Annotated in this window: 42 protein-coding genes (2 of these 42 cut by a window edge); 19 read left to right on the top strand and 23 right to left on the bottom strand. The window is 35.5% G+C overall.

Annotated elements, in window-relative coordinates; all coding sequences use genetic code 11:
• The 9 genes from OZP12_RS17700 to OZP12_RS17660 all read right to left on the bottom strand — a co-directional run.
• Nucleotides 1–1,832, bottom strand: the 5' portion of a protein-coding gene (locus tag OZP12_RS17700) for a PepSY domain-containing protein (protein ID WP_281226411.1). It extends 358 nt beyond the left edge of the window; the window shows 1,832 of its 2,190 coding nt (coding positions 1–1,832); the start codon lies at nt 1,830–1,832; its stop codon lies beyond the left edge, outside the window.
• 103 nt (nt 1,833–1,935) lie between these two features.
• A complete protein-coding gene (locus OZP12_RS17695; protein WP_281226410.1) occupies nt 1,936–2,418 on the bottom strand; it encodes a DUF2271 domain-containing protein in 483 nt (160 codons plus the stop codon).
• Between the two features lie 119 nt (nt 2,419–2,537).
• The gene (locus tag OZP12_RS17690; RefSeq protein ID WP_281226409.1) at nt 2,538–4,067 is read right to left on the bottom strand and encodes an ankyrin repeat domain-containing protein; all 1,530 of its coding nucleotides are present in this window, start codon (nt 4,065–4,067) and stop codon (nt 2,538–2,540) included.
• A 227-nt stretch (nt 4,068–4,294) separates the two neighbouring features.
• On the bottom strand, nt 4,295–5,443 hold the full coding sequence (locus OZP12_RS17685) for a PepSY-associated TM helix domain-containing protein (RefSeq protein WP_281226408.1): 1,149 nt from the start codon (nt 5,441–5,443) through the stop codon (nt 4,295–4,297).
• Between the two features lie 106 nt (nt 5,444–5,549).
• Nucleotides 5,550–7,958: a TonB-dependent receptor gene (locus OZP12_RS17680; RefSeq protein ID WP_281226407.1), complete on the bottom strand. Its 2,409-nt coding sequence runs from the start codon at nt 7,956–7,958 to the stop codon at nt 5,550–5,552.
• A 204-nt stretch (nt 7,959–8,162) separates the two neighbouring features.
• Nucleotides 8,163–8,654: a DUF6265 family protein gene (locus tag OZP12_RS17675; RefSeq protein ID WP_281226406.1), complete on the bottom strand. Its 492-nt coding sequence runs from the start codon at nt 8,652–8,654 to the stop codon at nt 8,163–8,165.
• Between the two features lie 413 nt (nt 8,655–9,067).
• Nucleotides 9,068–11,371: a type IA DNA topoisomerase gene (locus OZP12_RS17670; RefSeq protein ID WP_281226405.1), complete on the bottom strand. Its 2,304-nt coding sequence runs from the start codon at nt 11,369–11,371 to the stop codon at nt 9,068–9,070.
• Between the two features lie 617 nt (nt 11,372–11,988).
• The gene (locus tag OZP12_RS17665) at nt 11,989–12,873 is read right to left on the bottom strand and encodes a hypothetical protein (protein ID WP_281226404.1); all 885 of its coding nucleotides are present in this window, start codon (nt 12,871–12,873) and stop codon (nt 11,989–11,991) included.
• Nucleotides 12,870–13,757 carry an SIMPL domain-containing protein gene (locus tag OZP12_RS17660; protein WP_281226403.1) on the bottom strand — a complete coding sequence of 296 codons (888 nt, stop codon included), beginning with the start codon at nt 13,755–13,757 and terminating at the stop codon, nt 12,870–12,872. Before OZP12_RS17660 ends, OZP12_RS17665 begins: the two co-directional genes overlap by 4 nt.
• Before the next feature lie 249 nt (nt 13,758–14,006).
• Between OZP12_RS17660 and OZP12_RS17655 the strand changes: the two genes are divergently transcribed.
• The 6 genes from OZP12_RS17655 to OZP12_RS17630 all read left to right on the top strand — a co-directional run bounded on the left by OZP12_RS17655 (nt 14,007) and on the right by OZP12_RS17630 (nt 20,379).
• Complete coding sequence (locus tag OZP12_RS17655) at nt 14,007–14,156, top strand: hypothetical protein (RefSeq protein ID WP_281226402.1); 150 nt, start codon at nt 14,007–14,009, stop codon at nt 14,154–14,156.
• 65 nt (nt 14,157–14,221) lie between these two features.
• Nucleotides 14,222–15,298 carry a peptide chain release factor 1 gene (prfA, locus tag OZP12_RS17650; protein ID WP_281226401.1) on the top strand — a complete coding sequence of 359 codons (1,077 nt, stop codon included), beginning with the start codon at nt 14,222–14,224 and terminating at the stop codon, nt 15,296–15,298.
• Between the two features lie 141 nt (nt 15,299–15,439).
• Nucleotides 15,440–17,641 (top strand): DUF5723 family protein, encoded by a 2,202-nt coding sequence (locus OZP12_RS17645; protein WP_281226400.1) that lies wholly within the window; start codon nt 15,440–15,442, stop codon nt 17,639–17,641.
• A gap of 136 nt (nt 17,642–17,777) precedes the next feature.
• Nucleotides 17,778–18,593 (top strand): orotidine-5'-phosphate decarboxylase, encoded by an 816-nt coding sequence (gene pyrF / locus OZP12_RS17640; protein ID WP_281226399.1) that lies wholly within the window; start codon nt 17,778–17,780, stop codon nt 18,591–18,593.
• Between the two features lie 92 nt (nt 18,594–18,685).
• A complete protein-coding gene (locus OZP12_RS17635; RefSeq protein WP_281226398.1) occupies nt 18,686–19,480 on the top strand; it encodes an ABC transporter substrate-binding protein in 795 nt (264 codons plus the stop codon).
• Nucleotides 19,481–19,593: 113 nt separating this feature from the next.
• Nucleotides 19,594–20,379, top strand: coding sequence for an alpha/beta fold hydrolase (locus tag OZP12_RS17630; protein ID WP_281226397.1), 786 nt, complete (start codon nt 19,594–19,596; stop codon nt 20,377–20,379).
• A 538-nt stretch (nt 20,380–20,917) separates the two neighbouring features.
• Here the strand turns inward: OZP12_RS17630 and OZP12_RS17625 are convergent.
• On the bottom strand, nt 20,918–21,640 hold the full coding sequence (locus tag OZP12_RS17625; protein WP_281226396.1) for a DUF4197 domain-containing protein: 723 nt from the start codon (nt 21,638–21,640) through the stop codon (nt 20,918–20,920).
• 186 nt (nt 21,641–21,826) lie between these two features.
• On the opposite strand from OZP12_RS17625, the gene OZP12_RS17620 reads away from it, so the two are divergent.
• Nucleotides 21,827–22,501 (top strand): VOC family protein, encoded by a 675-nt coding sequence (locus OZP12_RS17620; protein ID WP_281226395.1) that lies wholly within the window; start codon nt 21,827–21,829, stop codon nt 22,499–22,501.
• 25 nt (nt 22,502–22,526) lie between these two features.
• Complete coding sequence (locus OZP12_RS17615) at nt 22,527–23,570, top strand: methyltransferase (RefSeq protein WP_281226394.1); 1,044 nt, start codon at nt 22,527–22,529, stop codon at nt 23,568–23,570.
• A 54-nt stretch (nt 23,571–23,624) separates the two neighbouring features.
• Here the strand turns inward: OZP12_RS17615 and purU are convergent, their stop codons facing one another.
• On the bottom strand, nt 23,625–24,479 hold the full coding sequence (gene purU / locus OZP12_RS17610; RefSeq protein ID WP_281226393.1) for a formyltetrahydrofolate deformylase: 855 nt from the start codon (nt 24,477–24,479) through the stop codon (nt 23,625–23,627).
• 319 nt (nt 24,480–24,798) lie between these two features.
• Between purU and OZP12_RS17605 the strand changes: the two genes are divergently transcribed.
• Together OZP12_RS17605 and OZP12_RS17600 are read left to right on the top strand one after the other, a co-directional pair.
• A complete protein-coding gene (locus OZP12_RS17605) occupies nt 24,799–28,251 on the top strand; it encodes a methylmalonyl-CoA mutase family protein (RefSeq protein ID WP_281226392.1) in 3,453 nt (1,150 codons plus the stop codon).
• Nucleotides 28,252–28,422: 171 nt separating this feature from the next.
• Nucleotides 28,423–29,424 carry a virulence RhuM family protein/type II toxin-antitoxin system death-on-curing family toxin gene (locus tag OZP12_RS17600; protein WP_281226391.1) on the top strand — a complete coding sequence of 334 codons (1,002 nt, stop codon included), beginning with the start codon at nt 28,423–28,425 and terminating at the stop codon, nt 29,422–29,424.
• 80 nt (nt 29,425–29,504) lie between these two features.
• Here OZP12_RS17600 and OZP12_RS17595 read toward each other — a convergent pair whose 3' ends face one another.
• The gene (locus tag OZP12_RS17595; protein WP_281226390.1) at nt 29,505–29,909 is read right to left on the bottom strand and encodes a T9SS type A sorting domain-containing protein; all 405 of its coding nucleotides are present in this window, start codon (nt 29,907–29,909) and stop codon (nt 29,505–29,507) included.
• Nucleotides 29,910–30,093: 184 nt separating this feature from the next.
• Between OZP12_RS17595 and OZP12_RS17590 the strand changes: the two genes are divergently transcribed.
• Nucleotides 30,094–30,966: an AraC family transcriptional regulator gene (locus OZP12_RS17590; RefSeq protein WP_281226389.1), complete on the top strand. Its 873-nt coding sequence runs from the start codon at nt 30,094–30,096 to the stop codon at nt 30,964–30,966.
• 203 nt (nt 30,967–31,169) lie between these two features.
• A complete protein-coding gene (locus tag OZP12_RS17585; protein ID WP_281226388.1) occupies nt 31,170–31,700 on the top strand; it encodes a hypothetical protein in 531 nt (176 codons plus the stop codon).
• A gap of 77 nt (nt 31,701–31,777) precedes the next feature.
• On the opposite strand, the gene OZP12_RS17580 is transcribed toward OZP12_RS17585, so the two are convergent.
• On the bottom strand, nt 31,778–32,749 hold the full coding sequence (locus OZP12_RS17580; RefSeq protein WP_281226387.1) for a TerC family protein: 972 nt from the start codon (nt 32,747–32,749) through the stop codon (nt 31,778–31,780).
• Nucleotides 32,750–32,897: 148 nt separating this feature from the next.
• The gene (locus tag OZP12_RS17575) at nt 32,898–33,914 is read right to left on the bottom strand and encodes a glutamine synthetase beta-grasp domain-containing protein (RefSeq protein ID WP_281226386.1); all 1,017 of its coding nucleotides are present in this window, start codon (nt 33,912–33,914) and stop codon (nt 32,898–32,900) included.
• Between the two features lie 382 nt (nt 33,915–34,296).
• Here OZP12_RS17575 and OZP12_RS17570 point away from each other — a divergent pair, with 382 nt between their 5' ends.
• Nucleotides 34,297–36,486 (top strand): glutamine synthetase III family protein, encoded by a 2,190-nt coding sequence (locus tag OZP12_RS17570; protein WP_281226385.1) that lies wholly within the window; start codon nt 34,297–34,299, stop codon nt 36,484–36,486.
• A 173-nt stretch (nt 36,487–36,659) separates the two neighbouring features.
• Here the strand turns inward: OZP12_RS17570 and OZP12_RS17565 are convergent, their stop codons facing one another.
• Both OZP12_RS17565 and OZP12_RS17560 read right to left on the bottom strand, forming a co-directional pair.
• The gene (locus tag OZP12_RS17565) at nt 36,660–42,182 is read right to left on the bottom strand and encodes a DUF8696 domain-containing protein (protein ID WP_281226384.1); all 5,523 of its coding nucleotides are present in this window, start codon (nt 42,180–42,182) and stop codon (nt 36,660–36,662) included.
• Nucleotides 42,183–43,118: 936 nt separating this feature from the next.
• The gene (locus OZP12_RS17560; RefSeq protein ID WP_281226383.1) at nt 43,119–44,339 is read right to left on the bottom strand and encodes a 3-oxoacyl-[acyl-carrier-protein] synthase III C-terminal domain-containing protein; all 1,221 of its coding nucleotides are present in this window, start codon (nt 44,337–44,339) and stop codon (nt 43,119–43,121) included.
• Nucleotides 44,340–44,717: 378 nt separating this feature from the next.
• Between OZP12_RS17560 and OZP12_RS17555 the strand changes: the two genes are divergently transcribed.
• From OZP12_RS17555 to OZP12_RS17540, 4 genes are all read left to right on the top strand, one after another.
• Entirely contained in the window at nt 44,718–45,602 is an 885-nt protein-coding gene (locus tag OZP12_RS17555) for an OmpA family protein (RefSeq protein WP_281226382.1), read from the top strand.
• 133 nt (nt 45,603–45,735) lie between these two features.
• Complete coding sequence (locus OZP12_RS17550) at nt 45,736–46,914, top strand: AIR synthase related protein (RefSeq protein ID WP_281226381.1); 1,179 nt, start codon at nt 45,736–45,738, stop codon at nt 46,912–46,914.
• Nucleotides 46,915–47,004: 90 nt separating this feature from the next.
• Nucleotides 47,005–47,361 (top strand): hypothetical protein, encoded by a 357-nt coding sequence (locus tag OZP12_RS17545; RefSeq protein ID WP_281226380.1) that lies wholly within the window; start codon nt 47,005–47,007, stop codon nt 47,359–47,361.
• A gap of 81 nt (nt 47,362–47,442) precedes the next feature.
• Nucleotides 47,443–48,063, top strand: a complete 621-nt coding sequence (locus tag OZP12_RS17540) for a GNAT family N-acetyltransferase (RefSeq protein ID WP_281226379.1) — start codon at nt 47,443–47,445, stop codon at nt 48,061–48,063.
• Nucleotides 48,064–48,081: 18 nt separating this feature from the next.
• On the opposite strand, the gene OZP12_RS17535 is transcribed toward OZP12_RS17540, so the two are convergent.
• Entirely contained in the window at nt 48,082–50,778 is a 2,697-nt protein-coding gene (locus OZP12_RS17535; RefSeq protein WP_281226378.1) for a tetratricopeptide repeat-containing sensor histidine kinase, read from the bottom strand.
• Between the two features lie 236 nt (nt 50,779–51,014).
• On the opposite strand from OZP12_RS17535, the gene OZP12_RS17530 reads away from it, so the two are divergent.
• The gene (locus OZP12_RS17530; RefSeq protein WP_281226377.1) at nt 51,015–51,452 is read left to right on the top strand and encodes a hypothetical protein; all 438 of its coding nucleotides are present in this window, start codon (nt 51,015–51,017) and stop codon (nt 51,450–51,452) included.
• 89 nt (nt 51,453–51,541) lie between these two features.
• Here OZP12_RS17530 and OZP12_RS17525 read toward each other — a convergent pair whose 3' ends face one another.
• The 6 genes from OZP12_RS17525 to OZP12_RS17500 form a co-directional block, all read right to left on the bottom strand.
• Nucleotides 51,542–52,633, bottom strand: a complete 1,092-nt coding sequence (locus tag OZP12_RS17525) for a peptidylprolyl isomerase (protein ID WP_281226376.1) — start codon at nt 52,631–52,633, stop codon at nt 51,542–51,544.
• Between the two features lie 87 nt (nt 52,634–52,720).
• Entirely contained in the window at nt 52,721–53,845 is a 1,125-nt protein-coding gene (locus tag OZP12_RS17520; protein ID WP_281226375.1) for a peptidylprolyl isomerase, read from the bottom strand.
• Between the two features lie 6 nt (nt 53,846–53,851).
• Nucleotides 53,852–54,475: a gliding motility-associated peptidyl-prolyl isomerase GldI gene (gene gldI, locus OZP12_RS17515; protein WP_281226374.1), complete on the bottom strand. Its 624-nt coding sequence runs from the start codon at nt 54,473–54,475 to the stop codon at nt 53,852–53,854.
• 71 nt (nt 54,476–54,546) lie between these two features.
• Nucleotides 54,547–55,551, bottom strand: a complete 1,005-nt coding sequence (locus OZP12_RS17510; protein WP_281226373.1) for a DHH family phosphoesterase — start codon at nt 55,549–55,551, stop codon at nt 54,547–54,549.
• A 68-nt stretch (nt 55,552–55,619) separates the two neighbouring features.
• Nucleotides 55,620–56,876, bottom strand: coding sequence for a voltage-gated chloride channel family protein (locus OZP12_RS17505; protein WP_281226372.1), 1,257 nt, complete (start codon nt 56,874–56,876; stop codon nt 55,620–55,622).
• A 61-nt stretch (nt 56,877–56,937) separates the two neighbouring features.
• Nucleotides 56,938–57,324: a RidA family protein gene (locus OZP12_RS17500; RefSeq protein WP_281226371.1), complete on the bottom strand. Its 387-nt coding sequence runs from the start codon at nt 57,322–57,324 to the stop codon at nt 56,938–56,940.
• Nucleotides 57,325–57,650: 326 nt separating this feature from the next.
• Between OZP12_RS17500 and OZP12_RS17495 the strand changes: the two genes are divergently transcribed.
• Nucleotides 57,651–57,671 carry the 5' portion of a hypothetical protein gene (locus tag OZP12_RS17495; RefSeq protein WP_281226370.1) on the top strand. The gene runs 648 nt beyond the window's last position, so the window shows 21 of its 669 coding nt (coding positions 1–21); the start codon lies at nt 57,651–57,653; its stop codon lies beyond the right edge, outside the window.

The following is a 57,671-nucleotide window of genomic DNA, read 5'->3' as shown; positions in this document are numbered from 1 at the left end:
ATTCCGAGAAAAGGGGCGATACCGGTACCGTTTGAAATAAAGACCACTTTGTTCGCTTTTTTTGGAAAATGAAAAGCAGGATTCTTAATGATTCGCGCTTTTATGACTTCACCTGGGTTAAGGTTATATAAATAGTTAGAGCCTAAACCAGATGGATGCAGTTTGACAGCCAGTTGTATGTTGCTTTTGATATTTCCGATGGAGTAGAGGCGTTCTCGTGTATCGTTTGCCGGATAAATAGCGAGTAAATCCCCTGAATCAAATTTGCTCATTCTATTCGTTCGAAGCGTGACTAAAAAAGTAAATCCGTTTACTGAAATCGCAGTTTTGTCCAATACGATCATTTTTTCCAAATCTTTTGGAGTGTCATTGTATATTGAAGGGACAGCGGAAAGTGGAATTCCGGTTTTGGCATTCCATAATTTTACCCAATTGACAAATTCATCAGGAGATTTGTCATTTACGGTTTGCAGTTCAAGAAGACGTTCTGACCAATTTTGTTTTTCTAATATAAAATTGATGTCCTTGGCAAATCCACAGAAATCAGGGTAGGAAGTTGAACCAAAGCCAACTACTGACACTTTGATTTTTTGTTTCTGTTCCGTTTTGTAAATTAAGGATTTGAATTTGTTTCCGTTGGAAGGAGCGTCACCCAATCCGTGGGTTGAGGTAAAAATAATAAGGTGCTCCGCTTTTGGATATACGCAATAGTTATTCATTTCGGTAAGGAAAACTTTTTCACCGTGAGCGATCAACTGTTTGTGGATCGCATTGGCAAAACGAAGCGTACTGCCGTTTTCGGAACCAACCAATAAAATGAATTTGCTTTCTTCGGCTTTGAATTTGTTTTTGATTCGGCTTGCTCTTCGTTTGAATGTCATCGCAAATCCCGAGTAAATGAAGAACAGGATGTTTAAGGCTGCCAATCCCAGAATGAACGCCCAAAAAGCATTGGCTCTTCCAGTGTGCAGGTCAAGGCTTAAATCGGCCAAAAGAGCTGTGGTCGGGAATAGTTTTTCGCTTATAACGGCACCTGTTACTTGGTTGACTTCGATTTCGCGGTCATTCAAAGTGATGATGTAATATTCCTCTGGATCGTCTGAAAAAGGGAATTCGATTTTTTGGACATCGGCCAATAATGTGTTTTTAAAGACCGAAGTTTTATTTGAAACTGATGTTGCTCTTACTGTTTCAAGTTTTTCTGCGGAATCTTTTTTAGGTATGAAAAAATTGAATTTTTCCAACGTCAAATACGTTCCGGAAAGGGCAATTATCAAAATCGGAATCAGGGCGAATCTTCCTAAAACGACATGGTAATATTGGGCAAAATAATCTTTTATGATTTTGGAAAAGAAGTTGCGTAAACCTTTTTGCCTTTTTAGGATAAGGACAAAACCTGAAATGGAAATTAAGGCCAACAAAAACGAAATAACCCCAACGAAAAAGCGTCCTGTTTCGTGGAGAAATAAAGAGCGGTGAAGCCCTGTAATCCACTGAATGAATTCACTTTTTTTAATGGGTTTCCCTAAAACTTTTCCTGTTCTTGGGTCGATATAGGCGTTGACATCATTGTCTTCTTTGTCAAGAGCCTGCAATGTTACAAATTGATTGTGGTCAACACTCAATTCGGTTATTTCCGGATATGTTTTTTTGAGAATTGGTAATGTTTCTTCCAGCGTTATTTTGTCGAAATTTTCCACTTTGTATGGAGGCAGTTTTCCCTGAATGGCATCTACCGCAAGAATAGTCCCTGTTACTGATGTCAATAATAAAAACAAAGAAGAAAACACCGCCAAAGCCAAGTGTGCGTAGCGCCAGAAAGAAAGAGTCATTGATGTAGTTATGTTTAAGGGATTTTATTTAAAAATCTGCAGAATCTGCGTGCTGTTGTTTTACGCAGATTCTGCAGATTTTCGCAGATAAAAATTTAAAAAATTATATTTTATTCAATCTCACGTAGCGGATATAACCTTTACCTTCAGTTTTGTCGGCCATTGCTTCGGTTGTGAGCGGAATTTCCAAATCATCAACATAATATTTTTGGTCTTCGACCGCGGTTTCAAAACGCAATTTATATCCTTTGTTGATTTTTGAATCTTCTATTTCGATTGTAGTGGTACTACGGTCACCGCCTGTAACCGATGCGCCTGTTTTGGCACTGATGTCGGTCGGTTTTTTAGAATAGAATTTATGCCATTCTTTCAGCGTTTTGTACCATTTTTTGTTATCGCCCATTACATATAGGGTTTTGTCGTAATCTCCTTTTGGGCTTATAATTGCAACTACAATGTAAGCTCCTTCACCCATATAATTGGACATTTGAAGCATGCATTTGTATTTACTGATTTGCGCAGTGGCTTGGAAAGATAAAAGGCAGATTAATGCGCCCGTTAAGACTGTTTTAAAAATTGATTTCATGTTGCGTTATGAATTGTAAATTATGTTTTAATTAAGCAGTATGTTGAATTTACATTAAATAAAATTACATCAGAAAATTGTCAGAGATGTTGGTTTTGTCTTAATGTTACCTTAATTAATTATTTCAAAAAATCTATAGACACTTTGTTTTTGGACAAAGACTCATTTTCTTTTGCCAAAGCGAATGGAGTTTCATCAAAATCGGTTTTGATTTCTTTGTTGGCTCCAACAGAAAGCAAGTATTTCAAGATTGCATCGTCTTTTGAAATCATCGCTGCTTTGTGCAAAGCGGTTAAACCATCCTTGTTTTTGGCATTAATATCGATATTTAAGTTGCTCAATTTTTTCAGCAAAGCTAAATCATTTTTGGCTACTGCGAAATGGTAAAGTGTGCTTCCGTTTTTTTGCGGAGCGGCTAGATTTAATCCTTTGTCCTGAAGTAATTTTGCTTTGGCTGCAAATGGATCCTGTTTTTGTGCGTTGCCATTTTCGGGGCCGCGACCCATTCCTCCCATTCCCTGCATTTGTGGACGGTATGAATCGACTAAGTAAAAGCCTAGATTGTTTCCGTCTTTGTCAAGCACTTTTACATCAGCTCCTTTTTCTAGCAAAAGAGTTGCGGCTTCAGTTGTTCCGGATTGTATCGCTTTGGTCAATGCAGATTCTCCTTTTTTGTTTTGCGTATTTATATTTTTTGTGATAGCCAATAATTGTTCTAAACTACCATTGTTTTCTCTTCCCGAAGCTGCAATCATTAATGGTGTGTTGCCATCGTTGTCTGCTTTGTTTACGTCTGTTCCTTTGCTTAAAAAGTAACTGATGATTTCTGTTTGTTTGGCTTTGGTAACCAATGAATGCAATACATTTTGTCCCTCTTTGTTGGTCGCAGTGGGTTTTATTTTTAAGTCTTCTACCAAATACTTGTAGGTTTCAAGAGTATTTGACTCTCTTCGGGAACCTTGTGCTGCGAAAATAAGTGCATTGTCCGTGTATTTTACTCCTTTTTCCAAAAGTGTTTTCAATAATGCGATATTACCCGTTCTTGCGGCATAATTGAAAGCAGTATTACCTTCGCTATCCACATCTTTCAGCGACATTCCTTTGGATACGAAATAGTTGGTAAGGGTTAGGTCTTTGTCGAAGGCAACTGCCATTAGTAATAGGTTAGCACCATCCTGATATTTTCTTTTTGGATCAATACCGGCTTTGAAAAAAGCGTCATACACAGCAGTGTTTTTTTGTCCGCTGCTTGCGGCCGCCGTAATAGGAAAAGCACTGTGACTGTCTTCGAGGTTAACGTTTGATCCTTTTGCAATTAGGTATTTAATGATTTCCACGTTTCCTTTGCTAGCGGCCCAATGAAGGTAAATGCGATTATCGTGCGTCATTTTGTCAACTCCGTTTCCGGGTTGTTCCAAAAGGAATTTTATGGTGGCGTTCGGGGCATCGTTATTTATGGCCAAAACTACCGGATCAAATGCTCTGTCGTTAGATTCTGATGGATTACAGCCTTTTGCGATTTCGGCTTGGACAGCGGTTACATCAGGAGTTGTTTTCCAAAAAGATTGATCCAAAAGAGTGTTTTTTTGCTGTGCATTGGCAAATAATGCAGTTGCTAAAGTAAAAACAATGAAAATATTTTTTCTCATAATGGTTTGTTATTAATGGGGAATTAGGTTTTATTATTATTTTTTGATTAAAAAAATAAATACTATTTAGAATAAATAAAAATAGTGCAAATGTAAAAATAAATCATACAAAACCAATTATTATTTTAAGCTTTAAATGGAGTTTTTATTCTGTTTTTCTTTAGAGTATAAAAAAGGAAAAAGGTTTAAAGCGGCTACCTTAAACCTTTGGTTGTTTTAGCATTATTTTATTTGATTAAATGACCGTTTTTATTTTCAGCTTTTTGTTTTTTGTTTCTTCCCCACCAGATATAAAATCCCGAAATAGGAAGTGTAGCAATAAGAAGACTGATTAAAAAAGCAAATATTTTTCCGGCGAGCCCGAATACTGCTCCCGTGTGGAGATCATAATTCATGCGGATTAATTTGTCGGCTACGTCGGCATTTTGATATTTGCCAAAAATGTGATTTACTTCTTTTTCTTCCAAAGTGTATTGGTCAAAATAACGGTAATTGATTTTCCAATAAGTGCCTTCCTCCGGATTGATGTTGGCGGCGATGGCCGTACTGTCATTTTCAGGCGGATGCACTTCTATGGATTTTGCCGTTGGGTATTCTTTTTGCATTAATAACCAAATTTTATCCAATGGTTTTGCTACGGTCGTGTTTGTTTTTGTTGAAACCGGATCCTGATAGATTAATGATTTTTCGCCTCCTAGTGCAGTGTAGTAGGAGTAAGCAAACCATTGAAAACCCCAAACCAAACCGGTTATGGCAAAAATAAGCGCAATCAGAAGGATGTAAAAACCGGTGATATTGTGCAAATCATAATTCTTTCGTTTCCATTTGGTGTCTTTTTTCCATTTGAAACTAAAGCGTTGTTTGGTCGCATTTTTATTTCTAGGATACCAAAGATATAGTCCTGAAAGTAAAAGTATCAGAAATACTAAAGTAGCCGAAGCAACAACTGTTTGTCCAATTTCATGTGGTAGCCAAAGATAGAAATGGCCATCGAGTATGAATTTGAAAAAACCTTCATCCATATTGGCAGTTTCAAGCACTTTTCCAGTATAGGGATTGAGGTAAACGATGTAATAGTAAGTAGGTTCGTAATGAAAAAATATAGCTTCGGCTGATTTCTCGGTTCCATTGTATTTGATGGAATGAAGGGCTTTTCCGGGAAGTTCTTTTTTAGCGATTTCCTCCAATTGGGAAGGCGGAAGAAAAGCTTTGTTTTGTTTTTCGATAAAACGGTATTCTTCGGTACTATTTTGAATTTCTTCCTGAAAAGCATACAGACAGCCCGTAATGGCTATGATGAACACAATTATACCCGAAGACAATCCGAGCCATAAGTGTATTTTTCCAATTGCTTTTTTAAGACTATTTTTTTTCATTTTCTTCTGAGTTTCTATCCCGATAGCTATCGGGACTAAGATTCTAAGTTAAATATGTTTAAAAACTCAGTGACTTAGAATCTTAGCTGCTTACTAACTTTTTTAATTAAAATCTATATCCAACTGAAACTCTCAAATTAGTCCCCGGTTCTGCCTGCCAGTAAAAATACCCCGGATCGTATTTTCCACCAGAATATAAATATCGGTTTAAGATGTTGTTGACAATAAGATTATAGGTCATTTTTCCTTTTTGATAGGTAAGCGATCCATCCAAACGGAAATAATCCGGCAAGCCTGAAGTTTGGTCGTCAGAAACAAACCATGGAGAGCGATCAACTTGATATTGATACCCGATAGAAAGCCCTAAACCGTTTAAAACTCCTCTGTCCATTTTATAATTCAACCAAGTATTTTGAATGTGTCTTGATGTTCCGGCAACTTGGGTTCCAACAATTGCAGGGTCAGTATCTTTGGTAACTTTGGCTTCTGTGAAAGCATAGTTGATAACAACATCCAAATTTTTGAAGATTTCACCTCTCACATCTATTTCGACGCCTTCAACCTGTTGTTCACCGCTTTGTCTGCTGTATTGGATTCCACCAGTAGAATGTTCAGGATCTGCGGTCAAAACATTTTTCTTTGTAATCTGATAAACAGAAACGACAGAGTTCCATTTTCCGTTCATCCAGTCTCTTTTGAAACCCAATTCAAGATTATTTCCGGTTTCCGGATCAAAGCTTTTACCTTGCCAATCGGTTCCATAATTTTCATTAAATGATTGGTCGCTTACAAAATAAGCTGCATTGTTTTTGTTAAAGGAATAACTCACACCCACACGAGGCGTAAATTTACTATCGTCAAAAGAACCTGAATATGGGTTTGATGTTTTAAGAGTAGTGTATCTTCCGGCAAGTGTCAAGCGAAGTTTGTCCTCAAAGAAACCAAGTTCGTCCTGAGCGTATATCGCATTGTAACCATTATGATATTGAACACCTCTTTCTCTTATGTCTTTGCTTCGGTCAAAATTAGGCATAGCCGATGCAGGAACGTTTCCGTGAATTGGGTTATAAATATCAAAAGGTACAATATTTCCACTTGCATCATAACCGTTAAGAGCGGCTGATTGACTCCAATCGTGGTAGTACATTTTATCACTCATATCAAGACCACCTAAAATTTTGTGTGTAACTGATCCAGTTTTTTCTTCGCCATTAACGAAGAATTGTCCCGTTTTTGTCAATCCCAAAACATCCCAAATAGAAACACCTCTAGTCAAAATATTGTCTGTTCCGGGAGCAAATCCAGGCCATTGTGGCCACATCGACATACCTTCTTGTTTGTAATTGATATACGTCGCTTGTCCGGTGAATTTCCAATTATTGCTCATTTTGTGTTCCAAAATAGCCAAAATACTTTGGTCATCCATATTCGTTGGTTTGAAGTTTGGTTCACCTGTAGTAAAACTTTTTGGCAAATCGGCATAGCCTCTATTTGAGAAAACATAATTAGAACCAATGATATTTACTTGCGAAAATTGTTTGGTATATTCTAAAGTAAGTGAGGTATTCTCATCAATTAAATATTTCAAAACTGGCGCAATCGAGTAGCGGTTGTTGTAGTCATAATCGCGGTGGCTGCCTTTCATTTGCCCCATAACATTAATACGGTACAATAATTTTCCATCCTTTGAAAGTTTTCCGTCAAAGTCAAGGGCTGCTCTGTACATATCAAAACTTCCTAATGTCATATTGGCTTCGCCTTTCGTACGGCCGCTTGGTTTTTTGGTTACTACATTATAAAAACCGCTTGGGTTTCCGTTGGCAAGCATGAATCCTGCTGGGCCTTTTACAAATTCAATGCGTTCTACCATACTCATATCTTCGGTCAATGGCCCCCAAGTAGTGCTCACGTTCATACCGTTTCGAAAAGCAGCAACTTGGCTTCCTCTCATGAATATATTGGCATAATTGTCCCAATGTTCTACTCGTGTAGCTCCACTCACGTTGCGGGTTACACCTTCGAGCATGTCATAAATTTGTTGGTCTTGGATTAATTTCCCGGTAACAACCTGGATATTTTGTGGGATTTCGATAATTGGAGATTGCAAACGAAGTGAAGATGAAATCCTGTTGGTTTTGAAAGCACTTTTGTTACTTAAAACAACCACTTGATTTAATTCGTTATTGGATAAAGCCAAAGTGATATTTGCTGTTGCAGTTTCGCCAGAAGTTATTGTCACGTTTTGTTGAAAATCGGTATAACCTACTAATGTTACTATTAAAGTGTAGTTGCCGGCAGGTATGTTTTTGATACTATAATTACCGTTATTATCGGCAATGGTGGTTCTGTTTAATTCTTTTAAGGTAATCGAAACACCTTCAGCGGCTTTGTTGTCGCTGGTTTGAACAGTTCCTTTCAAGCTTCCGGAAGTTTGCGCAAAAGTAGTAGCACTGAAAAGGACAAATAGACATAAGAGCAATTTGATAGGGAGCAATTTTTGATTCAAATATTTCATAGGTTAAATAATAAATGTGTTTAATATTTCTTTTTCTTATTTAGAATAAATAAGAATAGTGCAAATGTAAAAATTATACTTAATAAAGCTACTTTTATTTAGAATTATTACAAATAAAAAATTAAACAGTTGATTTTTATTATTTTATGAATAAAAAAAGCCTTGCGTTTTAGGGCAAGGCTTTTGATTGTAAGATATAAGTTGTTATTTTTTGTCTTCTTCCATTCTTTTCATTCCGAATTTTTCAGAGCTTGGTTTTCCGAGTTGTACTCCTGAGATAGATGCGACTAAACTATCCTTGTTAATTTGGGTATAAGTGATTTTTTGTGGGTAGTCGTGTTTAGGATTTTCAAAAACCAATTGTTTTGCGGTTTTGTTCGTAAGTCTGAAAGCAACAGATTTATCGTCATTTTGACCTTTTACAGTGGCGCTATAGAATAACTGTTCCCCTTTTTGCTGTAATGTTATCGATTCAAAATGCAGCGTGTCTTTGCCTTTGATGAAAAAGGATTTGGCTTGAAAAGTGCTGTCGTTAAGTTGTTCCCAACTCTCGGAAAGATCACCGTCATCGATTTTGGATTCCCATTTTCCCAATAACCAGTTGGCAGTTTTTATTTGGTCTTTCTCGGTTGCTTCAGGGTTTTTGCAAGAAACAATGGCTAATAAAAGCAGTAAAAGAGTTGTTTTTTGGAACATTTGAGTTAATATTTGATGGAGTTTTAAAATGCTAATTTATGAAAAATAGTTTGGTAAAGTTTGCCACAAATTACACAAATTGTCACAAATTCATTCGTGAATAATTAGAGCCTGTTTAAATTTTATTTTTGAGATTTATTATTAAAGGATTTTTGAGTGAAACAAGGCAAATTTTTATAGAATAGCAGAGCTATTATTTAAAAATTTAACGAAGTTGTAGCCAAAAATCGTCATAAGAGAGCCAATAAATAAAACTTAAATAGGCTCTTATCCACGGATTAAAAAGATTAACACAGATTCTTTAGTCGCAAATTTTAGAAAATTATTCGTGAAGAATCAGCCAAAAATAATTTGTGCTAATTGGTGTAATTGCTTCGCCTATTCGCTATTGCTCGGGTTGTGGTTAGAAAAAATTAAATGCTTTCTCTTAAAATCGAGTAAACCAATTCTTTTGTAGGCTTTTGGTCTTTTAATTTTGTTCTGACTTCGTCAAAAGTTACTTTAAAATCGCAACCCAATTTATAATCGCCACAGCCGTAAGCGGTTTTTCCTTTCAGAATTGTACCTTTTTTACATTTCGGACAAACTATCGAATTCGATGTTTCCTTTGGAACGGATTTAGGTTCGGTTTTCTTTGGTTCTAATTTCAATATGTAATTTTCTTCAAAACGAATCAGGCCTTCAACGGTTCCGGAATCAGTTTTAAAGCCTTTTATGTTTACGGTCGAACCTTTTTGGAGCAATCGCAAATATTGGTTTTCGGAAATCTTTTTATCAAAGAAAACATAAGGCAATACAAAACCACATCCGGATTTGTATTCGCTGCATCCGTACGCCGATTTTCCTTTTATCAAATTACCTTTTTTACATTTTGGACAAGTTTCGGCCAAAATTCCTGCCGCTTTCTTTTTTTCAACTGCCGCTTCTTGTTTTTGAATGCTTCCTGCATGTGAAATATTGGCACGTTTGGTTTCGCTTCGGACTTCATATACCAAAGCTTCGACCATGCGTTTCATATTATTGATAAACGAACCGGCGGTAAATTCTCCTTTTTCAATGTCTTTCAACTGTTTTTCCCAAGTTCCGGTAAGTTCAGCCGATTTGATCAATTCATTCTGAATCGTATCAATCAACTGAATTCCGGTAGGAGTAGGCAATACCTGTTTTTTGTTTCGAACAATATATTGGCGTTTAAAAAGCGTTTCGATAATATTTGCCCGAGTTGACGGACGTCCGATTCCGTTTTCTTTCATCAATTCACGCAAATCTTCGTCGTCAACTTGTTTGCCGGCGGTTTCCATGGCACGCAGTAAAGTCGCTTCGGTAAACTGATTGGGTGGTTTGGTTTCTTTTTGAAGAAATGACGGTTCGTGTGGCCCTCTTTCGCCTACAACGAAACTGGGTAATATATCGGCTTCTTTTTCTTTGGCATTCGGGTCTTCGAATACAATTCGAAAACCTTTTTTCAGGATTTCCTTTCCGGTGGCTTTAAAAGTCACATCGGCAGCTTTTCCAATTACCGTGGTATTGGCAACCAAACAATCGTCGTAAAAAACCGCAATAAAGCGTTTAACAATAATGTCATACACCTGTTGTTGGTTGTACGGCAGATTATTTTGTACTCCGGTTGGAATAATCGCATGGTGATCGGTTACTTTTTTGTCGTTGAAAACCTTGGGCGATTTTTTGATTTTTTTCTCTAAAATCGGTTGGGTCAATTCGGCGTAATTGGACAGTTTTTGCAGAATCCCCGGCACTTTCGGATAAATATCATTAGGTAAAAAAGTTGTGTCAACTCTTGGATAGGTGATTACTTTTTGTTCGTATAAAGTCTGCGCAATTTTGAGCGTTTCATCTGCCGAAAACCCAAACTTTTGATTGCAATATACTTGCAAACCCGTTAGGTCAAAAAGTTTTGGGGCGTATTCGTTTCCGTTCTTTTTTTCGACAGAAACAATTTCGAAATCACTTTCCTTGACTTTGTTGGCCAAAATTTCACCGTCTTCCTTTTTCAAAAAACGACCTTCTTCATAACTGAAAAGGGTTTCTCGATATAAAGTTTGGAGTTCCCAATAAGGCTGCGGTTTGAAATTTTCGATTTCCTTAAAACGCTCCACAACCATTGCCAATGTTGGCGTTTGCACGCGCCCGATGGATAAAACTTGTTTGTAACCGCCGTGTTTTACGGTGTATAAACGGGTGGCATTCATACCCAATAACCAGTCGCCAATGGCCCTAGAAAATCCGGCGTAATATAAATTGTCGTAGTTGGCAGATGGTTTTAGGTTTTCGAAACCTTCTTTGATGGCTTCGGTGGTCAGAGACGAAATCCACAAGCGTTTTACTTCGCCTTTGTATTGCGCTTCGTTCATCACCCAGCGCTGAATAAGTTCTCCTTCCTGCCCGGCATCCCCACAGTTGATGACCACTTCGGCTTTGTCAAATAAGTCTTTTACAATTTTGAATTGCTTTTGGATTCCCGAATTCGGAACGACTTTGGTTTCGAATTTATCGGGAAGCATGGGGAGGTTATTTAAATCCCAACCTTTCCAGTGTGGTTTGTAATCGTTGGGTTCTTTTAAGGTGCATAAATGCCCAAATGTGTAGGTCACGGCATAACCGTTGCCTTCGTAATAGCCATCGCGCTTGGTATTGGCTCCCAAAACGGATGCGATTTCACGTGCGACACTTGGTTTCTCGGCAATACAGACCTTCATTTTTTACTTCTAATTTGGAGGCGCAAATTAGGAATTTAGAAATTGGTATTGAAATTTTTGTTTTGGCGAAGGCGTGGAAACGCGAAGTTTTTACGATTTTGGGTCATTGCGAGGAACGAAGCACCCGAGCATAGCGAACGGAGCGTTAGCTAGTCTCGTTTAGTTTATCATCCAAAGTTGTTTATTGCAATGGGTGCGAAGTCGGAGACGTTCGCACAGCTTGTACGACAACTTTATTATTTTAAAGGACTCTTTGCAGAGCTGATGTTTATTTACAAAATATTCAAAAATGTCCCTTTTTCAAAAAAAGGGGGGCTGTCTAAGTGGTTGAACGAGCTCCCTTGAACTCAGGCAGACAATTCAAGGGGTTGAACGAGCTCCCTTGCACTCAGGGAGACAATTCAAGGGGTTGAACGAGCTCCCTTACACTCAGGGGATAATTTTATCTTCAAGGATAAAGATTGTTTTGTTCATTGTTTCGAACACTTATGATTGCAAATCCGCAATCGGATTTCGGATTTGCCAAAACTCCCCAAATACAAGACTATTTTAAATTAAGCCAATTGCCCAAATCTCTTGTAGTAAGTGTTAATGGCTGGACTTTTTGTAGTTTATTTTTAAAAGCTATCATACTTTATATAAGATTTCAATTCTTTTAAAGGAATCCCATAATCTATTAGATATGGTCCAGCACATTTAAATTTAAACATTAATTGGGTTTCATTTTTTTTTTTGTTAAAATAAAACTCTATACATTTATCATCAGAATTGACTTTAGAGAACAAATCTGAAATATTAAGTTCAAGGTAGTCATCATTTTTTTCAATTTTTATTTTTTCAAATGAATTATTAGGATCATCAATAGGTTCTATTATATAACCTTTACTAATCATTAATTGGATTAATTGTTCTTTATTAGTTGAAAAAAAATCATCAAAGCCTAATATATTACCTGTCTTTAAATCATAGATAATGCTTTTAAAGAAAAATTGACATTTACCGAGATAAGGACAAAGTTGATTAGATACACTAAGGTTTAATAAATTATTTGATAAATATTCTAGATTAAAATCTTCTTCCGTTTTAGCATCAAAAAAATTTGGGTCATATTCAATGTTTTCTTTAAGTTCTTCTTTTTGTAGTTTTATATATTCATTGATATTATTTACATTATTTTCTTTTAGTAAATTTTTAATATAAGTTGACTTATTAGGTAGAGATGATGCTATGAAATATTTTTTTAAATCGGTATTAATTTTATCTTTTGTAATGGGATTTATATTTCCTGATATTTGAGGAACAAATGAAGTAACATCAATAACATCCTTAATTTTATATGTAATTTTTAATGTATCAATTGTTATTATAGTATGTTTATTTGAAATAACTTTATTTTCTGTTTTAGATTTTACTGTATCAAGAATTTTTTTTCTTTCTTCTTTCTGCATATTGCAAGAAGTATAAAAAACAATACTAATAATAAATAGAATTATATTTTTCATTTCAAGATTTTGAATTTGATTTTAATTGATAAAACATACGCAACAGCAGGCTCAGTTACTATTGGGTTTATGACTTTATCAAATCCCGAGTAATTCAACTTATCATAGTAATATGTTGGCGATTTTGCTAAATCTATTCTTTTGTCATAACTACGAAAGTCTGTGTATGTTGAACTGAGATTTGAAGTGTAACTTCTATAGGATTCTTGTGGTGATTGACTGTAAAATTTCTCTCCAAAAATTTGTGAGGTATTAGCCAATTTAACATTTGTTGCTAAAACATATAAATTTTTCTTTTTTTCAATAATGTTTTTTGCTGTTTCAAATAGGGTTGAATAAATTTCTTCTTCGTTAGAAACCATATAATCGACTTTGATTAAATCATATATATTATAATTTGAAGCGAAAATAACCATTTTATCTAAATCAGATATTTTTTTGAATTTCAATATGACGTTTTTCTTTATTTCAAATCCATTAATATATTGTACGGCAACTTCTCCTTGTACTTTGTAATCATAAATTTGAGTTTGAGTTGTCATATCAACGTAAATGTCTTTTTTATTAACGCCTATTTTTGATAAATCAGAAATAAAATTATCAATGCGTTTGTTGATATTTTCATTACATTCTTTTAATGTATTTGCTTTTTCACTTACTCCAAAAACTGCCACATAATTATCAGCAACGATATTTTTTAAAATATTTGCTTGAACAATAAATGTACTATCAGTTACAAATAATTTTTCTACTTCTAATATTCCTTTTGAATTATTGTTACTGTTTCGTTGATAATTTTGTTGAACAGAATTACCACTAACTTGGGCATTTAGTTTTGATATTAAGAGAAATAAGAATATTGTAATTATTTTTTTAGTTTTCATATTTTTAGTTTTTATTTTCTGTTGTTTAGGTAGCTTTGCCACTAAATAATTTATATGCCTGATGAAATCAGTCCTATCTGTCTTCAGGAGGGTGTATAAGTATGATATACATCAGGGGTGTTTTTTTGCTAATGTATAAATAATTATTTACAAAATATTCAAGAAGCTGCCTGTAATATTGGATACTTTTTTGATATGATAATTTTGTTTTCACTTCACTTCCTCTGAAACACAAAACCCCTAGCCCTGATGGAAGCGGCATCTCCCGATTTAGAAAAACAAGGCTTTTTTGCCGTAGTTTTTATTAATCGGGAATACAGCGGACAGCAGGATAAAGCTCCAAAAAATTATCATCAATCCACTAAAAATCATCCGGATTTTGCGCTTGAAAAACAGTGAAATTTTATACTTGAAACTTTTCGAAAAAATGTTGTAATTTTGCAGTCCATTAAAAGGAAATAGAAATGTTAGACAGACTTCAATATGTAAAGCAGCGTTTTGACGAGATTTCGGATTTGATTATTCAGCCGGATGTTATCGCCGATCAAAAACGTTATGTGCAGCTTAACCAGGAATACAAAAGTATTAAGGCTTTGGTTGAAAAGCGTGAAGAATATATTTTGATTTTGGCCAATATTGAGGAAGCCAACGAGATTATCGCCGACGGTAGCGATGCTGAAATGGTGGAAATGGCCAAAATGCAATTGGATGAAGCGAAAGAGCGTTTGCCACAGTTGGAGGATGAAATCAAATTCATGTTGATTCCGAAAGATCCTGAAGACGCGAAAAACGTGATGGTGGAGATTCGTGCCGGTACAGGTGGGGACGAAGCGAGTATTTTTGCCGGGGATTTGTTCAGAATGTACACTAAATATTGCGAGACACAAGGCTGGAGAACTTCGGTTGTGGATATGAACGAAGGTACTTCGGGTGGTTTCAAAGAGATTATTTTTGAAGTAACCGGAGAGGATGTTTATGGAACTTTGAAGTTTGAGGCAGGTGTTCACCGTGTGCAACGTGTTCCGCAAACAGAAACACAAGGACGTGTGCATACATCGGCTGCGACAGTTATGGTGCTTCCGGAAGCGGAGGAATTTGACGTTCAAGTGGATATGAACGATGTTCGTGTGGATTTCTTCTGTTCGTCAGGACCTGGGGGACAATCGGTAAATACTACGAAATCGGCAGTACGTTTGACGCACATTCCAACCGGATTGGTAGCGCAATGTCAGGACGAAAAATCACAGCATAAAAATAAAGATAAGGCCTTGATGGTGTTACGTTCCCGTTTGTACGAAATGGAATTGGCTAAAAAACAGGAGGAAGATGCCAAAAAACGTAGTTCGCAGGTAAGTTCCGGTGACCGTTCGGCTAAAATTAGAACGTATAACTATGCACAAGGCCGTGTTACCGATCACCGTATTGGTTTGACCTTGTACGATTTGGGTAACATTATGAATGGTGATATCCAGAAAATTGTTTCCGAATTAGCGTTGGTTAACAACATGGAAAAATTGAAAGAAGCCAGCGAGGTATTCTAATAAAAATTAATCAAATCATAACACTTAGTTAGTCGTAAAAAACTAATTAGGTGTTTTTTTTGTGCTTTGTTTATGAAAATGCATGAAAATTCTATTAAAATAATTACTAGCCTAAATAAATACTAATCTAAAATCAATTTAATGAAAAAAATAGCTTTACTTTTTTCAATTACACTTTTCTCAATGATGAAGGGAAATGCCCAGTCTTATACGGGTTATATTCCGGATAATTATGCAGGAGTTCAGGGAGTGCTTTTTAACCCAGCCTCTATCGTTGATTCCCGATTTAAGACAGACATTAATCTTTTTTCTACCAGCGGTACTTTGAACAATGATTTTTACGGTATCAGTTTGTTCGATTTGCCTAAAGACTCTTATGATATTGAAAGAGACGGGGTGAGAACTCCTAAGAAAAATAATGGCGGAATTGTGTTTTCGGATGTGATGGGACCTTCGTTCATGTTTAATATTGCCCCAAAACATGCGCTTGCGGTTTTTACAAGAGCCAGAGCGATTGCAAATGTTACTGAGATAAACGGAGAACTTTACAACCAGTTGAAAGATGGTATTGATGACGCCAATAGTTTTTTTGTCCCAGTTGGGCATCCAAATATAGTTGGACATACTTGGGGTGAAGTTGGTGTTTCCTATGCCGCAGTGTTATGGCAAAGCAAACAGCATTTTCTAAAAGGAGGTTTGACTGCAAAATATTTAGTGGGAGGTGTTAACAGTTATGCTAAAGGAAATAATATTACGGCTCAATTTCAAAAGACGAATAATCCAATAACGAGTCATTTGACTACAACTGGGGAATTGACTTTAGGTAGCAGTCAGGATTTTATCACTGGAGATGATGATGTGAAATTTGATCCAAATTCAAATGGGTTAGGAGCTGATTTTGGTTTGATCTACGAATGGAGACCGGATTATGAATCGTATGATTTAAGCAAGGCGAAGGCGATCGATAATGATTTTAAAGACCTGAACAAATACAAATTGCGTTTTGGTTTGTCTATTACTGATATTGGTTACATCAAATATAAAAATGTAAAAGAGGAGGCTTACGATTTTAATAATACGCTTAGTCAGGCTCAAGTGGAATCGGCTAATGATATTAAAGAGTTTTTGGCGTATTATACTAATTCAGTTGTGACTCACAAAGATATAAATGTTGCTATGCCTACTGCTTTGCATTTGGATGCCGACTGGAATATGTATAGAAAATTCTACTTAAGCCTTAACGGGAATCTTAGTTTGGTCGATAAAGCGGGTATGAATCATACAAGTACGCCAAATACCTGGGCTTTAACTCCAAGATATGAAACAAAATGGTTTACGTTTTCGCTTCCTGTGAATTATATGGAATATAGCGGAATGCAAGTAGGTAGCGGATTGCGTTTTGGCCCGCTGTTTGTTGGTTCAAGCTCTGTAATCACCAACTTGATTTCGAAAGAGTCAAAAGCGGCTGATGTTTATTTAGGATTCAAAATTCCGGTTTACCAACATAAATTCAAAGATACAGATGAGGACGGAATCTTCGACAATGATGATAAATGTCCAAAACTTGCAGGGCCTATCGAAAACAAAGGTTGTCCTTGGCCGGATGCTGATAATGACGGTGTAGCCGATAAAGATGATAAATGCCCGAAAGAAGCCGGAGCGAAAGAAAATAATGGTTGTCCATGGGGTGATACCGATAACGATACTATTAAAGATAATATTGATGCTTGTCCGACTGTTGCGGGACCTATTGAAAACAAAGGGTGTCCTTGGCCAGATACAGACGGTGATTCAGTTTTGGATAAAGATGATAAATGCCCGAATGAAAAAGGATTACTTGCAAATGGAGGTTGTCCTGAATATGATGCCGATAAAGATGGAGTAACTGATAAGGTAGATGCTTGTCCTACTGTTCCCGGACCTGCAAGCAACAAAGGTTGTCCTGAAGTAACTCAAGAAGCATTGAAAGAGCTTAAAATTCAGGCTAGAGCTGTGTTTTTTGTTACAGGAAAAGCAGTTTTACAAACAGCTGATAAAGGACAAACTGATGGAAGATTGAATGCTATCAAAGAAATTATTAAAAACTATCCAAATGCCAAATTCTCTATTGAAGGGCATACAGACAATGTTGGAAATGCAAAAGCCAACCAAAAACTTTCTGAGGCTAGAGCCAAAGCAGTTATGGATGCATTAATTGCCAAAGGTGTTAATCCTGAAAATTTAACGTATAAAGGATTTGGAGCTTCGAAACCTGTTGCAAGCAATAAAACTGCGGCGGGAAGAGCCCAAAACAGAAGAACCGAAGTAATTCACGTAGGTACTGTGTACGAAGGAAGATTGTAGTTTTTAGCTAATAACTAAGGACTAATCACTAATTACTTAAAAAAGCCGTTCTTAATTGAATGGCTTTTTTTATTTTTGCACCCCAAGAAAAGAAATGTTTTTCGAAAAAATAATAGTGATTTAAAAAGAGATAGAGATGACAACACAAGAATTAATCGAACAAATTAAAATTAAAAAATCATTTCTATGCGTAGGATTGGATGTGGATTTGAATAAAATTCCAAAACATTTATTGGAAACTGAAGATCCTATTTTTGAATTCAACAAAGTCATTATTGATGCTACACACGACTTGACAGTGGCTTACAAACCGAATACCGCTTTCTTTGAAGCGTATGGTTTAAAAGGCTGGCAGTCATTACAAAAAACAATTGACTACATCAACGAAAAGCATCCAGAGATTTTTACAATTGCCGATGCGAAAAGAGGGGATATCGGGAATACTTCTTCAATGTATGCCAAAGCTTTTTTTGAAGATCTGAATTTTGACAGTGTGACTGTTGCTCCGTATATGGGGAAAGATTCAGTTGAGCCGTTTTTAGCTTTCGAAAACAAACACACGATTATGTTGGCTTTGACTTCCAATGAAGGTGCCTTTGATTTTCAGACATTGAATGTTGGTGGACAAGAATTGTACAAACAAGTTTTGGAAACCTCTAAGACATGGAAAAACTCTGAAAACCTGATGTACGTAGTTGGCGCTACCAAAGCAGAATACTTTACAGAAATCCGTAAAATTGTACCGGATAGTTTCTTGTTGGTTCCTGGTGTAGGCGCGCAGGGAGGAAGCCTTTCCGAAGTTTGTAAATACGGAATGAACGACAATGTGGGATTGCTTATCAATTCTTCCCGTGCTATTATTTATGCTTCCAATGGAACTGATTTTGCTGATGTTGCCAGAGCAGAAGCTTTGAAAATGCAACAGGAAATGGAAGCGATTATGTTAGTTTAATGGTTTGAATTGTTTAAAGTTTAAAGTTTCAGGTTGCTTTACTTTACGGTTAAATCAATACGATCCAACTTGAAACTTGAAACAAAAGAAACATGAAACAACTCACAGATCAAATAGGGACTTTACATTTGTTTGAAACAACTCCCAAACGAATCGTTTCGCTTGTGCCTTCTCAAACCGAATTGTTGTATGATTTGGGTTTGGAAGACAGTATAGTAGGTATTACCAAGTTTTGTGTTCATCCATTTCATTTTAAATCGACCAAAAAGGTAGTTGGCGGCACGAAGAGCGTTCATTATGATAAAATTCGTTTATTGGAACCGGATATTATCATTTGTAACAAAGAAGAGAACACTCAGGAAATGGTGGAGGAATTGCGCGAAATTTGTCTGGTTTGGGTAACTGATATTTCAACTTTGGAGGATAATTTTCAGATGATTACGGATTTTGGTCAAATTTTTGATAAAAGAACAGAATCCCGAAAATGGAACGATAAATTGGCTTTTGCCTTGCGCGATTTTAAAAATTTCATCAGGGAGATTCCGGTTAGGAAAGTAGCTTATTTTATTTGGAAAAACCCATATATGGTGGCGGGTGTGGGAACTTTTATCGACGAAATGTTGAGGTTGAATCATTTTCAGAATCATTTTGTTTCAGAGCGTTATCCTGAAATTGAACTTGAACAAATGGATGAGGAGAATGAGTTGGACTTGATTTTGCTTTCTTCAGAGCCATTTCCGTTCAAAGCTGAGGATGGTTATGAAATCTCTAAATCGGCGCAAAATGCCCAGGCGATTTTGGTTGACGGCGAAATGTTTTCATGGCATGGAAGCCGTTTGTTTAAAGCTTTCGAGTATTTTAAATTTCTGCATAAAAATATGGGGTAAAACCAAAATCGGATTTAACAAAATAATTTAATATGTCAGGAATGTTGTCCGCAAACCTGATCGGGTAGATTAAGTCTGAAAAAAGCCTATATTTGCCAAACAAAAAAAGCTAAGTGATTAATTATACAGTATATAGGAACGAGAACAGCGATCAGTGGGTTACATTTGTTCATGGCGCTGGCGGAAGTTCGTCCATTTGGTTCAAACAAATCAGGGATTTTAGAAAAGACTACAATGTTTTGTTATTGGATTTAAGAGGTCATGGAGAATCCAAAACGACTTTGAAAACAGCCTTTAAACAAAAATATACTTTTTCGGCTTTGGCCAACGATATACTAGAGGTTTTGGATCATCTTAAAATTGAAAAATCGCATTTTGTTGGGATTTCATTAGGGACTATCCTTATCAGGCAATTGGCTGAAATGTATCCGAATAGAGTACAAAGTATGATCCTTGGCGGAGCTATCTTAAAAATGAATTTCCGCTCCCAAATATTAATGCGTTTGGGGAATACTTTCAAATATGTATTGCCTTATTTGGTTTTATACAAGTTTTTTGCTTTTGTGATCATGCCAAAAAAGAATCACAAACAATCAAGACTGCTTTTTATAAACGAAGCCAAAAAATTATACCAAAAAGAATTTATCAAGTGGTTTAAATTAACTGCCGAAATCAATCCGGTGCTTAAATGGTTCCGACAGGTAGAATTGAATATCCCTACGCTTTATGTAATGGGAGAAGAAGATTATATGTTTTTGCCTTCTGTTCGTAAGGTTGTCGAAAGCCATTATAAATCCTCTGAGTTGTTCGTAATCGAAAATTGCGGGCATGTGGTCAATGTAGAGCAGCCTAATGTTTTTAATACAGCTGTTTTGTCTTTTTTACATAAGACCAAATAATATACCATTTGTGCATATAAAATAGTCTAATCTACTCGTTCTTTTTCTCCAATACTTCCTCAAAAAATAATTCCGTAGCTATGGCTATGCAATGATTTTTATCCTTGTCTTGAAGAAAAATAATTTCGCATCTTTAGGCTATTTTATATGCACAAATGGTAAAAAAAATCATATTTTGACTTAAATAAAAAATGCCTGCACCGTTAAGATGCAGGCAACTTTATAACTAACCAAAACCAAAGTAATAAATAACCAGTTTATTACTTTGCAAAGATGCGTATAATGTTTAAGCTTTGCTGTTAAGGAATTGTTATTACTTTTTCTTAAAAAGTTAAGGTTTGTAATCTAATTTTAACATACTACTATTCTGATGTTTTTTTAAAGATAAAGTGTTGATTGTCAATGTTTTTTTTATTTTGTTTTTTTTTAAATTCACCAATGATTTTCTCAATAGGTCTGTTGTGATATTTATATTTTAATTGATTTTACAATTTACCATTTGCTCTTTGGTATTGCCATTGATATTGATATTACAAAGTTATTTTTTGTCTTGCATAGCAAACACTTTTTTCAAAAGATCTGAAGTTCTTGCGTTTAAATCAGTTCGGATATTTTTTTCTTCAACGGTAATCATTTTGAAAACTCCTTCCAATGCTTTTTTGGTAATATAATCGGTAAGGTCTGGATTTACTTTGGTAACAAGAGGAATCATATTGTATTGTTTGATGATTTTGGTCCAAATCACATCGGCACCAACTTTACCAATAGATTGCTGCACTACAGGATTGAATTTGGTGTATAAAGGTTTTTCAGTCGATGACTGTAAATAAAGTGTTGCAGCATTTTCATTGCCCAACAGAATACTTTTGGCATCGGTTATCGTAATGTTTTTGATAGCCGAAACAAATATAGGAGTTGCTTCTTTTACGGCATCTTCGGCGGCACGGTTCATGGCTAATATTCCTTCGTCAGCTAATTTCGACAATCCCATTTTTCGTAATGTTTTATCTACTTTGGCCAATTCTTCTGGCATAAGGATTTTTACAGCTTCGTTTTTGTAAAATCCATCGACAGCTGTAAGTTTTGATACTTGTACGCTAACCCCTTTGTTAAGGGCTTCTTTTAGTCCGGCGGCAATATCCAGAGTGCTGTTTGATTTTGTTACGGCATTGATCTTTTCGGTTGCTTTTGCCAATATGCCTTTTAGCTGGGCGTTACTGATAGCTGGTAGGAGAAGAAGTAGGAATAGGGCTTTTTTCATTTTGATTAATTTTTTTTCAAAAATAGGCAAACAATATGGTTCGAAGAAGGGCAATTTGCAATGAAAAGAAAAAAGGATCGATTTTACAGGTGATTATCGTTAATAAATATTTAGTATCTTTATAAGGTATTGAAATGTAGTTACTTGTGGTGTTTTTGAAGTACGGATAATTACAATTTTTAAGAGATGAAAATACTGGAATTGGAATTATTATCGGATAATATTCCAGAAACCGAAGCTTTTTACAATCGAGTTTTGGGATTGGAAACTTTATATAAAGATAACTCCAGTGTTTCATTCCAAGCAGGCAATACCAAACTGATTTTTCATTCTTCCCAAAATGTAAAACCGGTTTATCATTTTGCATTTGATGTCCCCAATAATAAACTGCTTGAAGCTTTTTCTCAAATCGAAAACCAAACGGAAATCATGTTTGTGATTCCGCCTGATAAAATTGCCGATTTCTATAATTGGAATGCTAAGTCTTTTTATTTTTTTGATAATAACGGAAATATTGTAGAATTCATTGCGAGGAACGATTTGGACAACGCTACGCAAATTCCGTTTGATGGTAAATCCATTTTGTCGATAAGTGAGATAGGATTGGTTTCCAAAAATGTGAATGAACAATGCAATGAACTGTTTGATAAATACAGATTGATACCTTATTCAAAACAACCCAAACTACCTAAATTTATTGTGCTGGGAACTGTAACAGGACTTTTTATCCTTGTCGAAGAAAACCGGAATTGGTATCCAACGACAGATAAAAAATCAAAATCCTTTTGGACAAAAATCGTGTTCAATCATGAAGGTGAAAACAGGATATTGGAAGTTTTAGACGGAATTAAATCAAAATAATTGTAAAATTTAAACAGACAAAAAAATGGAAAATCAAGACAATCAGCCATCACCGGCAAGCATTATGCAAATCGGTTCCGGATTTTGGGCCTCAAAAGTGTTATTGGCAGCAATCAAATTTCAATTGTTCACAAAGCTTGACGAGAAGAAATCGATGACAGCTCAAGAAATAAAGACAATGTTGAATCTGAAGTGCACCGATATTCATTTGTATGATTTTTTAGATGCTCTGACTGGGCTTGGTTTTCTCAACCGTAAAGGATTATTGGAATCGGCGGTTTATTCCAATAGTATTCACGCCGATGCTTTTTTGGTGGCAAGCAAACCCGCTTATATAGGTGGAATGCTCGAAATGTTGAATAATCGTCTCTATCAGTTTTGGGGAAATTTGGAAGAAGGTCTGCTTACCGGTTTACCACAAAATGAAATTAAGGCTGGTGAGGATAATTTATTTGATGAACTGTATAAATCCCCCGAAAGATTATTGGAGTTTATCAATGCGATGGGAAGTATTCAAATGGGGAACTTTAATGCATTTGCCCAAGTATTTGATTTTTCAAAATATAAAACCCTGACTGATGTTGGCGGTTGCGGAGCGGCATTGTCCGCAATGGTTGCCAAGTATCAGCCACACATGACTTGCACCAGTTTTGATCTTGCAGTTGTAGAGCCTATTGCAAAAGAAAAAATTGCAAAGACTCCTTTTTCAGATCGCGTTATGACGGCCAGCGGCGATTTTTTTGCCGACCCTTTTCCAAAAGCGGATGTTGTTGTAATGGGTAATATTCTTCACGATTGGGACGAAAACAAAAAAATGCTGTTGCTTCAAAAAGCCTACGATGCCCTTCCCGAAGGTGGTGCCTTTGTGGCGATAGAAAATGTAATCGATGATGACCGTTCCAAAAACGTTTTTGGAATGATGATGAGCCTTAATATGCTGATAGAAACCGGAACTGGTTTTGATTATACTTTTTCCAGTTTCAACAAATGGACAAAAGATGTAGGCTTCAAATCCACTTCGATTGTCCCGTTGACTGGGCCAGCCAGTGCGGTGATTGCTTATAAATAATTTTACATAAAGAAACCCGACAGGTTTTAAAACCTGTCGGGCTTGATTAATCTGTTAAGAGAACACAACGGTTTTATTATTATACACAATCGTTTTTCGCTCGGCGTGTAATTTGATAGCTCTGGCAAGTACCATACGTTCCAAGTCACGTCCTTTCATGATAAAATCCTCAATCGAGTGACTGTGTGAAACTCTAGTGATATCCTGTTCAATAATTGGTCCTTCGTCTAGTTCTTCGGTAACATAATGACTCGTAGCACCAATAATCTTTACCCCGCGTTTGAAAGCCGAATGGTACGGTTTGGCACCCGGAAATGCAGGCAAAAAGGAATGGTGGATATTGATGATTCGGTTTTGATAAAGTTGAATCATTTTAGGAGTGATAATTTGCATATAGCGCGCCAAAACAATAAAATCGATATCAAATTTTTTCAATAATTCAAATTGCGCTTTTTCCCCTGCTTCTTTTGTATCTTTTGTAAAAGGAACATGAAAAAAAGGAATATTAAAACGCTCGGCTACCGGTTTTAAATCTTCGTGATTGCTAATGATTAAAGGGATTTCTAACGGAAGTTCTCCTGCTGAAAATCGGCCCAAAATATCATACAGACAGTGATCGTATTTGGAAATAAATAACGCCATTTTTGGTTTTTCATCCTGCGGAAACATATTCCAAGTCATTTTGAAAGGAGTCGCGAGATTGGTCTGAAAGTGGCTTTTTATAGCGTCAAGATTCCAGGTTGTTTTGCTGAATTCACATTCCAACCGCATAAAAAACACGTTTTCGTCGGCATCAACGTGCTGGTCCAGATAAGTAATATTTCCATCAATCGAAGCGATATAATTCGTTACCGAGGCAATAATACCTTTTTGGTCTTCGCAATGGATAAGTATGGTAATTTTTTGCATTTCTTTTAAATTTTCTAAAGATAATTAGGAGCTAATCCCGCTGTACACTGCAAGTCCTCATGTATAAAACTGTTTTTCCAAGCTCCAAGAAAGAGCTTCTTTTAGTCGCTTTTTTGGAGCAGGAAAAATTAGTTGTATCCATTCCGGGCTTTTCGTTCCCATCGGGGCTAGAACCCGAAAATACCAATTTTTTCCCAAAATAAAGCTTGTTATTCCTAATAAAAAACATTGTTGTCATATTTTGTGTTTTGTGTTATTTTTAATGATTTTTATTTTAAAATTTATGTAAATTGCACCATTAAATTATCATATTCTTAAAATGGAACTCAAAAAAAACTACATTCCCACAAATAAAGTTAGAATTGTAACAGCTGCATCTCTTTTTGATGGGCATGACGCTGCGATTAATATAATGCGAAGAATTATTCAGTCCACAGGAGTTGAGGTAATTCACTTGGGACATGATAGAAGTGTGGAAGAAGTGGTGAATACCGCCATTCAGGAAGATGCCAATGCAATTGCCATGACTTCTTACCAAGGAGGACATAATGAGTATTTTAAATATATGTATGATTTGCTTCAGGAAAAAGGAGCAGGGCATATCAAGATTTTTGGTGGAGGTGGTGGAGTAATCTTGCCATCAGAAATTGAAGAATTGCAGGCTTATGGGATTACCCGAATTTATTCTCCTGACGATGGGCGCGCTATGGGACTTCAGGGGATGATTAATGATTTGGTGCAACGTTCTGATTTTCCAATCGGAGATAAATTAACGAATGAACTGGATTTAATCGAAAATAAGACACCTACTGCTATTGCTCGTTTGATTTCGGCTGCCGAGAACTTCCCGGAAATTGCTAAACCATTTTTTGATAAAATTCATGAAAAGAATATAACTTCCAAAATTCCGGTTCTTGGGATTACCGGAACTGGAGGAGCAGGGAAATCATCGTTGGTGGACGAATTGGTTCGTCGTTTTTTAATCGATTTTCCGGAAAAAACGATCGGATTGATTTCTGTTGATCCGTCCAAACGTAAGACAGGTGGTGCCTTATTGGGTGACCGAATTCGCATGAATTCGATTAATAACCCTAGAGTTTATATGCGTTCGTTGGCTACGCGTCAATCGAATTTGGCTTTGTCAAAATACGTTTCCGAAGCGATTGAAGTTTTAAAAGCCGCAAAATATGACATCATAATCCTTGAAACTTCTGGAATTGGACAATCCGATACGGAGATTATGGATCATTCGGATGTTTCGTTGTATGTGATGACACCTGAATTTGGTGCCGCGACGCAATTGGAAAAAATCGATATGCTTGATTTCGCCGATTTAGTAGCACTAAATAAGTTTGACAAACGTGGTGCGTTAGACGCACTTCGCGATGTGAAAAAACAATACCAACGCAACCATAACTTGTGGGATGTGAACCCAGATGAAATGCCGGTTTTTGGAACGATTGCTTCCCAGTTTAATGATCCTGGGATGAATACGTTGTACAAATCGATTATGGATAAAATCGTCGAGAAAACAGGTTCCGATTTGAAATCGACTTTCCAAATTACCCGTGAAATGAGCGAGAAGAAATTTGTGATTCCGCCTCACAGAACGCGTTACTTATCCGAAATTGCCGAAAATAATCGTAAATATGATGCAACGGCTTTAAGTCAGGAACAAGTGGCCCAAAAATTATACGGAATTTTCAAAACCATTGAAAGTGTATCCGGAAAAATCCCTGTAATTAATAAAGCGGGAATTGATGAGGATTCGGTATTGCCAAAAGCCTTGGAATTAGAAAAACCAGGCGGTTTTGAGAATAAAATTTTTTTGGATTTATTATTGAATCAATTCGATAAAGTGAAAATGGATTTGGATCCGCACAACTGGAAATTGATTTTGAATTGGAATGAAAAAGTCAATAAATATAAAGATCCAATTTATACGTTCAAAGTTCGTCATAAAGAAATAAAAATGGCGACACATACCGAGTCGCTTTCGCATACGCAAATTCCAAAAGTAGCAATGCCAAAGTATCAGGCTTGGGGAGATATTTTGCGTTGGAGTTTACAGGAAAATGTTCCGGGGGAATTCCCTTTTACTTCCGGATTGTATCCGTTTAAACGAGAAGGTGAAGACCCGTCCAGAATGTTTGCCGGAGAAGGTGGACCGGAAAGAACCAACAAGCGTTTTCATTATGTGAGTGCGGGATTACCTGCCAAAAGACTTTCTACTGCTTTTGACAGCGTAACTTTATACGGTAATGATCCGCATTTGAGACCTGATATTTACGGGAAAATTGGAAATGCGGGAGTTTCTATTTGTTGTTTAGACGATGCCAAAAAGTTATATTCCGGTTTTGATTTGGTGCATGCCATGACTTCGGTGAGTATGACGATTAACGGTCCGGCGCCGATGCTGCTTGGATTTTTCATGAATGCCGCAATCGATCAGCAATGCGAAATTTACATCAAGAAACACGAATTGACCGATGAGGTTGAGGAAAAAATAAATAAAATCTATAAAGATAAAGGTGTGGAACGCCCACATTATCAAGGAGATTTGCCGGAAGGAAATAACGGTTTAGGATTGTTTCTTTTGGGAGTAACCGGTGATCAGGTCTTGCCTTTGGAAATTTATAACGAAATTAAAGAAAAAACACTTTCGCAAGTGCGAGGAACGGTTCAAGCGGATATTCTGAAAGAAGATCAAGCGCAAAATACCTGTATTTTTTCGACAGAATTTGCTTTGCGATTGATGGGTGATGTTCAGGAGTATTTTATAGCTAAAAATGTAAGAAACTTTTATTCGGTTTCCATTTCGGGTTACCACATTGCCGAGGCGGGAGCCAATCCAATTACGCAATTGGCCTTTACGCTTTCAAACGGTTTCACTTATGTGGAATATTATTTGAGCCGTGGAATGGATATCAATGATTTTGGGCCTAATTTATCGTTCTTTTTCTCAAATGGTGTCGATCCTGAATATGCCGTTATCGGGCGTGTCGCACGTAAAATTTGGGCAAAAGCCTTGAAAAATAAATATGGAGCCAATGAAAGGGCTCAAATGTTGAAATACCATATTCAAACATCGGGGCGTTCATTGCACGCGCAAGAAATTGATTTCAACGATATTCGTACGACTTTACAGGCTTTGTATGCGATTTATGACAACTGTAATTCATTGCATACCAATGCTTACGATGAGGCGATTACCACGCCTACTGAAGAATCGGTTCGCAGGGCAATGGCGATCCAAATGATCATCAATAAAGAATTAGGGTTGGCCAAAAATGAAAATCCAATTCAGGGATCATTTATTATCGAAGAATTAACGGATTTAGTTGAAGAAGCTGTTCTGCAGGAATTTGACCGAATTACGGAACGTGGAGGTGTGCTGGGAGCGATGGAAACGATGTACCAACGTTCCAAAATTCAGGAAGAAAGTCTGTATTATGAAACTTTGAAACACACCGGTCAATTCCCGATTGTGGGGGTGAACACATTCTTGAGTTCCAAAGGTTCGCCAACGGTTATCCCTGCAGAAGTGATTCGCGCCACCGAAGAAGAAAAGCAGTACCAAATAACTATGTTGGATAATTTGCATCAATGCCATGCTGTTTTAGTAAAAGAACATTTGGATACTTTACAAGACGCTGCTATTAAAGGTGAAAACCTATTTGAACATTTGATGGAAGCTACAAAAGTTTGCTCTTTGGGACAAATCACCGACGCTTTGTTTGAAGTAGGGGGACAATATAGAAGGAATATGTAAAAGCTTATAGTTTTTAAATATAGACAACACATTTGGTTGACCTGATAGTTGACTGAATGTGTTTTTTGTTTGTACATAAGACATCTTTTTTGGTTACGAATATTTTTTAGTATTTTTCCTATATTGTTAATATTTTTATAACTTAGCTAGATTCTTAGTTATAATTTATTTATGGGAAATCAAATCGAAATTTATAAAACATCAGACAACAGTACAGAGATTCAAGTTCAGTTTGAAAATGAAACGGTTTGGCTTTCTCAAAGACAAATGGCTGATTTGTTTGGTAAGGATACAGACACAATTGGGCTTCATCTTAAAAATATATATTCAGAAGAAGAATTGGTTGAATTGTCAACTACCGAGCTTTTCTCGGTAGTTCGGATTGAAGGTAAAAGATCTGTGAAAAGAAATATCTTGCATTACAATTTGGATGCAATTATTTCTGTAGGCTATCGTGTTAATTCTAAACAAGGAACTCAATTCCGACAATGGGCTACCCTACGTTTAAAAGATTATTTGGTAAAAGGGTATGCTATAAATGAAAAGAGATTAAAAGAAGCAGAACAAAAGTTTCAAGAATTAAAGCATGCAGTTTCTTTATTAGAATCTATAACAAAAACAAAAGTTGTTTCCGGTGATGAGGCACAAGGATTGTTGAAAGTGTTAGGTGATTATGCATTTGCTTTGGATATTTTGGATAAATACGATCATCAAACCTTAAGAATTGATAAAACGAATAATAAAGAAGTTTTCAGAATTTCTTACACGGAAGCCAAGAAAGCAATTGAAGGATTGAAAATTAAATTCGGGGGTTCACAATTGTTTGGAAATGAAAAGGACGATTCTTTTAAAGGTTCTTTGGAAACGATTTATCAAACTTTTGATGGAAAAGAGTTGTACGTGTCTGTTGAAGAAAAGGCTGCACACCTATTATATTTTGTGACTAAGAATTATTCTTTTTCAGATGGGAATAAACGAATTGCAGCTTTCTTATTTGTTTGGTTTTTGGATCGCAATGCATTATTGTATCATCGTGGGGATAAAGTGATTGACGATAATGCCTTAGTGGCACTGACTTTGATGATTGCTGAATCAAGATCGGATGATAAAGACATGATGGTTAAAGTTGTTGTTAATTTGATAAATAATAAAAAATTACTGGTTACCATTTAGTCGGGTATCATTTGGGAAAACTCAAAAAAAAACAGCCCCAATAATGGAGCTGCTTTCGACTTAACCTAAAAAATAACCAATTAATTTGTTGTAGCAACGTTTTGATTTTTCATTTTCAATTCCCCTTTGTACACTTCGGCAATTGATTTTCTCGAAAGGGTAGGTGAATCGTTGGAAATTGAGATTTCGTGAGTAACTCTTTTTAGATCGGTTTCAACTTCCAAAAAGTAAGCGCCGTCAGGAAATTCTTCAAGTTTATAAACTCTTGTAATGCCTCCTTTTCCGGTCACGATCTCCGAATAAATTTCATTATGGTATTTATCATAGATTGTCACTTTCGCTTTTTGGATTTCATTTACAGAAAAACGAATTTGATTACCAGTTCCTTTTTTTACATTTAGTAAAAAATCACCATCAATTGCATAACTACCCATAGTAGTAAATGCTGTTAAAACCACCAGACTAAATTTTAAAATCGTTTTCATAATACTGTTGTTTTAAATTAGTAATTAATTGTCTGATGCTAAGGTAGTTTTGTGATTCAAAAATGCACACAACTGGGTTTTCTGATTAATATGTTATTTTAACCATGCGAAAACGTTGTAGGTTAATTTTTGATAAAATACGATTGTTTTGTGGTAAATTTGAATAGCTTTAAAAATCTACCCCATGAAAAAAATGAACGCAACGCTAGAGCTTATCAGCTTTCCTTTTGGTAGTTCCTTTACCTTTTCAAATTATGTTGAAAATGAGAATTGCAAAGCGGATCTCTGGCATTATCATCCCGAAATGGAACTTGTTTTTGTAAACGGAGGTTCTGGAAAAAGACAGATAGGGAGCCATATTTCGTATTATTCGGATGGCGATTTGGTATTAATAGGCAGTAATTTGCCCCATTGTGGATTTACAAACGAACAAACGGGCAACAAAAATGAAATTGTTATTCAATTGCCAGCTGATTTTATAGGAAGTGATTTTTTGAAAGTTCCGGAACTTAAAAACATTCAACAGCTTTTTAAGAAAGCAAAAGGAGGAATTGCATTTGGCAGGGAAACTATAAAAAGGATTGCGCCTATAATTGAGGAGATGGGAAATCGGTCTAATTTTGATCGATTATTAAGGATGATTAGGATTTTGAATGACCTAGGAGTAAGTGATGAATATACAATTTTAAATGCCGATGGTTTTACGTTAGAAATGCAAGTTCAGGACAATGACAGGGTTAATGTTGTTTTTAATTATATAAAAGACCATTTTCAAGAGCCTATTCAGTTGGACACGGTTTCAAGTTTGGTGAATATGACGACGCCATCGTTTTGCAGGTATTTTAAAAAAATAACGAGTAAAACGTTTACTACTTTTGTAAATGACTACCGTTTGGTTCATGCCTCAAAGCTTTTATCGGAGAATACTAAAAGTATCACCGAGATTTGCTATGAAAGCGGATTTAATAATTTCAGTCATTTCAATAAATCATTTAAGGCGTTTACGGGGAAAAGTGCTTCGCAATACCGAAACGAATTGAAATCGATAGTGGATTGATTTTAATACTTTTGTAGATTGTTGATTATTAGTTTTTTATATTACATTAAAAATAGATTTTTGATAATAAATTTTGATATTTTAACGTTTTATTGTTTTAATAAAAGAGGGATACTTGAATTATTTTGAATGAAATACCATTAAAAATATTTTTTTGGCTTGATTTTTGAAGTACCTTTATCGAACTTTAAAACATAAATAAGATGAGAAAAATAATTACACTTTTAGCAGTTATAGGGATGTTTGGTTTTCAGGGATGTACAGGACCAGAAGGGCCTCCAGGTGTGCCAGGGCAAGATGGGTTAACCCCAACAGCTTTTGAACTTAGAAATGTTAGTTTAGCTAGAGTTACTGATAGACATTATGAATTAAAAAGAACTTTTGCGAGTACTGCTTTGGCAGGAGATTTGTATGATGATGAAACGGTACTGATTTATAGAATGACAGGTACTATAAATTCGAGTACTCCAATTTGGCAATCAATTCCTAGATCCATTTATTTTTCAGATGGAAATGTGTTGGATTATGATTATGACTTTAGTAAAGTAGATTTTGTTATTTCGGCAGATGGGACATACAATCTATTTAATGAGCCTAATATAATTAATCAAACATTTAGATTGGTAATTGTTCCTTCAGATTTAATAAATAAAGTAGACAAGAATAATTACTATCAAGTTATGTCTGTTTTAAAATTAAGTGAAGACCAAATCCAGAAAATAGACATGAAGTAATATTCATTGAAAATAAAAAGAAACCGCCTTGAAATTTAATTTTGAGGCGGTTTTTTTGTGGTTATTAGTACTGAAAATCAATGTTTGTTATTGTGTTTTCTAGCTTCGTCTTTTTTACTTATTTGCAAAGAGACAATAACGCCAACAGCAAGCGATAAAGCAATAAAGCCTAACGAAGCCCATTCGGGGATTTCTATGTAATCATGTAACAGCATTTTTAGCCCAACGAAACTTAGAATTGCAATCAGGCTGTATTCCAAATGACTGAATTTTTCCAGCATATTGGCAAGGAAAAAATACAGTGATCGCAATCCCAGTATCGCGAAAATATTAGAACTAAATACTAGGAATGGGTCTGCTGTAATTGCTAAAATAGCGGGAACACTATCTACTGCAAAAACGACGTCCATTACTTCGATAATGATTAAAGCTACAAAAAGCGGGGTGGCAGCATTTCCTTTTTCGGTTTTTATAAAAAAATGTTCTTTGTCCGTGTGGGTCGAAATCGGGATTATTTTGCCTAATATTTTGTAAATGATCGATTTTTTTGGATTGAATTCTTCTTCATCTTCGGAGGTGAATAGCATTTTGATGGCTGTAAATAAAAGGAATGCCCCAAAAACATAAGACGTCCACGTGAATCTATGGATCAATAAAACACCAAAATAAATCATCAAACCTCTAAAAACAATAGCTCCTAATATACCCCAGAATAGGACGCGGTGCTGAAATTTTTTTGGTATTTTGAATGAAGCAAAAATCAAAGCGATTACAAATATGTTATCAATGCTCAATGATAATTCAATCAAGTAACCTGTAATGAATTTCATCGATGCTACCGAAGGTTTTAGTCGGTCTGGGTTTAAAACGTAATCGGTGGAATAGAGCCAATAAACGACTCCTGAGAATAACATGGATAAGGTAAACCAAATTGCAGTCCATTTACTGGCTTCTTTGGTGCTGATAATATGTGGTGTCTTATTGAAAACGCCCAAATCGAGGGCTAGGAATGTAAATATTAAGACTAGAAATAATATCCAAACAATCATAGTGTCTTTTTGTTTTTAAAGGAACTGTAGGTGTGTAATTCAAATTTTAAATTCGAATTTATTCAATGCTTAAAGGTACTGTAATTTGTTTAAATAAAAAAAGTGCCTCCAGTTATGAAGGCACTTTTGATTTATGAAATACTTATAATTACAAAGCTGATTTTACAGTTTTGATAATTCTAGCAGCAATTTTGTATGGGTCACCGTTAGAAGCTGGTCTTCTGTCTTCTAGGTATCCTTTCCAACCGTGTTGTACAGCATATAAAGGGATTCTGATTGAAGCTCCTCTATCAGATACTCCATAAGAGAAATCATGAATAGATGCAGTTTCGTGCTTACCAGTTAAACGTTGTTCGTTATAAGCTCCGTAAACAGCGATGTGCTCTTCAACAACTGGACGGAAAGCTTCACAGATTTTCTCGAATGTTTCTTTAGAACCACATGTTCTTAATACAGTATTAGAGAAGTTAGCGTGCATTCCAGAACCATTCCAGTCAGTATCACCTAGTGGTTTTGGGTGGTATTCAATATAGTAACCGTATTTCTCAGTCAAACGATCTAGCATATATCTAGCAACCCAGATTTCGTCTCCCGCTTTTTTAGCTCCTTTTGCAAACAATTGGAATTCCCATTGTCCACAAGCAACCTCTTGATTTATTCCTTCAAAGTTAAGTCCAGCAGCGATACATAAATCAGCATGCTCTTCAACTAATTTTCTTCCGTGTGTGTTTTTTCCACCTACTGAACAGTAGTACATACCTTGCGGAGCAGGGTAACCTCCAACAGGGAAACCTAATGGTAATAACGTTTTAGTATCCATGATGAAGTATTCTTGTTCGAAACCAAACCAGAAGTCGTCGTTGTCATCATCAATAGTAGCTCTACCGTTTGAAGGGTGTGGAGTTCCATCTGCATACATAACTTCAGACATTACTAAGTATCCGTTGATACGAGTTGGGTCTGGATAAATAGCAACTGGGACTAATAGACAGTCAGAAGATCCACCTTCTGCTTGTTTTGTAGAAGAACCATCAAAAGACCAGTTTCCTATTTCTGCTAATGTTCCTTGAAAGTTGTCGTGCTCTTCTACTTTAGTTTTGCTTCTTAAATTTTGTGTTGGTTCGTATCCATCTAACCAAAGATACTCTAATTTTATTTTAGCCATAATAATATAAATAATTTGTTTTTTGATTTTTTTTCTGATGCAAATATAAAATAATTTATTTTCGCCGAAAAATTAGGGGGTAGTTTTTATTTGGGTATATTTAATTTTTGTTATAACTGCATTTTGATAGGGGTATAATTGAAAAATTGTAATTTTAAGGGAGTATAATAATTAAATTCGTAATTACTTGAATTTAAAAATTAATTTTAAGTTGAGATTTTTATTACTATAATTTAAAAATCAGGCTGTTGATGCCTTTTTTTTGATCTTATTACCAATGCATTTGTAAATTGTTTATTGATGAATGCTTTAACTATTTGTTTAATAGAATGATTTATATTTGTATGCATTTATTATTGATTATTAATCTAAGATTTATCATATGTCATCAATTCGTTTTCAAGCTTTAAAGGAAGCTTCAAATAGAAAATTAATAGAGTTCCAGGAGATAGGAAAAAAATCAGAGCTTTTTGGAGCTAATGTATTCAATTATAAAGCAATGAAGCGATATCTGACTTCAGATGCTTTAAAAGGTGTACAAGGAGCGGTTCAACATGGAACCAAAATCGATAGAAAATTGGCAGATTATATTGCCATGGGAATGAAAGAATGGGCTTTGTCCAAAGGTGTAACCCACTACACACACTGGTTTCAACCCCTTACGGGTACAACTGCAGAAAAACATGATGCTTTTTTTGATATTTCATTTGATGGAAATGAATCACTGGAGAAATTTGGTGGTGCTCAATTGGTTCAGCAAGAGCCTGATGCATCGAGTTTTCCAAATGGAGGGATAAGAAATACCTTCGAAGCGAGAGGTTATACCGCCTGGGATCCAACTTCGCCGGCATTTATTTTTGGGACAACATTATGTATTCCAACGATCTTTATTTCTTATACCGGAGAAGCTTTGGATAACAAAATTCCGTTGCTGAGAGCATTATCTGCAATGGATGAGGCAGCTACCGAAGTTTGTCGCTATTTTGATAAAAATGTGAAAAAAGTAACTGCTACTTTGGGCTGGGAACAAGAATATTTCTTGATTGACAGATCATTGGCAAATTCCCGTCCGGATATTGTAATGACAGGAAGAACTTTACTTGGACATACTTCTGCCAAGGGGCAACAGTTGGACGATCATTATTTTGGTTCAATTCCAACTCGTGCTTTGACTTATATGAGAGATTTGGAACAAGAATGTATGTTGCTGGGAATTCCGGTAAAAACACGTCATAATGAAGTTGCGCCAAATCAATTTGAATTTGCACCAATTTTTGAAGAAACTAATCTGGCTGTTGATCATAATTGTCTGTTGATGGATATTATGCAAAAAGTTGCTGAGCGTCACGATTTGAAGGTTTTACTTCATGAAAAGCCTTTCAAAGGTGTAAACGGTTCGGGAAAACATAACAACTGGTCTTTGGCTACAGATACAGGTGTGAACTTATTGAGTCCGAGCAAAACTCCGATGACGAATTTGCAGTTTTTGACTTTCTTTGTTAATACAATCAAAGCTGTAAATGATTATGAAGCTTTGTTGAGAGGTTCGATCGCTACAGCGAGTAATGATCACAGATTAGGGGCTAATGAAGCACCACCTGCAATTATTTCGGTATTTATTGGGGAGCAATTAACAAAGGTGTTGGCCGAATTGGAAGGTGTTTCTTCAGGGAAATTGTCTCCGGAAGAAAAAACCGATTTGAAACTAAATGTTGTAGGTAAAATTCCTGATGTTCTATTGGATAACACCGATAGAAACAGGACTTCGCCATTTGCCTTTACAGGAAACAAATTTGAGTTTAGAGCGGTTGGTTCTTCGGCAAACTGCTCGAATGCAATGACTACTTTGAATACAATTGTTGCCAAACAATTGAAAGATTTCAAAATTGCTGTTGATGATTTGATCGAATCAAAAGACATGAAGAAAGATGATGCAATTTTCAATGTTTTGAGAGAATACATCAAGCAATCCAAAAAAATCCTTTTTGAAGGTGATGGTTACAGTGAGGCTTGGCAAAAGGAAGCTGCAAAACGTGGCTTGAGCAATTTCAAAACTACTCCTGAAGCCTTGAAAGCCAGAGCTTCTAAACAGGCTATTGATTTATTTGCCGAGATGGGAATTATGAATCACGTTGAGGTTGAAGCCCGTTACGAAATTGAATTGGAGGAATACACAAAAAAAATACAGATTGAAGGAAGAGTTCTTGGAGATATTTCTAAAAATCATGTAATTCCAACAGCGATTAAATATCAAAACACGTTGATTGAAAACGTGAAAGGGTTGAAAGATATTTTTGGTTCTGAATTTGAATCAATTGCTAAAGAGCAAATCATTTTAATAAAAGAGATTTCGGGTCATATTGAAGGCATTAATTCCAAAGTGGAAGAGATGACTGAGGAAAGAAAGAAAGCTAATAATTTGACCGATGCACATTTGATGGCCGAAGCTTATTGTAATAACGTAAAACCTTATTTTGAAATCATCAGAAACCATTGTGATAAATTAGAATTATTGGTGGACAATGAACTATGGACACTAACTAAATACAGAGAATTGCTTTTGACAAAGTAATTTGATTATTGTTTATATATTTTAAAAGGCTTTCTTAGGAAGGCCTTTTTGAATTTATATGGGTGATGAATATTTTTAACTCATTAAAAGAGAACATAATTCAATTGATAAAAAAAAACAAAAAAGCATCCGTTTGTGGCGGATGCTTTCTTTTTAATTAAATTGGTTTTGAGTTATTGTGAAGAAAGTACTTTTTGAGTGCTGCTTCCAGCATTGGTAGTTACTTTAACAATATAAAGTTCCGCTTGTCCAGTATAAGGGACATTTAGAGTTACTGAATTGCTCAAATAACCATTTGCATCATAGTTAGAAGCTACAACATAGCCCAATGAGTTGATTATCTCAATTTTTACATCAGTTACATATTTAAAATCATAAGTGATAGTCAATTGATCTTTGAATGGAACGGGACTAGCTACAAAAGTAGAAGTGTCAGCTAATCTGGCAGTATCAGTTGTGATAAGGCTTTGATCAATTGGAGTTGCACAAACAAGTGGTTCAACGCCATAACCTACAAATATTCTACATCCATCGAAAGCATTATTGATTAAATCAACAGCAGCTGTTATTTCAGACAATGTCAAGCCATTTGTGCTTCCGCCGCCCAAAGCTTGATTTGCCAAAGCAAATAATCCTTGAACAGTTTTAGGTGAAATAGCATCTACGACTTTTTGTGATATAGTATAATATTTGTACTCGTTGATTACTGGTGTGAATCCTCCAGGAGAACATTGTCTAGCTTTTGGTATATCAGATCCACAACCTCCTTCTGGTTCAGCAACTGCAAATGTTCCGGCTTTCAATTCAAAGTTACCAAGGGCGCCATTTATACCGATGTTAAGACCTAAAGCAATGGTTTGTGCCAATAAAGCATTATTGATTTTGCCATTTTTCAAGTATTTATTGAATTGATTAGAACTTATTTGAATGTCACCTGATAATACTTTACTAGGTCCTCCACCAGGCATTACTCTTATGATATCATCGATATCATCCGGAGCCATCATCCAAACAGAATTTCCTGGTAAACCAACAGTCAAAGTACTGTTAGGATAAGAAGCTAAAGCTTTGGCGATAAGTCCTGCAGTGGTATATGGTTGTCCTTCGGCACATGACATACCTCCAGGGTTACCATAGTATCCTTGTGTATAAGTACATAATGCAGCTGAACAAATTTGAGCATTTACTGTCAAACAATTACTATTTGCAGAACAGGCAACACCATTGAGTGTACTTGTAGCTACTCGACGATAGTAAGTAGTAACTGATACCACGCCTGGATCATAAGTTTCAGATGTAGCACCACTGATATTTGTAAATGCACCATCACATCCTGTGGTGTTATTTTGCCATTGGTAAGTAACTGTTCCTCCTCCCGAACCAGATGTAGTACTGGTAAAGGCTACTGGATCAGCTCCAATACAAACCGTTTGGTTTCCAGCGATTGTACCAGGAGCAATGTCATTTGGTGTTACAACAATTACATTACTGTTTGCGGAACAACCTACATCAGAAGTAGCAACTCTTCTAAACCAAGTTTTAACAGCTACTGCAGGTGAATCATAAGTTGCAGATGTTGCTCCTGAAATGTTAGAGAAACCAGCTGAATCACTAGTTGTACTACTTTGCCATTGATAAGTAATTGTACCGTGGTCAGAACCAGGGGTTACGCTGGTAAAGGCTGCAGGGTCAAACGGTGAACATAATGTTTGACTTCCAGCAATTTCACCAGGAACAATTCCGGTTGGAGTTACTGTTAAACAATTACTGTTTGCAGAACAGGCAACACCATTGAGTGTTGAAGTAGTGACTCTACGGTAATTTGTGGTTACTGTTACAGCTGGTGGATCGTAAGTAGCAGAATTAGCACCTGAGATATTTGAGAATGTACCATCACAACCAGTTGTACTCATTTGCCATTGATAAGAAATCACTCCGGCTCCTGTAGTACTTCCTGCTGTAGTGCTTGTAAATGCAATTGCATCAAATGGGGAGCAACCTATTTGGTCTCCAGCAATTACTCCAGGGTTTACAGGGTTTGGAGTTACGGTCAAACAATTGCTGTTTGCAGAACAGGCAACACCATTAAGAGTAGAAGTAGCAACTCTGCGGAAATTGGTTATTACCGATACTGCACCTGCATCATAAGTTGCTGATGTAGCTCCTGAGATATTTGTCCAAGTACCGTCACAACCTGTTGTGCTCCATTGCCATTGATAGGTAATTGCACCTCCATTAGTAGTGCTTCCTGCCACTGAACTTGTAAAGGCTGCAGGGTCAAATGGAGAGCATAAAGTTTGACTTCCAGCGATTGTACCAGGAGTAATGTCATTTGGTGTTACAACAATTACATTACTGTTTCCTGAACAGCCAACATCAGAAGTAGCAACTCTTCTAAACCAAGTTTTAACAGCTACTGCAGGTGAATCATAAGTTGCAGATGTTGCTCCTACAATATTAGTGAAGCCTGCTACTGCACTTGTAGTGCTGCTTTGCCATTGATAAGTAATTGTACCGTGGTCAGAACCAGGGGTTACACTTGTAAAGGCTGCAGGGTTAAACGGTGAACATAATGTTTGACTTCCAGCAATTTCACCAGGAACAATTCCGGTTGGAGTTACTGTTAAACAATTACTGTTTGCAGAACAGGCAACACCATTGAGTGTTGAAGTAGTGACTCTACGGTAATTTGTTGTTACACTCACAGCCGGTGGATCGTAAGTAGCAGAAGTAGCGCCGCTGATATTTGAGAAAGTACCATCACAACCTGTTGTACTCATTTGCCATTGATAAGAAATGACTCCTGCTCCAGTAGTACTTCCTGCTGTAGTGCTTGTAAATGCAATTGCATCAAATGGAGAGCAACCTATTTGGTCTCCAGCGATTACTCCAGGGCTTACAGGGTTTGGAGTTACAGTCAAACAATTGCTGTTTGCAGAACAGGCAACACCATTAAGAGTAGAAGTAGCAACTCTGCGGAAATTGGTTATTACCGATACTGCACCTGCATCATAAGTCGCTGATGTAGCTCCTGAGATATTTGTCCAAGTACCGTCACAACCTGTTGTACTCCATTGCCATTGATAGGTAATTGCGCCTCCATTAGTAGTGCTTCCTGCAGTTGTACTTGTAAAAGCAGCTGGATCAAATGGTGAACAAAGCGTTTGGTTTCCAGCGATTGTACCAGGAGCAATGTCATTTGGTGTAACAACTATAACATTACTGTTTCCAGAACAACCAACATCAGAAGTAGCAACTCTTCTAAACCAAGTTTTGACAGCTACTACAGGTGAATCATAAGTTGCAGAAGTTGCTCCCACGATATTAGAGAATCCAGCAACAGCACTTGTAGTACTACTTTGCCATTGATAAGTAATTGTACCGTGGTCAGAACCAGGGGTTACACTTGTAAAGGCTGCAGGGTCAAACGGAGAACATAATGTTTGACTTCCAGCAATTTCACCAGGAACAATTCCGGTTGGAGTTACTGTTAAACAATTACTGTTTGCAGAACAGGCAACACCATTGAGTGTTGAAGTAGTGACTCTACGGTAATTTGTGGTTACTGTTACAGCTGGTGGATCGTAAGTAGCAGAAGTAGCACCGCTGATATTTGAGAATGTACCGTTACAACCAGTTGTACTCATTTGCCATTGATAAGAAATGACTCCTGCTCCAGTAGTACTTCCCGCTGTAGTGCTGGTAAATGCAATTGCATCAAATGGAGAGCAACCTATTTGGTCTCCAGCAATTACTCCAGGGCTTACAGGGTTTGGAGTTACTGTTAAACAATTACTGTTTGCAGAACAAGCAACACCATTAAGAGTAGAAGTAGCAACTCTACGGAAATTGGTTATTACTGATACTGCACCAGCATCATAAGTTGCTGATGTAGCTCCTGGGATATCTGTGAACGTACCATTACAACCTGTTGTACTCATTTGCCATTGATAGGTAATTGCTCCACCTCCTGTACCGGATGTTGTACTGGTAAAGGCAGCCGGATCAAATGGTGAACATAGCGTTTGACTGCCGGAGATTTCACCTGGATTTATGTTATTCACCGTAACCGTAAACTGGCTTGTTCCGAAGCAACCTGCATTCGTTAAACTTTCGCTTCGAACATATATAGTTGCAGTTGTAGATGTTGAATAAGTTGTAGGAGCAAGTATTTCACCTGTATAATCGCTACCTGTGTAATAATGAATTGTGCCACCGGTAGTAGTTGCTCCAGTAGTCAAGTCAATAGATCCTCCTGCACAAGCAGTTTTATCAGGAACTGATACAGTAGGAGGGGTTCCTGTATTACCAAATAAAAATGGACCGGCAAAATCTTTCAGCTCGCTACTAAAAGCGCCTTCGTTTGGTCCACCACCACTACTACGGGTTTTAACTAATAAACTACCCAATATATTACTACAAGGATCCTGTGTACCACGTTTATCTAATCCGAAAGCAGTAAGATTGATACCTATTTCAACAAATTGCAAAGGTTGATAGTCAGCTACAGGATCAGGTGCGGAACCTTCAAAAGTTCCCCATGGTGGACCTTGAGTACTGGCATTAATATTAACTCTACCCCAAATAAAGGTTTCATTGTTATTATTTGCGGTAATAACACCATATCCAAAAGTTCCTGAGCTATCTCCTTTTTCAAAAGTACCTGGCACAGTTGTAAAAGGACGTAATGGATTAGAATTATTAAAATTATTAAAAACGGTTTCATCCATCCATACTCTAATTCTAACTTGGGGTACATTTCCTCCATTTGTATAATCTATGGAAATAATAATGGTTCCAGGAATTGCAACAGTTCCGTCAGGATTGAATGTAAATGCAGTTCGACCTCCGTCTGGACCAGTTTTGCCTGGAACAGACAAATCTGCAGGTGTTTCTAATGCAGTTCTGAAAAATTCAAAATCGACATGTTTATTACCATTGGTAACTGCGATGGATGCAGCTGCATAAGCGTAAAGAGTTGTAAAAGGTCTTGGGTCAGAAGCATCGGGAATTCTGGGGCCTTCTCCTCTTAAGTGAGCAAACACATCTAAGAGATCATCTTTTTGAGGAACACTACCCGAAGTACCTATACTCCAAGTAGATGGATTGTCTGAATTCTTATCTCCAGAACCTGCAAAATAAGATTTTTCAGCACTCCCTCCCTGTACATAATTATCTCTTCCATAAACAGCATCTAGCCATAAATAGTCTCCTTCATTAGCTCCTATACCACTATGAACAACTGGGAAAGGAAATGGAGCAGTTGGTGTTGTTATTGATTGTCTTCGCGAAAATGCGTGGTTATCAGTAACATCCGGGAATGGTATGGACTGATCTATCACTCCAAAACCAGGACCTGGATAACTTGTTTGAAACCAGTCATCAGTTGCAACAGCCGAAGGAAGGGCTATCGGAGGATTAGCAATATTAGAAAACTGTAAAAGATTGGCATAAGCATCGGCATCAACACCAAAGTTAGCCTTCACAGCAGAAGATCCTACTAATTGCCCATAAGAATTGGGGGTAAATCCTATCCCTAAGAGCAACAAGAAGGCATAAAAAAAGAGCTTTTTATGAAACGTACCCGTCCATAAAAAACTCGAATTGCCTGTTTTGGGATAGCAGGATAAAAAGCAGGACAAAGAGTGCCAATTTTCTTTCACTCTTTTTATCGTAAAAAAGATAATTTTTTTCATAATAATTTTAGAATTTAATTAATTCCATAATTATTAATAAGAAATGATTAGTAGAAGTTGAGGTTTCGAAAAACTAAAAAGAGTTGTTTCATACAATCAATTTTGTTTAATTAAACTTTGAAATATTGCTTACAAAAATCAGGAAGCTTGCCGATCTGGAAACATTCTCTCTGACAACAAATCTGCTTCAATAAAATGAAGTACCCCTTACAAATGAATGTTATGTTATGTAGAATAACGCTATATTCATTTAGTGCCAAAAAAAAATTAATAAGTATAAAGCGATTTTAAATAATAAATAAAAATGATTAAGTCTTGTTTCCCTTGTATTTGTGATAATGCAAGTTTACAATCGCGAACCCTACTTCAAAAAAGACTATGAAGTTTACAATCATCAAAGGATACTCTATTGTGGGGAGCAATCGGAGATTCTTTTTTTTTCAAAATTAGTTAAGAGGGGCTAATTTTAATTCAAAAAAATTCAAAATTTAATATAATGTTAATGAGGTAAAATAAGTTGGAAATAATTTAAAGAATAATATCCTAAACACAAATAACTTCAAATTGAAGTTCACTATCTTGAAGGATTAATTATTTAAACCAATAATAATCCGCTAATTTATTCTCAAATTAAATATTGTTTCAGATAATCAAATCAATTTTCTTTTAAGAGCAATCCTGAAATTAAAAGTTAGACTCAAAGTTACTCAATTAAGAAAAAGATGTTTAAGAAAAAAACAAAATATGGATGAAAACTAATTATTAACGATAAAACGCATCTAGATTAAGAATATGACTACATGTTGATTCAATTATAAAAAGAATTAATGTGTTGAATATGTGGTAATTACCTGTTAATATTTTGCAGAGCAAAAAGTCTTTTTTTAGTTTCCTTTTATGTTAGTTTTCAGTTGTATTTGCCAAATCTCATAAAAATCAGATTTTTTCAAGTAGTAATCCTGTAGCTGTTAGTCCGGGGCCGAAAGCAATTGCCACCACTTTTGTACCTGCTTTAATTGTTGGATCGTTTATGATTTCATTAAAAATATGTGGGATTGTTGCTGAGGACATGTTTCCATGCACACGCAACACTTCGTAAGACCATCTGGCATGATCTTTAGAAACGCCAAGTTCACTCACAACATAATCGATAATTTTTGGTCCGCCTGGATGAATTGCAAAATGCATTTTGGACTTTTCTTCATCGAGATTAGTGCCGTATTTAGAACAAAGAGTTGTTAAAAAGGATTTAATATTTTTGCGAATAAAAACAGGAACTCTTTTAGAAAGTGTCATCAAGAAATTGTATTCTCCCAAATCCCAAGACATATCTTCTAATGAATCTGGAATGATAACCTCGTGAGAAGTTAATATGCGGAGTCCTTTTTTCTCCAGAATACTCTTATCGTCCATGAATGTTTTTTCTTCGTACAAAGAATAACCTATAAAACCATCCGCAAAAAGTGAACAAATCATTGTATTTGCAGCTGAATATTCAGTCAAATTCAAGTGAGCAGACAATAATTCCGTATGAACCACATCAGCTCTTCCATTTTCTGAACTTGCCTGTATTAAACTCCTTGCTGTACGAATAGCCGGGAAAGCGCCATAGCACCCCATATGATAGGAATGTGTGACCTGAACCGTATTCCAATTTCTTTCGATTACCGCTTCTTGTGCTACGCTAGGAGAAGAATAACCGGAACAGGTAACGTGTATTAGATTTTCAGGCTTAGTAGCTGTTTTGGTATAAAATTGATTGAATACATATCCCATTTTTCTTTTAAACCATTCCATTCGAACTTCAATTTTTGGGCCAAAAGAATTTCCTTTTTTGACTTCAAAGCCACTTGGGAAATGATATTCAGATGGAGAGGTGATTTTCATTATATTGTCAATAAAAGCTTCAACCTCTTCAAAAATTATGCATTGCCTACTACTAATATTTTCAGAACTAACTGAATATTTGTCCACTTCGGCCGAAATAGTGCCAAAATGAACTAATTCATTATCAGTATCAATATTTCCCAATTCGTCCAATTTTGGGAGATTCTGAAAGTGATAATATAAAAATTTGGTATATTGGTTAAGCTTTTCCTGCTCAAGCAATTTACCAACTAAAACTGGATGGAAATTGGAGAGTATAATGCTTTTCATAACTCTGAAAATTAATAAGTTACGTTAGTTTTTACTTAAAGTTAAGAGAAAACTTCCTAAAGAAAAATAAGTAATTTCTTTTCCTTAGAAGTTTTTTAATTAAATCATTGATTAACAGGTGTTTGTAAATGTTGTATTTTTGTTAAAATGTTAAAAATCAAGTAATTATAAGAATTAGGTTACTTGTGCCAGTTAAGCAGTTATTGATGGTGTTCTGGAAATACCAACGCTGGATGATGAAACATTTACTCAAATGATTCGGTATGCCAAACGTCACAATTTTAAAGATATTCATGTTTAAGTTCAGCTTTAATTAATTCAAGTTTATGATAAACAATTAAGTTTTATTGTAAATTTGAAAGATAAAATCCCCAAATCATGAAGTTTTTAATCACATTGCTATTCAGTTTTACGGTTTCTTATGTTTTTGCGCAGGAACAAGTTTCGTTCTTTTTTGATAGCGATAAGTTTGTTTTGCAAAAGGAAGAGCTGGCAAAATTGAATCAATGGTTAACCACAAATAAAGAAGTAAAAGTTGTTGGGGTTTATGGTTTTTGCGATGAAGTAGGGACTGTTGGTTATAATGATACTTTAGCCAAAAAGAGAATTAATTACGTTTACAATATTATAAAGAACAAAGTGAAAATTAGGGAAGATTTCAAAACGAGAAGTTTTGGTAAATTACATACTTTGTCTCCTATTAAAGCCGAAAACAGAAAAGTTACCCTGTATTATATTTTGCCAAGTGATTTTGCTAATGAAGAAAAAATAATAGCCGAAAAGCAGGATATTCCAGTGCAAAAGGAAAAGCCAAAAATTAAATTTCCTGATATTTATGTTTATCAAAACCCTGATGGTACTACTTCTAGCATTAAGATTGATACCATCTTTATGCGAAAAGTCAGTATGGCCAATGTAGGGGAGAAGCTCAAACTGGAAAGCATGAATTTCTTTGTAGATACTTTTGCAATAATGCCACAATCCAGATCGGTTATGTTCGAATTGCTTACCGTGATGCAAAACTGTCCTGATTTAAAAATACAGATTCAGGGACATATTTGTTGTGTTACAAAAGATTATAGGGATTTAAGTACCCAAAGGGCCAAAGCTATTTGCAAATTTTTGGAATTTAATGGTATCTCGAAAAGCAGAATGACTTTTGTTGGGTTCGGAGCTACAAAACCATTGTTCCCCATACCCGAGAAAAACGAAGCGGAACGAGAAGCCAACCGCCGCGTAGAAATAGAAATTATCGAGAATTAGAATTTTAGGATTAAGATTTTCAATTGAAGTTGATTTTTGAAATTGAAATTGGGATTGATTTCTGAAATTGAAATTGATTTTTAAACTTTAAATTTTAAACTTATCTTTGCCCAATATACACACAACTAAAAGAATGAGTTCAGATACTTCAAAAAGATATGCGCAACGCGGTGTTTCTGCATCCAAAGAAGATGTGCATAATGCTATTAAAAATATTGACAAAGGTTTATTCCCTCAAGCATTTTGTAAAATCGTCCCTGACTACTTAACTCAGGACGAAGATTATTGCTTGATTATGCATGCTGATGGTGCCGGTACAAAATCGTCATTGGCCTATATGTATTGGAAAGAAACCGGAGATATTTCGGTTTGGAAAGGTATTGCCCAAGATGCCTTAATCATGAATATCGATGATTTATTGTGTGTAGGTGCAACTGATAATATTTTGCTTTCGTCAACTATAGGAAGAAATAAAAATTTAATTCCGGGCGAAGTTTTATCAGCTATTATCAATGGAACTGAGGAGTTAATAAACGAGTTGAATTCTTTTGGTGTGACCATTCATTCAACAGGTGGCGAAACTGCCGATGTTGGGGATTTGGTGCGAACTATTATCGTAGATTCTACCGTAACAGCCAGAATGAAACGTTCAAAAGTAATTGACAATGCCAATATAAAAGCTAGTGATGTTATTGTTGGTCTGGCTTCTTTCGGTCAGGCAACTTACGAAAAAGGATATAACGGAGGTATGGGGAGCAACGGACTAACTTCTGCCCGTCATGATGTTTTCGAGAAATATTTGGCTAATAAATATCCTGAAAGTTTTGATGCTGCCGTTCCAAATGAATTGATCTATTCAGGTCAGGTAAAATTGACCGATGCTGTTGCCAATTCACCAATCGATGCTGGACAATTAGTACTTTCACCAACAAGAACTTACGCGCCGATAATCAAGAAAATTTTAGACAAATATACTTCTGAAGATGTGCACGGAATGGTGCATTGCAGTGGAGGAGCACAGACTAAAATTTTACATTTTGTTCAAAATCTGCACATTATAAAAGATAATTTATTCCCGGTGCCACCTTTGTTCCAATTGATACAGGAGCAATCCAAAACAGATTGGAAAGAAATGTACCAAGTATTTAACTGTGGACACCGAATGGAATTATATGTACCGGAAGCTATCTCAGCCGATATTATTGCTATTTCAAAATCATTCAACGTTGATGCACAAATTGTGGGAAGAGTAGAAGCTTCGGATTCTAAAAAGCTTACAATTACAAGCGAATACGGAACTTTCGAGTATTAAAAATGTTTAAAAGTCTAGAGTTTAAAAGTTTAATCGTTGATTAGTATTTTTTTAAACTTTTAAACAATTAAACCCTTAAACTTTTTAAAAATGTACGAACTACTTTTTTGGCAATATCAGGAAGGAATTTATCTTAACCATCATTTGGTTTATGAAGCTTTAGTGGAGCAAGAAGAAGTAGAAGGGTTGGAAATACTTCCTGTTCAGGTAATCTTGAATCGTATAAAATCAGTTTTTTCAAATTGGGAAAAAGTAGATGAAAACAGTTGGAAAAATACCAAGGGCAAAGGAGCTTTTCAGGTAATAAGCACTCCTCAAAGTATCAAAATAGATTGTTATGGAACGGAAGGTAAAACTATGAACCTTTTGGTTGATACTTTGGAAGAATTCAAATGTCCGCTTTACGACCCGCAAGTTCCCGTGCGTTACGACGAAATGAACGAATAAAATTTTTGTTAAGAATGAATTAGCTGTAAATCTCTTTACAGCTTTTTTTGTCTTTATTTTAAATTTGTAAAAAAAAGAATAATGGCTACTTTTCAATTCCCACAAAACATTGTACTCGAAGATGAAATGGTTCTGCTTCGTCCGCTACAAATAACCGATGTAGAAAATCTATTGGATATTTCACTCAATGAACCCGAAACCTGGGAATATTCATTAGTCCGTGCCAATGGAAAAGAAAACCTTGAAAATTATATTCAGTTAGCGATTAAAGCCAGAGAAAGCGAGAAAGAATTCCCTTTTATAGTTCTCGATAAGAAAACTGGAAAATACGCGGGGAGTACACGTTTTTACGATATCAATTTACCGTTCAAAACTCTTCAATTAGGTTATACTTGGTACGGGAAAGATTTTAGAGGTACAGGACTCAATAAACACTGTAAGTATCTTTTGCTTCAATTTGCTTTTGAAACATTAGGAATGGAGCGTGTAGAATTTCGTGCCGACAATAATAATCAACGAAGTATAGCCGCAATGAAAAGCATCGGTTGTAAAGTAGAAGGTGTTATGCGAAGCCACATGCCAACGGCAGATAGCGATGTTCGCCGAGACAGTATCATATTGAGTATCCTTAAAGATGAATGGTTTGCAGAGGTTAAAGAAAATTTAAAGTCAAAATTGTCTTTATTGTCAAATAATTACTAGTGGTTTATGGATTTTGCGTTATGAAATAGCGTGAGGAAAACTGAGATGAAAAGTAGTACCAACATTTTCAATACTTTCTACCCAGATTTTTCCGTTATGTATTTCAATAAATTCCTTGCACAATATTAATCCCAATCCTGTACTTGGTTCGTTTTCAGTTCCGGTTCTATTGGTTTTAGTGTCAATTTTAAATATGTTTTCAATCATTTTGGCATCCATTCCTATTCCGGTATCAGTTATTGAAATGATCGTGTTTTTTTGATCTTCAGAACCTTTTATTTTTACTTTTCCTCCTTTTGGGGTAAATTTTAATGCATTAGATAAAATATTTCTAATCACTGATTGCAGAATATGGTGATCGGCAAAAATTTTGTTGTTTTTATCGATGTCTGTTTCGATGGTTATGTTTTTTTTGGAAGCATTTTCAAGTAGCGGTTTCACACATTCTTTTACAATTTCGTCCAAATTATTTTCTTTTGGTGAAAACGGAATTAATCCTTGTTCCATTCTGGACCATTCGAGTAAATTATCCAAAAGAGCATTTAAATTTTTGGCCGAATTTCTCATATTGGTAGCTGCAAATTGAATTTCTTCTTTACCCATTTCGTCAATATCCTCGGCCAAGAGTTCGGTCAATCCGAGAAAACCTATAAAAGGTCCTCGTAAATCATGTGCAATGATGGAGAAGAATTTGTCTTTTTGTTTATTGATGTTTGATATTTCTTCGTTTTTATCCAAAAGCAATTGGTTTGTGTTTCTTTTTGATATGTACAACCAAAAAAATAAAACAAGAAGGATTGCAACAAAAATTGTGATTGTTACCAGCAGGTACACTTTTCTCGAAGCACTATGAATTTTTAGTTTTTGAATCTCGATTTGTTTATCTCTTAATTCAATTTCTCGTTTAGATTGAAGATTGCTTAATTTGTTTTGATTTTCATTCGAAAACAACGAGTCCTTGATGGCTATATGTTTTTCAAAAGAGATTAAAGCTTCGTTGAAATCACCTTGTTCTTTTTTGGTTTTGTAAAGTTCAAAGTAGCACTTTCCTAATCGGTCTGCAATACCTTTTTCCGAAAATATATTTGCGGCATTATTAAGATATTTGACTGATTGTGATAATAATTTTTTTTTATTGTTTGGATTATCCAAAGCCATTTTATAATAGGTGATTCCCATTGCCAAATAGTTATTTCCAATATTATAGTTTTGGCTTTTGTCGTAACTGTTTAAGGCTTTTTTGAAAAAATCGAGACTTTTTGCATATTCTTTTTGATCCGTATAGATTTGTCCAATTTTGGAATAACAATATCCTAAACCATTTAAATCATCCATAGAAAGGTTTAGTTCTTTTGATTGGGTATAATATTCAAGGGCTTTGGTATAATTTTTTTGATCATAATAAGCCGAGGCAATATTGTTCAAGTTATAAACCATTGATATTTTATTGCCTGTTTTTTTGTTTATTTCAAATGCTTTATTGAAATATTTATAGGCTTGATCGTGTTTTTTTATTTCAATATTCAGCAATCCTAAGTTGTTATAAGCTTCGGAAATTCCATTGAGATCTTTTAGTTCTTCGTATGCAGACAACGAAAAGTAAAAATAGTTTATAGCTTTATAGTAGTCAGTAAGTACCCATTGGCAAACCCCGAGGGAATTATATGACTTAGCTATTCCTTTTTTCCAATTTATTTTTTGAGCCAGTTTTAGGGCTTTTTCTCCATAAGGAATTCCTTCTTTTGGACTAGTGTAAAAATAACTGCTGGCCAGTCTGTTTAAAATATTGATTTTCGTAGTATCTGCGGTTGCTTTTTGAAGAGATTCTTGCAATGCGTTCAAAGATTGTGAATATTGTTGCTTATTTGTTGATGTCTGCACCAATGCCTTTTTTGAAAGAGCTATATATTTGTTTTTATTTATAGTATTCAGCTTGGACATTAAAATATAAGTATCACTCAATTGCTTAAGAGTATTGTCAATGTTTTCGACTTGACTTTTGTCGTATTTGTTTAATGCCATTGAGAAATAATTCACCGCTTTTGGGTAATTTTTTTCTATCGAATAGATGTTGCCAATTCGGGTGAAACAATAGGCTAAACCATTATTGTCTTTGATTTCTTTATTTAGCTTAATGGATTCATTGTAATATTCAAGTGATTTTGAATAATTGTTTTGTTTGTAATAAACATCGGCAATATCATTTAAATTGTAGATTATTGATACTTTATTGTTGCTGAGTTGATTGATTTTTAATGCTTTTTCAAAATAAGAAAGTGCTTCCGGATATTTTTTTCGAGCCGAATAAACAAATGCTATGTTTTTGAGCGTAGCAGATTCAGATGTCGGTTTATGTATTTGCTTATATAATTGTAATGCTTTCTGCAAATGCACTAAAGCTTGATTGTAGTTCGATAGCGTTTGGTTACAAATTCCGAGATTCTCATTTGCTTCAGCAATTCCTTTTTTCCAACTTATATTTTTAGCCAATGATAATGCGGTGTCACCATATTTTAATCCTTCTTGCGCATTGGAATAACGGTAGCTTGTGGCGATTTTGTTCAAGATGTTGATTTTGACTGTATCAACATTTGTTTTCTGAAGTTTGATTTTTAGTGCAGCTACTGGTTCTGAATTTTGATTTTGGCTAAAGACAAAGTTACCTATAACCAATAGGTATAACATCCATTTGTTTAGTTTAGGAAGTACATTCATTTTTGTAGCTTTTTATGGTTTCCTTTAAATAGAATATATTGTATCGTCAGAGCCCAATAATTATACCAAATTAATAAATAGTTGGTTTATAGTGTTTTTTTTATCGATAAAAAGTTTTTTGTAGTATTTGACTTTTTTTTATTGCTTCGTGGCTAATATTGAATATTCAAATTAATAAACGTGTATTTTAAAAAAGAATACCTTTGCATGAGATAGAAATTAATAAATCAAAACGCATGAAAATAAATCCAAAAAACGGAATTGATAAACTCATTTTCGGAATGAAACAAAATGATGTTATTGCTGTTTATGGCAAACCTGACAAAAATTACAAAGACGAAGATAATAATGTGATTTTTGTTTATAATGAGCTTAAAATCCGTTTGACTTTTTATGAAGAAGAGGATTTAAAACTCGGATATTTAGTGGCCTCAAGTCCAGAATTGGAACTATTTGGTTATAAGATCATCAGCCGAAAAATAGCTGATTTAAAAAAGGATTTAGCTGAAAAAGGGATAACCAAATTTACTTTGGATGAATTTGATACTTTCGAAAATTACTTCAATGAAGAAAATTGGATTATCCTTCAAGTCGAATTTGGTGAAGTTGTTAAATTTGAAATAGGGGCAATAATCAACGACAAAGATGAATTTGACTGGAAGTTCAAAAAGTAGTGTTAGGTATTAAGTTTTTTAGTGTTCAGTTTCGATAACGGTTGAAACTGAACACTAAAAATAATCTACATGCAATTTTGGTCGCGATATTATTTTGTTGTTTCCGTATTAATCTTAATCAATTCTACTTCGAAGACTAAATCACTTTTTGGAGGAATGGCACCAGGGTAACCGCGATCTCCATAAGCAAGTTTATAAGGAACATAAAATTTATATTTTGCCCCTTCTTTCATTAATTGTACACCTTCAGTCCAACCCGGAATTACCTGATTCAAATTAAAATCAATTGGTTCTCCACGTTGAATACTGCTGTCAAAAACAGTTCCATCTACAAAAGAAGCTGTATAATGTACTTTTACATTACTATCGATTTTTGGCGTAGCACCAGTTCCTTCTTTCAGAACAATGTATTTAAGGCCACTAGCTGTTGTTTGTCCGTTGGCAAATTCTTTTAAAGCTTTTTCATTTTTAGCAGCTCTTTCCTTCTCTTCTTTCTCAGCGGCTAATTTTTCTTCAACTGATTTGTTACTGTAATAATCAGAGAACACTTTTACAGCATCAAATTTTTTGGCAGCTTCACCTTTTCTGGTGATGGTGATTTTTGTAATAACATCATCTTGTGCGATAGCATTCACAACATCCATTCCTTGTGTCACCTGACCATAAATAGTATGTTTTCCGGTAAGCCATGGAGTGTCTTTGTGTGTGATGAAAAATTGACTTCCGTTAGTTGCTGGACCAGAGTTGGCCATGGCTAGGATTCCTGCTTTGTCAAATTTTGAATCAGTAAATTCATCTTTAAACGAATAGCCGGGACTACCAGAACCATTGCCATTTGGATCTCCACCTTGTATCATGAAATCTTTGATAACTCTATGAAATTTCAAGCCATCGAAAAAAGGTTTTCCTTTAAATTTCTCAATGGTTACAAATGGATTTTTTCCTTCAGCCAAGCTTATGAAATTCGCAACTGTTACAGGAGTTTTTTTGTAGAATAATTCAACAGTGATATTTCCTTTGTTTGTTGCAATAGTGGCAAAAATACCTTCACTAGGTGTTGGTGTTTTTTTTACGGCCGTCGCTGTCGCTGCAGGTTTTTTTGCGGGAACTAGCTTTTTTGGAGTTTGTGCGTATAAATTAAATAATCCTAAAAAGAGTAGTAATGTGATTTTAGATTTCATTTTTTAGCAAATTATTGGTTTGTTTGATTGTTGTTTTTATTTGGAAACCCGACAGGTTTTTAAAACCTGTCGGGTTTTAAAGAAAAGTTAATTAGACATTTTATCCATTAGTTCAATTTCAAAAATGATATTGGCATTTGGTGGGATAACATCACCAGCACCTGCTTCTCCATAGGCAAGATATGATGGAATAAAGAGTGTCGCTTTGTCACCGATAGCCATTTTATCAACTCCTTCGATGAAACCAGGAATCAAACCAGACTTGCTTCCGGCTTGAAATTGGATTGGAATGTATTGATTGGCAGCTGCTTTTTCAGGGATAAATTTTCCAAAAGTTTTAGCTGTGCTTTCTTCACTTGTATCAAATAAAATACCATTTTCAAGGAATCCTGCATAATGAATATAAACTGTTGTTCCTGCAACTGGTTTTTTACCTGCACCTTTTTTGGTAATTACAAATCGAAGTCCCGTTGCCGTTTTTGTAGATTTCTCCTTTAATTCGGCAAAGGAAGCTATTTTTTGATCGCAAACAGCTTTGTATTTGGCTTCGTATTCTTTTTTGGCTGCAGCTTCAGCAGCAATTTTTTGTCTTTGTTTTTCTGATTCTATTTTGAAATAATCATAAAAAGTCTTTTTAGCATCAAACTTTTTGGCATCTTCACCATTTCTGATAATAGTTACACTTTTTATAAAATCATCTTGATCGATTTTATTGACTACTTCCAAATCGTAATTTACAACATGCCCAAAAATAGTGTGCAGTCCGTCTAACCAAGGCGTTTCTAAATGAGTGATAAAAAATTGACTGCTGTTGGTCCCAGGTCCATTATTTGCCATCGCCAATATTCCGCCTTTGTCAAATCTCAAATCACTGAATTCATCTTTAAATTTGTAACCTGTATCTCCAGATCCCGTTCCTAATGGATCTCCGGTTTGTATCATAAATTCTTTGATTACCCTGTGAAATTTCAATCCATTGTAAAAAGGTTTTCCTCTTAAAGTATCATTAACAATAAAATCATTATCTCCTTCTGCCAAAGTGATGAAGTTGGCAACTGTTACTGGGGCTTTTTTGTAATCCAATTCCAACAAGATACTTCCTCTGTTTGTCTCAATTTCGGCATATAATCCGTCAGGGAGATTGCTGTATTTTTTGTTACAGGAAATTAAAGTTGCAATGAGAACTATTGCAATTAAAATGTACTTTTTCATTTCGTATTAATTTGTTATCGTGTCTTTTGTCGTAGGTTTTATTTTTGGAACAGCATTGGCTTGAATTTGCGGATTGTATTTCGCTTCAGGCATGAAGTCTCTAAGCGTTACTGTACAAAATAAAGGCTGGTTGGTTCCAATTTTGTTGTTGTCACCATGGTATCCATATCCCATATGCGAAGTAAAAAGGAAGTGTACTTTTTCTTTTTTTCGCATAAGTTTTATTCCGTCCCTCAATCCCATCATGATTTCCTGTTTGTCCACTTTATAGACTTGTGGTTCCAATTCTTCTTGAGAGTAGATAATATTGCCTTTCAAATCTTTTACTTCGTAATCAAATAAGGCTATATCTCCTTTTTTTGGAGTAAGGCTGTCAGCAAGGTTTCTGGTTTCATAGTAGTACCAATATCCTTTTTTGGAAGCGATGTATTTTTTTGATGGATCGCTCTTTATCACCGCTTCGATTTGATCTTCTTCACCGGCAATTAATTTTTTATTTCGGGCAATGGACTGTTTCATGAAGCTTCCTGAAGATTGTGAAATCGGTCTTCTGGCTTCCTGATGTTGTTTGCAACCTGTTAACAAAACAGCTGCAAAAAAAAGGATTAATACTATTTTAAAATGCTTCATAAGTTATAGTTTATTATGGGGGCATAATTGCTTCGCCTTTAAGTAACTGCTTGAGGCGACATTGTTGATTGTTATATTTCTAATTTTTGTACTAGATTTTCAAATTTATGTAATGTTTCTTCCATTGAAACTTCTGATTTTCCTCCGGCAGCATTGATGTGTCCACCTCCATTAAAATGTTCTCTTGCAAATTGATTCACATCAAAATTACCTTGCGAGCGGAAGGAAATTTTGATAATTCCTTCATCCTTATTTTCGATAAAAATAGCGGTAAAAACGATTCCTTTTATGCTTAAACCATAATTAACAATGCCTTCGGTGTCTCCTTTTACATAGTTAAAACTGTTTAATTCCTCTTGTGTTAATGAACTGTAGGACGTTTTATGATCCTCCATTACTTTCATGTTTTGCAAAGCACGACCCAATAGCTGTAAGCGGTTATAAGAACTATTATCAAATAACAGTGTTGGGATTAAAGAATTCTCTACTCCAAGGTCAATCAAATCGGCAATGATGCGGTGAGTTGTTCCTGTGGTTTTCGGAAATCGGAACGAACCAGAATCCGTTAGGATTCCGGTGTAAATGCAAGTAGCGATTGTTTTGTCCAAGTCTTGTTTTTTGCCCAAAAAGACAATGAAATTGTATACCATTTCGCAAGTCGAACCATAAGCAACATCCGAATAAGTGTATGTGGAATAATCGTCCGGGCTTTGATGGTGGTCAATCATTATGAACGGAGCCGTAAGTTTTTTCAAGACTTGTTCCATTTCACCAACTCTATGAAGTGCGTTGAAATCTAAAGTGAAAATCAGTTCTGCTTCTTCAAGGATTTTTGTGCAAACTTCTTTATTGTTTTCGTAGATTTTTACGTTTTCAGAACCAGGCATCCAAGCTAGGAAATCGGGAAAAACGTTTGGAGAAATCACTGTTGGAAAATGATTGTTTTTTAGCAAAAAATGGTATAATGCTAATGTCGAACCCATAGCATCTCCATCTGGATTTCGATGCGGAATTATCGCAATTTTTTTAGGAGTTGATAATAGTAACTCTATCGCTTGTATGTCTTGTATATTCATAAGATTGCGAAAATACATTTTTTAAACTAAAAGTTGAAAGCTTTTAGATAATTATAACGAATTCTGATTTAGAAATATTTCAGTCCTTTTTTTCGAATACTTTGGTATAAAATGGATTTTGGGCCTTTCAAAATCTGTGATTTGTAGATTCCAACTGAACCCGAAAAGAAGTAAGCAATAATGCAGGCAATCCCAATATAAAGACCGCTTTCGATACCAAAAAGTTCCATTCCCATGATCGTACAAGCGATAGGTGTGTGGGTAGCTCCCGAAAACACAGCTACAAATCCCATTCCGGCCAATAAGGCAATTGGTAAAGGAACTACAACTGATAAAGCGCTTCCTAATGTTGCTCCGACAAAAAAGAGCGGAGTTACTTCGCCACCTTTGAATCCGCAGCCAAGAGTGAATCCGGTGAAAAGAATTTTTAAAAGAAAATCATAAGGTGCATTTGGAATAGAAAAAGCGTCAACGATCATTGGTACACCCAATCCAATATATTTTGTTGTGCCAATGAAATAAATCGTAACGGACAAAACGATTCCACCGATGAAAGGTCTTAAAGGGGGATATTTAATGGTTTTAGAAAATAATTTTCCCCAAAAATGAGTACTCCTTGCAAAAAGTAAGGCTGCAAGGCCAAATAAAACACTAACAATGAGTATCCAAAATAATGCTGTAAAATCCATGTTTGGAACCGATGGAATACTGTAATGCGTATGTTTTATTTCGTAGAATTCAACCGTAAAATAAGCAATGTAGGCTACCAAAAAAGAAAGGACAATACTTCTGAAATTAATTTTGTGAAAAAAGACAACTTCCAAAGCAAATAAGGCTCCTGCCAACGGGGTACCAAAAACCGAGGCAAAACCCGCACTGATTCCCAGAATCATTAAGGTTCTTCTTTCGGAATGATTAAGTTTGAAAATTGAAGTACATAAATCGGCAATCGCGCCACCCATTTGCACAGCAGTTCCTTCACGTCCCGCCGATCCTCCAAAAAGATGAGTAATCAATGTTCCAAACAAGACCAGTGGAGCCATCATGAAAGGAACTCGTTTTTCGGGCTTATTGTATTCTTCCAATAAAAGATTGTTGCCTTTTGTGATTTTGGGATCAAAATAAAAATAGAGATATCCTATAAGCAAACCTCCAATTGGCAATAGCCAAATAATCCAATTGTGATTATTTCTGACTTGGGTTACAAATTCTAAAGAGACCAGGAAAAATGCTGATGCCGATCCAGAAAAAATGCCTATCAAACAACAAATAGAAATCCATTTGAGCGTGATAAGCATTGTTTTTTTTATTCTTTCAAAATCCATCAATTATAATACTTTAAATAATGTTTTGTATAAAAGTATTACAAACGTAGTGTTTTTTGAACTATTCTGATACAACAGCGGTGAATTCAATTTCAACCAAATATTCAGGAGCTACCAATTGATTGATGCCGTAAAATCCAGTTGTTGGTTTTATGTCTTTAAAGAATTTTGCGTGAGCAGTTGCAACGGCCTCAAATGTAGAAACATCAGTAGTGAAAATTCTGGTACGGATTACATCTTTCATTCCTACGTTAAGATCTTCCAATACTTTTTCTACTCTTTCCAATATATTTAGGGTTTGAGCGTGCGCATCATCAGCTTTTACTTTTTCTCCGTCAACTATTGCAACAGTTCCTGATACTTCGATGATATTTCCAATACGAACCGCGCGGCAATATCCCATTTTATCTTCCCATGGTGACCCTGTAAGGATGTTTTCTCTTTTCATTATAATATTATTTAGTTTTTTGTTAATTGTTTAAAGAATAGATTTTCCTTAAAAGGGTGCAATTTATAAAAATTAGAATTAATAAAAGGCTTGCTTTTGCTTCAGAGGCCTGAATGGGGATTGTTTTTCGCTTTTTATAACAAAAAAATAAAGATGTTTTAATTTATCATATCTATTCAGTGAATGTTAATCTTCGTGTTTTTCAAAATTTAGAATATCTTAACAGCTAAAGAGGAATAAATTATATTAGTTTTGTGATTTTATTATAGCTGTTTTTTTATTTTTGGCCAAAATGTTTTAAGATAGAAACCTACTTTTTTGAAACTATGAAGCAAATTTTTTTAATT

It is taken from the genome of Flavobacterium aquiphilum, assembly GCF_027111335.1.
Classification (GTDB): Bacteria; Bacteroidota; Bacteroidia; order Flavobacteriales; family Flavobacteriaceae; genus Flavobacterium; species Flavobacterium aquiphilum.
Note: the sequence above shows the minus strand (reverse complement) of the source record. Positions and strands in the feature narration are given on the sequence as shown.

Bases quoted from the DNA above. Each gene is read 5' to 3' on its own strand.
- OZP12_RS17695 (WP_281226410.1), bottom strand. From the start codon at position 2,418: ATGAAATCAATTTTTAAAACAGTCTTAACGGGCGCATTAATCTGCCTT.
- OZP12_RS17690 (WP_281226409.1), bottom strand. From the start codon at position 4,067: ATGAGAAAAAATATTTTCATTGTTTTTACTTTAGCAACTGCATTATTT.
- OZP12_RS17685 (WP_281226408.1), bottom strand. From the start codon at position 5,443: ATGAAAAAAAATAGTCTTAAAAAAGCAATTGGAAAAATACACTTATGG.
- OZP12_RS17680 (WP_281226407.1), bottom strand. From the start codon at position 7,958: ATGAAATATTTGAATCAAAAATTGCTCCCTATCAAATTGCTCTTATGT.
- OZP12_RS17675 (WP_281226406.1), bottom strand. From the start codon at position 8,654: ATGTTCCAAAAAACAACTCTTTTACTGCTTTTATTAGCCATTGTTTCT.
- OZP12_RS17670 (WP_281226405.1), bottom strand. From the start codon at position 11,371: ATGAAGGTCTGTATTGCCGAGAAACCAAGTGTCGCACGTGAAATCGCA.
- OZP12_RS17665 (WP_281226404.1), bottom strand. From the start codon at position 12,873: ATGAAAAATATAATTCTATTTATTATTAGTATTGTTTTTTATACTTCT.
- OZP12_RS17660 (WP_281226403.1), bottom strand. From the start codon at position 13,757: ATGAAAACTAAAAAAATAATTACAATATTCTTATTTCTCTTAATATCA.
- OZP12_RS17655 (WP_281226402.1), top strand. From the start codon at position 14,007: ATGGAAGCGGCATCTCCCGATTTAGAAAAACAAGGCTTTTTTGCCGTA.
- prfA (WP_281226401.1), top strand. From the start codon at position 14,222: ATGTTAGACAGACTTCAATATGTAAAGCAGCGTTTTGACGAGATTTCG.
- OZP12_RS17645 (WP_281226400.1), top strand. From the start codon at position 15,440: ATGAAAAAAATAGCTTTACTTTTTTCAATTACACTTTTCTCAATGATG.
- pyrF (WP_281226399.1), top strand. From the start codon at position 17,778: ATGACAACACAAGAATTAATCGAACAAATTAAAATTAAAAAATCATTT.
- OZP12_RS17635 (WP_281226398.1), top strand. From the start codon at position 18,686: ATGAAACAACTCACAGATCAAATAGGGACTTTACATTTGTTTGAAACA.
- OZP12_RS17625 (WP_281226396.1), bottom strand. From the start codon at position 21,640: ATGAAAAAAGCCCTATTCCTACTTCTTCTCCTACCAGCTATCAGTAAC.
- OZP12_RS17620 (WP_281226395.1), top strand. From the start codon at position 21,827: ATGAAAATACTGGAATTGGAATTATTATCGGATAATATTCCAGAAACC.
- OZP12_RS17615 (WP_281226394.1), top strand. From the start codon at position 22,527: ATGGAAAATCAAGACAATCAGCCATCACCGGCAAGCATTATGCAAATC.
- purU (WP_281226393.1), bottom strand. From the start codon at position 24,479: ATGCAAAAAATTACCATACTTATCCATTGCGAAGACCAAAAAGGTATT.
- OZP12_RS17605 (WP_281226392.1), top strand. From the start codon at position 24,799: ATGGAACTCAAAAAAAACTACATTCCCACAAATAAAGTTAGAATTGTA.
- OZP12_RS17600 (WP_281226391.1), top strand. From the start codon at position 28,423: ATGGGAAATCAAATCGAAATTTATAAAACATCAGACAACAGTACAGAG.
- OZP12_RS17595 (WP_281226390.1), bottom strand. From the start codon at position 29,909: ATGAAAACGATTTTAAAATTTAGTCTGGTGGTTTTAACAGCATTTACT.
- OZP12_RS17590 (WP_281226389.1), top strand. From the start codon at position 30,094: ATGAAAAAAATGAACGCAACGCTAGAGCTTATCAGCTTTCCTTTTGGT.
- OZP12_RS17585 (WP_281226388.1), top strand. From the start codon at position 31,170: ATGAGAAAAATAATTACACTTTTAGCAGTTATAGGGATGTTTGGTTTT.
- OZP12_RS17580 (WP_281226387.1), bottom strand. From the start codon at position 32,749: ATGATTGTTTGGATATTATTTCTAGTCTTAATATTTACATTCCTAGCC.
- OZP12_RS17575 (WP_281226386.1), bottom strand. From the start codon at position 33,914: ATGGCTAAAATAAAATTAGAGTATCTTTGGTTAGATGGATACGAACCA.
- OZP12_RS17570 (WP_281226385.1), top strand. From the start codon at position 34,297: ATGTCATCAATTCGTTTTCAAGCTTTAAAGGAAGCTTCAAATAGAAAA.
- OZP12_RS17565 (WP_281226384.1), bottom strand. From the start codon at position 42,182: ATGAAAAAAATTATCTTTTTTACGATAAAAAGAGTGAAAGAAAATTGG.
- OZP12_RS17560 (WP_281226383.1), bottom strand. From the start codon at position 44,339: ATGAAAAGCATTATACTCTCCAATTTCCATCCAGTTTTAGTTGGTAAA.
- OZP12_RS17555 (WP_281226382.1), top strand. From the start codon at position 44,718: ATGAAGTTTTTAATCACATTGCTATTCAGTTTTACGGTTTCTTATGTT.
- OZP12_RS17550 (WP_281226381.1), top strand. From the start codon at position 45,736: ATGAGTTCAGATACTTCAAAAAGATATGCGCAACGCGGTGTTTCTGCA.
- OZP12_RS17545 (WP_281226380.1), top strand. From the start codon at position 47,005: ATGTACGAACTACTTTTTTGGCAATATCAGGAAGGAATTTATCTTAAC.
- OZP12_RS17540 (WP_281226379.1), top strand. From the start codon at position 47,443: ATGGCTACTTTTCAATTCCCACAAAACATTGTACTCGAAGATGAAATG.
- OZP12_RS17535 (WP_281226378.1), bottom strand. From the start codon at position 50,778: ATGAATGTACTTCCTAAACTAAACAAATGGATGTTATACCTATTGGTT.
- OZP12_RS17530 (WP_281226377.1), top strand. From the start codon at position 51,015: ATGAAAATAAATCCAAAAAACGGAATTGATAAACTCATTTTCGGAATG.
- OZP12_RS17525 (WP_281226376.1), bottom strand. From the start codon at position 52,633: ATGAAATCTAAAATCACATTACTACTCTTTTTAGGATTATTTAATTTA.
- OZP12_RS17520 (WP_281226375.1), bottom strand. From the start codon at position 53,845: ATGAAAAAGTACATTTTAATTGCAATAGTTCTCATTGCAACTTTAATT.
- gldI (WP_281226374.1), bottom strand. From the start codon at position 54,475: ATGAAGCATTTTAAAATAGTATTAATCCTTTTTTTTGCAGCTGTTTTG.
- OZP12_RS17510 (WP_281226373.1), bottom strand. From the start codon at position 55,551: ATGAATATACAAGACATACAAGCGATAGAGTTACTATTATCAACTCCT.
- OZP12_RS17505 (WP_281226372.1), bottom strand. From the start codon at position 56,876: ATGGATTTTGAAAGAATAAAAAAAACAATGCTTATCACGCTCAAATGG.
- OZP12_RS17500 (WP_281226371.1), bottom strand. From the start codon at position 57,324: ATGAAAAGAGAAAACATCCTTACAGGGTCACCATGGGAAGATAAAATG.